50 protein-coding genes and 1 tRNA gene (2 of these 51 cut by a window edge) are annotated in these 57,671 nt (G+C 37.1%); 34 read left to right on the top strand and 17 right to left on the bottom strand.

What is annotated here, in order from left to right; translation table 11 throughout:
• The 5 genes from ccoN to B154_RS31160 form a co-directional block, all read left to right on the top strand.
• Positions 1–881: the end of a cytochrome-c oxidase, cbb3-type subunit I gene (gene ccoN / locus B154_RS0126760; protein WP_018617437.1), read on the top strand. 1,318 nt of this gene lie to the left of the window's left edge; 881 of the gene's 2,199 nt are visible here — the last part of the coding sequence; its start codon lies beyond the left edge, outside the window; it ends in the stop codon at positions 879–881.
• Between the two features lie 229 nt (positions 882–1,110).
• Complete coding sequence (locus B154_RS31710; protein WP_071595336.1) at positions 1,111–1,281, top strand: cytochrome C oxidase Cbb3; 171 nt, start codon at positions 1,111–1,113, stop codon at positions 1,279–1,281.
• A gap of 24 nt (positions 1,282–1,305) precedes the next feature.
• The gene (locus B154_RS29910; protein ID WP_018617435.1) at positions 1,306–2,478 is read left to right on the top strand and encodes a cbb3-type cytochrome c oxidase N-terminal domain-containing protein; all 1,173 of its coding nucleotides are present in this window, start codon (positions 1,306–1,308) and stop codon (positions 2,476–2,478) included.
• Between the two features lie 3 nt (positions 2,479–2,481).
• A complete protein-coding gene (gene ccoG, locus B154_RS0126745; RefSeq protein ID WP_018617434.1) occupies positions 2,482–3,900 on the top strand; it encodes a cytochrome c oxidase accessory protein CcoG in 1,419 nt (472 codons plus the stop codon).
• Positions 3,901–4,440: 540 nt separating this feature from the next.
• The gene (locus B154_RS31160) at positions 4,441–7,734 is read left to right on the top strand and encodes an Ig-like domain-containing protein (RefSeq protein ID WP_018617433.1); all 3,294 of its coding nucleotides are present in this window, start codon (positions 4,441–4,443) and stop codon (positions 7,732–7,734) included.
• Between the two features lie 90 nt (positions 7,735–7,824).
• Here B154_RS31160 and B154_RS29900 read toward each other — a convergent pair whose 3' ends face one another.
• Positions 7,825–8,709 carry an alkaline phosphatase family protein gene (locus B154_RS29900; RefSeq protein WP_051084358.1) on the bottom strand — a complete coding sequence of 295 codons (885 nt, stop codon included), beginning with the start codon at positions 8,707–8,709 and terminating at the stop codon, positions 7,825–7,827.
• Between the two features lie 470 nt (positions 8,710–9,179).
• Here B154_RS29900 and B154_RS0126725 point away from each other — a divergent pair.
• Positions 9,180–9,254, top strand: a tRNA-Val gene (locus B154_RS0126725).
• A gap of 102 nt (positions 9,255–9,356) precedes the next feature.
• On the opposite strand, the gene B154_RS0126720 is transcribed toward B154_RS0126725, so the two are convergent.
• A complete protein-coding gene (locus B154_RS0126720; RefSeq protein WP_018617430.1) occupies positions 9,357–10,382 on the bottom strand; it encodes a nucleoid-associated protein in 1,026 nt (341 codons plus the stop codon).
• A 321-nt stretch (positions 10,383–10,703) separates the two neighbouring features.
• Between B154_RS0126720 and B154_RS0126710 the strand changes: the two genes are divergently transcribed.
• The 3 genes from B154_RS0126710 to B154_RS29895 all read left to right on the top strand — a co-directional run bounded on the left by B154_RS0126710 (position 10,704) and on the right by B154_RS29895 (position 16,094).
• A complete protein-coding gene (locus B154_RS0126710) occupies positions 10,704–12,704 on the top strand; it encodes a glycoside hydrolase family 97 protein (protein WP_018617427.1) in 2,001 nt (666 codons plus the stop codon).
• 74 nt (positions 12,705–12,778) lie between these two features.
• A complete protein-coding gene (locus tag B154_RS0126705; RefSeq protein ID WP_018617426.1) occupies positions 12,779–13,540 on the top strand; it encodes an SDR family NAD(P)-dependent oxidoreductase in 762 nt (253 codons plus the stop codon).
• A 382-nt stretch (positions 13,541–13,922) separates the two neighbouring features.
• Complete coding sequence (locus tag B154_RS29895) at positions 13,923–16,094, top strand: TonB-dependent receptor family protein (protein WP_018617425.1); 2,172 nt, start codon at positions 13,923–13,925, stop codon at positions 16,092–16,094.
• Positions 16,095–16,122: 28 nt separating this feature from the next.
• Here the strand turns inward: B154_RS29895 and nhaD are convergent, their stop codons facing one another.
• A complete protein-coding gene (gene nhaD / locus B154_RS0126695; protein ID WP_018617424.1) occupies positions 16,123–17,403 on the bottom strand; it encodes a sodium:proton antiporter NhaD in 1,281 nt (426 codons plus the stop codon).
• Between the two features lie 290 nt (positions 17,404–17,693).
• Positions 17,694–19,478, bottom strand: coding sequence for a chloride channel protein (locus B154_RS29890; protein WP_018617423.1), 1,785 nt, complete (start codon positions 19,476–19,478; stop codon positions 17,694–17,696).
• Between the two features lie 176 nt (positions 19,479–19,654).
• On the opposite strand from B154_RS29890, the gene B154_RS0126685 reads away from it, so the two are divergent.
• From B154_RS0126685 to B154_RS0126655, 7 genes are all read left to right on the top strand, one after another.
• Entirely contained in the window at positions 19,655–20,110 is a 456-nt protein-coding gene (locus tag B154_RS0126685; protein WP_026260473.1) for a MarR family winged helix-turn-helix transcriptional regulator, read from the top strand.
• A 45-nt stretch (positions 20,111–20,155) separates the two neighbouring features.
• Complete coding sequence (locus B154_RS0126680; RefSeq protein WP_018617421.1) at positions 20,156–20,863, top strand: pirin family protein; 708 nt, start codon at positions 20,156–20,158, stop codon at positions 20,861–20,863.
• Between the two features lie 60 nt (positions 20,864–20,923).
• Positions 20,924–21,451: a YceI family protein gene (locus B154_RS0126675; RefSeq protein WP_018617420.1), complete on the top strand. Its 528-nt coding sequence runs from the start codon at positions 20,924–20,926 to the stop codon at positions 21,449–21,451.
• The gene (locus B154_RS0126670; protein ID WP_018617419.1) at positions 21,451–22,161 is read left to right on the top strand and encodes a pirin family protein; all 711 of its coding nucleotides are present in this window, start codon (positions 21,451–21,453) and stop codon (positions 22,159–22,161) included. The genes B154_RS0126675 and B154_RS0126670 overlap by 1 nt, the downstream gene beginning before the upstream one ends.
• A 101-nt stretch (positions 22,162–22,262) precedes the next feature.
• Complete coding sequence (locus B154_RS0126665; RefSeq protein WP_018617418.1) at positions 22,263–22,820, top strand: NADPH-dependent FMN reductase; 558 nt, start codon at positions 22,263–22,265, stop codon at positions 22,818–22,820.
• Between the two features lie 50 nt (positions 22,821–22,870).
• Positions 22,871–24,718, top strand: coding sequence for an amidophosphoribosyltransferase (locus B154_RS0126660; protein WP_018617417.1), 1,848 nt, complete (start codon positions 22,871–22,873; stop codon positions 24,716–24,718).
• Positions 24,719–24,788: 70 nt separating this feature from the next.
• The gene (locus B154_RS0126655; RefSeq protein ID WP_018617416.1) at positions 24,789–25,277 is read left to right on the top strand and encodes a SixA phosphatase family protein; all 489 of its coding nucleotides are present in this window, start codon (positions 24,789–24,791) and stop codon (positions 25,275–25,277) included.
• A 123-nt stretch (positions 25,278–25,400) separates the two neighbouring features.
• On the opposite strand, the gene B154_RS29885 is transcribed toward B154_RS0126655, so the two are convergent.
• Positions 25,401–26,684, bottom strand: a complete 1,284-nt coding sequence (locus tag B154_RS29885; RefSeq protein ID WP_018617415.1) for a glycosyltransferase — start codon at positions 26,682–26,684, stop codon at positions 25,401–25,403.
• Positions 26,685–26,700: 16 nt separating this feature from the next.
• Between B154_RS29885 and B154_RS0126645 the strand changes: the two genes are divergently transcribed.
• Complete coding sequence (locus B154_RS0126645) at positions 26,701–26,949, top strand: hypothetical protein (protein WP_018617414.1); 249 nt, start codon at positions 26,701–26,703, stop codon at positions 26,947–26,949.
• Between the two features lie 83 nt (positions 26,950–27,032).
• Here B154_RS0126645 and B154_RS31155 read toward each other — a convergent pair whose 3' ends face one another.
• The 3 genes from B154_RS31155 to B154_RS0126630 form a co-directional block, all read right to left on the bottom strand.
• Entirely contained in the window at positions 27,033–27,638 is a 606-nt protein-coding gene (locus tag B154_RS31155; RefSeq protein ID WP_018617413.1) for a porin family protein, read from the bottom strand.
• Between the two features lie 244 nt (positions 27,639–27,882).
• Positions 27,883–28,746, bottom strand: coding sequence for a dTDP-4-dehydrorhamnose reductase (gene rfbD / locus B154_RS0126635; protein WP_018617412.1), 864 nt, complete (start codon positions 28,744–28,746; stop codon positions 27,883–27,885).
• Positions 28,747–28,926: 180 nt separating this feature from the next.
• Positions 28,927–30,066: a DegT/DnrJ/EryC1/StrS family aminotransferase gene (locus B154_RS0126630; RefSeq protein WP_018617411.1), complete on the bottom strand. Its 1,140-nt coding sequence runs from the start codon at positions 30,064–30,066 to the stop codon at positions 28,927–28,929.
• Positions 30,067–30,171: 105 nt separating this feature from the next.
• Here B154_RS0126630 and B154_RS0126625 point away from each other — a divergent pair, with 105 nt between their 5' ends.
• Entirely contained in the window at positions 30,172–31,422 is a 1,251-nt protein-coding gene (locus B154_RS0126625) for a 3-deoxy-D-manno-octulosonic acid transferase (protein WP_018617410.1), read from the top strand.
• Here B154_RS0126625 and B154_RS0126620 read toward each other — a convergent pair.
• Complete coding sequence (locus B154_RS0126620) at positions 31,395–32,207, bottom strand: hypothetical protein (RefSeq protein ID WP_018617409.1); 813 nt, start codon at positions 32,205–32,207, stop codon at positions 31,395–31,397. The two genes, B154_RS0126625 and B154_RS0126620, sit on opposite strands and share 28 nt — an antisense overlap.
• A gap of 83 nt (positions 32,208–32,290) precedes the next feature.
• Here B154_RS0126620 and B154_RS0126615 point away from each other — a divergent pair, with 83 nt between their 5' ends.
• From B154_RS0126615 to B154_RS0126570, 9 genes are all read left to right on the top strand, one after another.
• Entirely contained in the window at positions 32,291–32,860 is a 570-nt protein-coding gene (locus B154_RS0126615) for a thymidine kinase (protein WP_018617408.1), read from the top strand.
• A gap of 201 nt (positions 32,861–33,061) precedes the next feature.
• Positions 33,062–33,721, top strand: a complete 660-nt coding sequence (locus B154_RS0126605) for a heme exporter protein CcmB (protein WP_018617407.1) — start codon at positions 33,062–33,064, stop codon at positions 33,719–33,721.
• Positions 33,722–33,868: 147 nt separating this feature from the next.
• Positions 33,869–34,549 carry a cytochrome c biogenesis protein CcsA gene (gene ccsA, locus B154_RS0126600; RefSeq protein WP_018617406.1) on the top strand — a complete coding sequence of 227 codons (681 nt, stop codon included), beginning with the start codon at positions 33,869–33,871 and terminating at the stop codon, positions 34,547–34,549.
• Positions 34,542–34,775: a CcmD family protein gene (locus tag B154_RS0126595; RefSeq protein ID WP_018617405.1), complete on the top strand. Its 234-nt coding sequence runs from the start codon at positions 34,542–34,544 to the stop codon at positions 34,773–34,775. The genes ccsA and B154_RS0126595 overlap by 8 nt, the downstream gene beginning before the upstream one ends.
• A 333-nt stretch (positions 34,776–35,108) precedes the next feature.
• The gene (locus B154_RS0126590) at positions 35,109–36,527 is read left to right on the top strand and encodes a Glu/Leu/Phe/Val family dehydrogenase (protein WP_018617404.1); all 1,419 of its coding nucleotides are present in this window, start codon (positions 35,109–35,111) and stop codon (positions 36,525–36,527) included.
• A gap of 274 nt (positions 36,528–36,801) precedes the next feature.
• The gene (locus B154_RS0126585) at positions 36,802–38,340 is read left to right on the top strand and encodes an SUMF1/EgtB/PvdO family nonheme iron enzyme (protein ID WP_018617403.1); all 1,539 of its coding nucleotides are present in this window, start codon (positions 36,802–36,804) and stop codon (positions 38,338–38,340) included.
• A gap of 178 nt (positions 38,341–38,518) precedes the next feature.
• The gene (locus B154_RS0126580) at positions 38,519–39,802 is read left to right on the top strand and encodes a UDP-N-acetylmuramoyl-tripeptide--D-alanyl-D-alanine ligase (protein ID WP_026260471.1); all 1,284 of its coding nucleotides are present in this window, start codon (positions 38,519–38,521) and stop codon (positions 39,800–39,802) included.
• 96 nt (positions 39,803–39,898) lie between these two features.
• Positions 39,899–40,216, top strand: a complete 318-nt coding sequence (trxA, locus tag B154_RS0126575; protein WP_018617401.1) for a thioredoxin — start codon at positions 39,899–39,901, stop codon at positions 40,214–40,216.
• 57 nt (positions 40,217–40,273) lie between these two features.
• Positions 40,274–40,729 (top strand): DUF983 domain-containing protein, encoded by a 456-nt coding sequence (locus tag B154_RS0126570; RefSeq protein ID WP_018617400.1) that lies wholly within the window; start codon positions 40,274–40,276, stop codon positions 40,727–40,729.
• Positions 40,730–40,820: 91 nt separating this feature from the next.
• On the opposite strand, the gene B154_RS0126565 is transcribed toward B154_RS0126570, so the two are convergent.
• Positions 40,821–41,990 (bottom strand): trans-sulfuration enzyme family protein, encoded by a 1,170-nt coding sequence (locus B154_RS0126565; protein WP_018617399.1) that lies wholly within the window; start codon positions 41,988–41,990, stop codon positions 40,821–40,823.
• 207 nt (positions 41,991–42,197) lie between these two features.
• Positions 42,198–42,632, bottom strand: coding sequence for an OsmC family protein (locus B154_RS0126560; protein WP_018617398.1), 435 nt, complete (start codon positions 42,630–42,632; stop codon positions 42,198–42,200).
• Between the two features lie 67 nt (positions 42,633–42,699).
• On the opposite strand from B154_RS0126560, the gene metX reads away from it, so the two are divergent.
• The 3 genes from metX (at position 42,700) to pheS (ending at position 45,696) form a co-directional block, all read left to right on the top strand.
• Positions 42,700–43,719, top strand: coding sequence for a homoserine O-acetyltransferase MetX (gene metX / locus B154_RS0126555; protein WP_018617397.1), 1,020 nt, complete (start codon positions 42,700–42,702; stop codon positions 43,717–43,719).
• Positions 43,720–43,911: 192 nt separating this feature from the next.
• On the top strand, positions 43,912–44,535 hold the full coding sequence (locus B154_RS0126550; RefSeq protein ID WP_018617396.1) for a 7-carboxy-7-deazaguanine synthase QueE: 624 nt from the start codon (positions 43,912–43,914) through the stop codon (positions 44,533–44,535).
• Positions 44,536–44,667: 132 nt separating this feature from the next.
• Positions 44,668–45,696: a phenylalanine--tRNA ligase subunit alpha gene (gene pheS / locus B154_RS0126540; RefSeq protein ID WP_018617394.1), complete on the top strand. Its 1,029-nt coding sequence runs from the start codon at positions 44,668–44,670 to the stop codon at positions 45,694–45,696.
• A gap of 33 nt (positions 45,697–45,729) precedes the next feature.
• On the opposite strand, the gene B154_RS0126535 is transcribed toward pheS, so the two are convergent.
• The 6 genes from B154_RS0126535 to B154_RS29870 form a co-directional block, all read right to left on the bottom strand.
• Complete coding sequence (locus B154_RS0126535; protein ID WP_018617393.1) at positions 45,730–46,605, bottom strand: YicC/YloC family endoribonuclease; 876 nt, start codon at positions 46,603–46,605, stop codon at positions 45,730–45,732.
• Positions 46,606–46,772: 167 nt separating this feature from the next.
• Positions 46,773–47,744, bottom strand: coding sequence for a 2-dehydro-3-deoxygalactonokinase (locus B154_RS29875; RefSeq protein WP_018617392.1), 972 nt, complete (start codon positions 47,742–47,744; stop codon positions 46,773–46,775).
• 160 nt (positions 47,745–47,904) lie between these two features.
• Positions 47,905–49,218, bottom strand: a complete 1,314-nt coding sequence (locus B154_RS0126525; RefSeq protein WP_018617391.1) for an MFS transporter — start codon at positions 49,216–49,218, stop codon at positions 47,905–47,907.
• A gap of 63 nt (positions 49,219–49,281) precedes the next feature.
• Positions 49,282–50,430, bottom strand: a complete 1,149-nt coding sequence (gene dgoD / locus B154_RS0126520) for a galactonate dehydratase (protein ID WP_018617390.1) — start codon at positions 50,428–50,430, stop codon at positions 49,282–49,284.
• A gap of 12 nt (positions 50,431–50,442) precedes the next feature.
• Positions 50,443–51,072 carry a bifunctional 4-hydroxy-2-oxoglutarate aldolase/2-dehydro-3-deoxy-phosphogluconate aldolase gene (locus B154_RS0126515; protein WP_018617389.1) on the bottom strand — a complete coding sequence of 210 codons (630 nt, stop codon included), beginning with the start codon at positions 51,070–51,072 and terminating at the stop codon, positions 50,443–50,445.
• Positions 51,073–51,301: 229 nt separating this feature from the next.
• A complete protein-coding gene (locus B154_RS29870) occupies positions 51,302–53,731 on the bottom strand; it encodes an alpha-amylase family glycosyl hydrolase (RefSeq protein ID WP_018617388.1) in 2,430 nt (809 codons plus the stop codon).
• Positions 53,732–53,958: 227 nt separating this feature from the next.
• Between B154_RS29870 and ligA the strand changes: the two genes are divergently transcribed.
• The 4 genes in view from ligA to pdxH are tightly spaced (at most 57 nt apart) and all read left to right on the top strand, a layout consistent with a single transcriptional unit that may run on beyond the window.
• Positions 53,959–56,082, top strand: coding sequence for an NAD-dependent DNA ligase LigA (gene ligA / locus B154_RS0126505; protein ID WP_018617387.1), 2,124 nt, complete (start codon positions 53,959–53,961; stop codon positions 56,080–56,082).
• A gap of 2 nt (positions 56,083–56,084) precedes the next feature.
• Complete coding sequence (locus B154_RS0126500) at positions 56,085–56,750, top strand: DUF2461 domain-containing protein (RefSeq protein WP_018617386.1); 666 nt, start codon at positions 56,085–56,087, stop codon at positions 56,748–56,750.
• A gap of 12 nt (positions 56,751–56,762) precedes the next feature.
• Positions 56,763–57,140 (top strand): MGMT family protein, encoded by a 378-nt coding sequence (locus B154_RS0126495; RefSeq protein WP_018617385.1) that lies wholly within the window; start codon positions 56,763–56,765, stop codon positions 57,138–57,140.
• A gap of 57 nt (positions 57,141–57,197) precedes the next feature.
• Positions 57,198–57,671: the 5' portion of a pyridoxamine 5'-phosphate oxidase gene (gene pdxH, locus B154_RS0126490; RefSeq protein WP_018617384.1), read on the top strand. It continues 168 nt past the right edge of the window; the window shows 474 of its 642 coding nt (coding positions 1–474); it begins with the start codon at positions 57,198–57,200; its stop codon lies beyond the right edge, outside the window.

The following is a 57,671-nucleotide window of genomic DNA, read 5'->3' as shown; positions in this document are numbered from 1 at the left end:
TCCAGTTTTTAGAAACAGTTACTAATATTCTGCCAATGTATATGACTCGTAGCGTTGGTGGTACACTTTACCTCGCCGGAGTTTTTATAATGGTATATAATGTTTACAAAACAGTAGCCGCTGGTAGCCTGGTAGCCAATGAAGTTGCTGAAGCTGCACCACTTCCTAAGGTTATTGAAACACATGGCAAGCAACACTGGCACAGGTGGATTGAAAGAAGGCCAGTGCAAATGCTGGTATTTAGCCTGGTAGCAGTTGGAATAGGTGGTATTCTTGAAATTGTTCCTACGTTTCTTATTAAAAGCAATATACCGACAATTACTTCTGTTAAGCCTTATACTCCACTTGAGTTGCAGGGCCGCGACATTTATGTTCGTGAAGGTTGTTATACGTGTCACTCACAAATGATACGCCCGTTTAGAGATGAGGTTGCACGCTATGGCGAGTACAGCAAAGCTGGCGAGTTTGTGTACGATCATCCATTCCAGTGGGGAAGTAAAAGAACTGGTCCGGACTTGGCCCGCATAGGAGGAAAATATCCCGATAGCTGGCATTACAACCACATGTTAGATCCTCGTATAATGTCGCCCGGTTCTATCATGCCTTCTTACCCATGGCTACTGGATGACAAGGTTGATACAAGCATAACAGGTGCTAAAATAAGAGCAATGCAAACTCTTGGTGTTCCTTATCCCGCAGGATATGATAAAGTAGCCAACGCTGATTTGATAGCACAGGGAAATAAAATAAAAGCAAGCCTGAAAAAAGATAAGCTGCAAGCTTCGAATACAAGTGAGATAGTTGCGCTAATTGCTTACCTGCAACGTGTAGGTACCGATATTAAAGCAGAATCAAAACAACAGACTGCATCAATTAGGTAATTATCTGAACTGGAAGGATTGTATGAATAGGAATTGTGGGATTGTCTGAACGAGGAATTAGAGGGACTTATGGGAGTATGGGATTATGAGGAAAGTAAAACGATCTTCTAATCTGATAAATCCTAAAATTAGGTATCAGACAAAAGGAATAATACATGATTCCCTATCCCAATCATCCCAAAAATCACACAAATCCCAATTTGGAAAACAAACGACAAAAAATAAACAAATGAAATTTATAAACTATTTAGAAAAGATAACCGGAGTAGATGTATACGCTATGACTTCTTTCCTCATCTTCTTCACCTTTTTTGTAGTAATGGCTTTGTGGGCATGGCGTGCTGATAAAAACCTTATTAAGACTCTAAGTCATATTCCTTTAGACGAGGAAAACCAATAAACTAATTTGAAAATATTTATAACAATGAAATTTCCAGGTAGAAAACAACGACTAAAAAGTGTGGCACTAATATGCGTTTATGCCTTGCTTTCAACGGTTAATGTATTTGCAGCCGATGCACCAAAACCTTCTGAATTAAACAATTCTTTAGCTGTTATGCTTTTAGTTGTTGCGGGTGCATTGCTGTTAGCAATAGGAATGTTGGCCTATGTATTAATCGGCGTAGCAGAATTTAATGTTGACCGGTTTAAAGAAAAAGTAAAAGCTACATCTGCTGTAAAAACTTTAGTAATTTCTGGGTTATGTCTTTTTGTATCGGCAGCTTTTGCAGGGGATGGCGAGGCTGCACCGGCAACGAAGGAAGTGGTGAACGCTACCATTGGAGGTCTGTCAAAAAGCTCCTTTTATATGCTAACAAGCATAATAGGGTTGGAAGTAATCGTGCTGTTGCTAATGCTGTATTTCGTTAAGCAATTGATTTCAAAGGAAAAACCAGGACTGGTTGTGGAAGCGGGAGCGGCAAAAGAGCCGGTTTGGAAAAAGTGGTGGGCAAAGATGAATAATTTCAAGCCCGTTCATGAAGAAACTGCTATGACTCTCGAGCACGATTATGACGGAATCCGGGAGCTTGATAATAATTTACCTCCATGGTGGTTGTACGGCTTTTATGTATGCATCATTTTTGGTTGCATATACCTGTATAGATTTCATGTGTCTCACTCCGCACCATCTACTATAGAAGAGTACCAGGCAGAAGTGGCAAATGCAGAAGTGAAAAAAGAGGAATACCTGAAAAGCGCTGCTAATAAAGTGGATGAGAATACAGTTACTCTGCTAACGGATGCAGCAGCTTTGGGAGAAGGTAAAAAAATATTTACTTCTACATGTGCTCCTTGTCATGGCGCAGAAGGTCAGGGAGTTGTTGGGCCAAACCTGACAGATGATTATTGGCTGCATAAGGGAAGCGTAAAAGATGTTTTTAAAACAATAAAATACGGTGTTCCGGAAAAAGGAATGAAATCATGGAAAGATGATTTTAGTCCCGTGCAGTTAGCTCAGATAGCAAGCTATATAAAATCGCTGCATGGTAGTAAGCCTGCTAATGCAAAAGAGCCACAGGGTGAATTATATAAAGACGATGCAGCGGCGACATCAGCTAACAAAAATACATCAGACAACAAGCTTGCAATAAATTAAAAGATGATCTCAGCAACACAAAAAATACAACCGAAAAGTGCAGAAAGCTTTCGTGACCGCATAGCTACTGTTGACGAAAAAGGAAAGCGAAACTGGATTTATGCACACAAACCAAAAGGAAAGTTTTATAAGATCCGCACTTATTTGAGCTTATTTTATTTTCTTGCGTTTTTCGGTTTGCCTTTCGTAAAGGTTAATGGACGGCCTTTGTTTCTCTTCAACATTCCAGACGCAAAATTTATTTTATTTGGTAAAGTTTTCTGGCCACAGGATTTTTTTATTCTTGGCCTTGGAATGATAACTTTTATCTTTTTTATCATTCTTTTTACGGCAGCTTTTGGCCGATTGTTTTGTGGGTGGGCATGTCCGCAAACAAACTTTATGGAAATGATGTTTCGTAAAGTGGAGTACTGGATTGAAGGAGATGCAACCCATCAAAAAATGCTTGCAAAAGCACCTTGGGACAGTAAGAAAATTATGAAGAAAACAGCTAAACATTTGGCTTTTTACCTGCTGTCATTTATAATTTCTAATTTCTTTTTAGCTTATATTATTGGAGTAAAAGAACTTGAAAAAATTATTACAGAACCCGTAACCAATCATATTGTTGGCTTTTCTTCTTTATTGATTTTTAGTGGTGTTTTTTATGCTGTCTATGCTTTTTTCAGGGAGCAGGCATGTACGGTTGTTTGCCCTTATGGCCGTTTACAAAGTGTATTGCTTGATAAAAACTCAATGGTAGTTGCCTATGATTACAAACGCGGTGAGCCAAGGGGAATAGCTAAAAAGAATACTGAGAATATTTTTGGTGATTGTATTGATTGCTTTGCATGTGTAAAAGTTTGTCCAACCGGTATTGATATTCGCAATGGCGTACAAATGGAATGTGTAGGATGCACCGCCTGCATAGACGCCTGTGATAACATCATGGATAAAATAGGCAAGCCTCGCGGTTTAATCCGCTATGCGAGTGAAAACAGTATTGAGAATGGTGAGCCATTAAAGTACACTTCAAGAATGAAAATGTATTCTGCTCTTTGTGCACTTGTAGTAGGCGTCTTATCAGTAATTTTATTTACAAGAAAAGATATAGATGTTACCGTCATGCGCACACCTGGTATACTGTTCCAGGAACGAGGAACCGACAGTGTATCTAACCTGTATAATATTAAATTATCTAACAAAACGCTCAGCGAGATTCCATTAACAATAAAACTGGAAGATGAAAAAGGTAAAATCGAGATAATTGGCAAGCCCTATATAGATGTTGCGAAAGAAGGCCAGGGAAGTGGGTCTTTCTTTATAGTCTTACCTAAAAAAAATATACATGACAGGAAAAGTAAGCTAAAACTTGGCTTGTATGAAGGTGATAAACAAATAGCAGTTGTCAATACAAACTTTTTAGGGCCTGTTACTGACTAATTGTATTCTGTTTGATTTGCCAACATGTTACTCGTTTCTGTAAATAATTCTAAGTAAGGGATCAAATAAATAGCAATGCGAAAATATACATGTTTTAAACATCTTGAAAGCTTCATTATTAACGAAAATCACAGCACTTAAAAGTAAGTAGCATATAAAATGTAAAAAAGATAAACGGAAGATTAAAAGTATAGGATCCATTATAACAAATTCCGGAGGCCCAAGGTATTTACTTTGGGCCTTTTGCTTATTGATTGGTTTTCGACCGCCTAAGAAAAAAGCAATAGAACCATATACTACTGCAGCCCTGATTTTAGATGATTGTTGAATGAATACAAATGTATTAAATAAAAATATATGTAATAATAGAGTAGTTCTTTGCTTTCGTCATACCGGGAATGGTTATTTTTATTACTTTTTTTTAGGTTCTCTTTAAATTTCACCGACTAATAAAAGTCAATTACTTTAATGTTATTGTCCGCCAATTTTTCTCTGAAAGAAGTTTTCAAAATCCTTCAATAAAAATTATTTATTCTGAAAATGAAAAATTTTACTCTAATCTTTTTTGTATTTTTCTGTTGTTGTAAAGTAAGCTATTCCCAGGCAGGGAAACTTGATTCTTCGTTTGGAACCAACGGTATTGTTAAAACAGATTTTGGTTTTACAAATGACATTAATTATGCTACTACCGGAGGACAGGTAATGTTGCAAAAAGACGGAAAGTTGTATGTTCTTATTGAATCATCTGGTCAATCTTACATTGCAAAGAGGCTGCAGAATGGTTCTCCTGATGTAAGTTATGGAAATAACGGCTTTTCGGAACCCATCGATATAGAAAAAGCGGTTGCTGTAATACAGCCTGATGGGGAAATAGCAATTGCCGGGAATGATCACGGTAACAATTTCGCAGTAGCCAGGTTCAATACGGATGGTACCGTTGACAATGCCTTTCTTCAAAAGAAAACAACAGATTTTGGATCAGGATATAACATTGCTAATGCAATAGCAGTACAAAGCGATGGTAAAATAGTTGTAGCAGGTTATGCCCTAGTTGGCAGCAATATTCATTTTGCAGTTGCGCGTTATAATACCGACGGAACGGCAGATAATAATTTTTCTGATGATGGAAAGCAGACGACCGATTTTGGTTCTGAGGTAAACTATGGCTACTCAATAGCATTGCAGAATGATGGTAAAATAGTGGTTGCCGGCCAGACTTATGGAAATAGTTTTTCTGATTTTGCTATCGCAAGGTATAATAATGATGGTAGTCTCGACAACAGTTTTTCGGAAGACGGAAAACAGACAACTGATTTTAACTCTTCTGACGACATAGGCAAAGCTGTATCTATTCAAAATGACGGAAAAATTGTTATTGCCGGCTATCAATATAAATGTAATGATGCAACTTGTAGCGATGCTCAATTTGCCCTTGCTCGTTATAATACGAACGGAACTTTAGACAATACTTTTAGTGAAGATGGAAAACAAATAACTTCTTCTAGAGGTGGTTATTATGCTACATCACTAGTGATACAAAGTGATGGAAGAATAGTGGTTGGCGGTTATACTTTTGAAGGTGGTAATGCTGATTTTGCTTTTGCAAGAATTAATACAAATGGAAGTTTAGACAATACTTTTAATGCAGGCGGAAGGTTGACAACTGACGTTAACGGCGACGATTTCGCTTATTCGATAGCTATACAAACTGACGGAAAAATTGTAGCGGCAGGTATGGACTACGGAGATAATTTTGATGTCGTCAGGTTCTATACAGATGGACGATTGGATGATACATTTGGAAGAAGCGGAAAGTTAATTGATAAGCTTCGGTTAAACCAGGGATCAACGTATTATACAAGCACTGCCGTTCAAAAGGATGGAAAATTAGTGACAGCAGGTTATACCTGGAATGGCAGTAATTACGATTTTGCACTTGCTCGTTATAATTTAGATGGAACTCCTGATAATAGTTTTTCCCAGGATGGAAGACAAACAACAGGCTTTGGCACTTCTGATGACTATGCTTACGCTGTAGCCATTCAAACAGATGGAAAAATTGTGTTGGCAGGTGTTGCAGGACCTAATTTTGCAGTCACCAGGTACAACATTGATGGCAGCCTTGATAAAGGTTTTGGAACTGGGGGAAAGAAAATAACAGATTTTGGTACTGACCGTTCAGCCAGTGCTACCTCAGTCGCTCTTCAGGCAGATGGAAAAATTGTAGTGGGGGGATATACAGATCCGTCACAGCACCAAAATGAAGATTTTGCTCTTGCCCGGTATAACACTGATGGAACTCCTGATAGTAGCTTTTCGAATGATGGAAAACTAACAACCGATTTAGGATTTAGTGATTTCGCAAACTCCCTGGTAATTCAAAAAGATGGAAAAATAGTAGTGGCAGGATATAGTTCAATTGACACTCGTGGTTATAGCAGTTCTTTTTTTGCGCTTACCCGTTACAATGTGGATGGAACACCTGACGGCAGTTTTTCAGAAGATGGAAAACAATTTACGACGTTTGATCTCTTCAGTAGTGCTCAATCGGTATCGATACAAAATGATGGTAAAATCGTAGCTGCCGGTTTTTCCTCTTCTTCCAGCCGGAAAGGAGAAGATTTTGCTCTTGCCCGTTATAATACAGATGGAAGCTTAGACAATACCTTTAATAATGACGGAACAAAAATAGCAGACCTGGGCTCAGTTTCTGAAAATATCAGTTCTGTAGCTATACAGAATGATGGAAAAATATTGACTGCCGGTAGTTCAGAAGCTAATTTTGCCCTGGCCCGTTTTAGTAGTGACGGCAGCTTTGACAACAGTTTTGGCGATCACGGAAAGGTAATAACACAAGCGAGCGGACAGGAAGATGTTATTAACGATATTGCTATCTCAAATAATAAAGCATATGCTGTGGGTTATGGTCAGTATCCGGGAAGCCTTGGAGTGATAGCAAGATATGTATTAGATGAAATGAAAACACCGTCTATAAGTCTTACCATCCCTTATAATATTGTAAAATATGCCGGTCCTGCAAGAATAAAATTAAATGCTGATGTAGCTAATGTAAATGGTACTATTAACAAAGTTCGATTTTACAATGGTACTACTTTATTACATACTGAAGATGTGTTTCCCTATGGTTTTTTATGGCTTGATGTACCTGTGGGCAATTACAATCTTACTGCAAAAGCTTATGATGATGGAGGCAGCGTAACTACGTCTAACAGTATTACAGTACTGGTCGTAGACTCAAATGTAGCACCTGTTGTAAGCATTGCAGATCCTGTAAGTGATACGACTTATACCGGTCCTGCAACCATTCGTTTAATTGCTAATGCAAAAGACCCAAATGACAAAATAAGTAAAGTCGAGTTTTACAATGGACTGATATTGTTAAGGACAGAATATAACTATCCGTATACATATACCTGGTCAAATGTACAACCGGGTACATATACCATAACGGCTAAAGCCACTGATGATAAAGGTCTTTCTACAACATCTTCGCATATAACAGTAACGGTTTTATCAAACAGATTATTGGCTGACAGGTCTGTTTCTATAAATAACGGAATTGATATGATCAGTCTAAAGCTTAGCCCTAATCCTGCAAAGAACTTTTTGCAGGTGTCAGCCAACGGGTTGGAAGAAAATAGGGCGACAACGATATCTGTTATATCAGCTTCAGGAATAGAACAAAAAGTCGTTCCCTTAAATACGTCATCAAAAGTTATTGAACTTAATGTTGGTTCACTTACAAGTGGAGTGTACACTGTAAAAGTGGTAAACGGAGATAACGTTATTTACAGGAAATTTGTAAAACTATAACCCGGAGAATCTCCCGAAAAAAAACAAAGTTGCCAATTACAATAAGTGTTCAGGTTTTATTGTAATTGGCAACTTTTATAGTACAACTATTTATTTCCAGCAACCATTTATACTATCTCTGGAACTTAGGTTCGTAGTCCACGTTTCGGAGGCAGAAAACATTGCACAAATACTTCTTGTCCAATTGTAGTGGTCATATTTTAAAGAATGCTGGAAGTTTTCTTTTACATGCTCTCCTGAAGCTACAACGGGTATCTGGTTGCCCTCGGCCTTATCATTTTCATCAAAATAAACTACAAATATGCTATTGTGAGTAGCACACCAATCTGCTAAAGAAGATAAATTTGTTTTTAACCAGGTATCTCCTTTTTCAATGCTGCCGTCATGCATGTCATTTTGAATATTAGGACTTATACATACAACGTTTTCAAGCTTTGAATAATCAGTGGGAAAATCTGCAAATCTTTTATTAGCAGTTGGCTCTACATTCGCAAAAATTGTAGTCGGATTGTGCTTTTCGAAGTATAGTCCATCCTTACAAATTGTACTGCCTGTTTCAGGCAAGCCTTCGCTATACCATGCAAATGATTTTCCGGCAGCTTTTAAATTCGTATAAAGGTTAGGCGTTGTAAGTGTTGTTGAGTCTATACACTTATCATTCACAACACCATTAGGGTCGCCTGCAAAAAAATCTACATAATTAGGATAGCTTGGGTGTGTTATTGCATACATATTGGTAAATAGCGTTCCTTTGGCAATAAGTGAATTAATATAGGGAGCATCAAGATTGCCAACAATGCTATCGTAATTCTTGTTTTCGAACCATACAAATATAATATGGTCAGGGTGAGGAAAGTAGTTGACTACAGTATCAGTCGGCGGGGGCGGCTGAGTTCCCGTCTGTACAGCTTCCTGATTTTTTGTACAACACATAAGAGAAAAGGAGAGTGCCAGCAGTATAAGACTATGTTTCAAAAGTTATATTTTTTAAATAAGATGATTGTTTAGACACCAAGCAAGTTCCATGCCTGTTTAAGACACGAACACTACTCAACGTTATTCTTGTAACTTAATTTGTCACGCAAAAAGAACAAAAAAAACAGTAGTATTTTTTTACAATAGCGTATGAACTAAGTAATTAGTATTATTACAAATAAATTAAAATTATTATTAACTTAAAGAATAAGGATATGAAGGTAATTCGAGAATAAAAGATAAGGGTAGAAATTAAAACTGTTATTAGGGTTTGTAACAACCTAACATTCCCTTCATGCTAAAATGTTCTAGTGTAAAATAAATCTACAGGACAAATGTATGTATTTGTTTTCTATTCTGCTTTTACCCGTCAGTTTTTTTATGCATCTGCCGATTTGTTTATAGCTTATGCTGCTATTCATTATTTCAAAGCGGTTTGAACAACTCAAAGCCTTATTTTTGCAAAGCACGGATTGTTAGCTCAGTTGGTTTAGAGCATTACTTTGACAGAGTAGGGGTCACTGGTTCGAATCCAGTACAATCCACTATATTATAATCTAAATACTTGATGCACCCCTATCAATTGCACCTAATACTTTAAAAGTTTTTATCTGCCGACGATCTTACAAAATATGCTCGCCGGGTAATTAACTTTCTTCTTCGTAATAAATCTTATAAAATTTTCTTCCATTTTCATCTACACCTTGTTCGATTAACTCACGGTTACCATGAATGTAGATATGGAAGTTCTTATCAAGTTTAAGAACACGTTTAAAAACCCGTGCTTGTTTTTTTACCGCTTGTTCTGAAATTTCAAAATTATCTGATAACTCCATATCGTTTTCATGCCTGTAGGTTTCGTCAAATTTTCTGAATGAATCAATTATCGTTGTGTGATGAAAAACTTCTTCTTCAAATTCTGTTTTATCAAATGTTTCGTGTGTTTTAAAATATTCAACAGATCGATTTAATAAGTCAATCTGGTCCGCTTTTGATACATCATACTCGGTAGGAATTTGTGCTGTTATGAAGTCCTTGGTTAAAGTCAAAAAATTGCTTGTATTATTTATAAAGTCATTTTTTGCTTTGTGTTTGATAAAATCATTCTGCCAATATTCTGTTTCATTACTATTGTTGTCAATTATAAAAAGGGTATAAGGTTCCTGTGCAAATATTATCAAACAAGCTTTATCTGGCTTTCGACTGCCAATTCCTTTTCGAAATTTTATTGCAGCTTCTTTGTTATCAACTGATGTATCAATATAGCTTTCCTTGTCTTCAAATTTATACAGACCCACACCTTCATATGATTCATTGTTTAGTTTTATGTCATCAAACTTAACAACAAAAAAATCTCCATCTTTTATATGAGGATGCTTTGATACCGATATTAAATGTTGAGAAATATCTTTTGACTTTTCAATAAAATCCCCGCCTTCATAAATTGCTTTTGAAAGGTTAAATAAAATATTATAATCCATATCAACTTCATGCTTAAATTCAAATGTCAATGAATGAGAAAGAAATGGTTTTAAAAAGATCTTTTTAAAAACCGACTCTTCATTGTCATCAGAAGAGTCAAACAAGCTATTGCTGAAAATACACTTATTTTCTTCTGAACTAATTCTGTGAAAAATTATTTTACTTGTTATTGTTTCTTCAATTTGGATCATTGGTATCTTTTGGTGAGTCTTAAACTGTGGTTACTACTAAAAATAAAAGTGCATTGTACACTGTTAGCAGCAGGTAAAATTAAATATGTTGAAATAATAGAAATACCAGCAAAATAAGAGATTTTGTTAGTTATAGGGCAAATTGCTTTTTTACTTTATTACTTCCATTGCGGCTATTGAGCGCAACGTTCGGTTAAACAACAAAAAATGTTCAGGTAAGGGATTTCTATTAACTATTATTTCGTTCATAAATTTATACAGTATATTCAGAATTTATATTAAAAAAATTAAATCATCTTTAGAGGCAGCATTAAGAAAATTATGAAGCACATCAATCAGTACAAGAAGAAAAGTTATTTGCTATTTTTCATTTTTATAGTAATATATGGTAAAGGTTGGTCTAAAGATACATTACAGGTTTTTTCTCCATCTGGCAAAATCAGTGTAAAAGTTTGGATGGGCCAATTATGTAAGTACCAGGTTTTTTACGACAATAAAACCATTCTGGAACCTTCTTCTATAGATTTATTATTAGATAAGAACAGATCTCTGTCTGCAAATAATTCTATAAAATCATCCTCTATTAAAAAAATCAGGGAGCAAATAATTTCTCCCGTAGCTGAAAAAAGAAGAATAGTTCCAGATGTATATAATCTTTTGACTATAAATTTTAAGCAACCTTACAAAGTTGAGTTCAGGGTGTATGATGATGGGGTGGCGTACCGCATTTCTACCTCATTTAAGGATTCTTCCTATATAAATAACGAGGTAGCAGAGTTTAATTTTCCGGGCAAGCCATCCGCCTATTTTCCGGAAGTAAAGAAAAGGGCAGACGCTGACATTTTTCACACAAGTTTCGAAGAGGAATATCCATTAAGAAAATTAGACAGTATTGCTGATGGCGTTCTCGGTTATTCACCTATACTGGTTGCCCCTGAAACTGATCCGAAAATAGCCATTACAGAGTCTGACCTTGAAGATTACCCGGGAATGTTTATTGGCGGCACCGGCACTTCCACCTTAAAGGGTGTATTTGCAGGCTACCCCCTTGAAGAGGAGGCGACAAAAGACTTCTATTCTGAAATGAAAGTCACTAAACGGGCCCCTTACATTGCCAGAACTTCAGGAAAAAGAAGCTTTCCCTGGAGGGTCTTGTTGATTGCTGCAGAGGATAAAGAATTGCCGGGAAATGATCTTGTATACAGGCTAGGTGCGCCATCAAGAATTGGTGATGCTTCCTGGGTAAAGCCGGGCAACCTTACTGATGAATGGACAATTGATATTAATCTTTTTAATGTTCCTTTTAGAGCTGGTCTTAATACTGCCTCCTATAAATATTATATTGATTTTGCAAAACGTTTCGGTTTTGATCGTATTATGATGGATGCCGGCTGGAGTGACAACAATGATTTGTTTAAAATAACCCCAACTATTAGTATGGATACTCTTGTTGCGTACGCTAAAGAAAAAGGAATTAAGATCAGCATGTGGACGCTTTCCCGCACGCTAGACAGGCAACTGGATAGTGCTTTAAATCAGTTTAATAAATGGGGCGTAGATTTTATTATGACCGATTTTATAGACCGTGACGACCAGAAAACAGTTAATTTTTATCATAGAATAGCAAAAGCCTGTGCTGCTCACAAAATTATGATCATGTATCACGGCGCTTTTCCGCCAAAAGGCTTTAACCGAACTTATCCCAATGCAGTCGCAAGAGAAGGTGTGATGGGGTCAGAATATAATATTGGAAGCAATAAGGTAACACCCGAGCATGATGTCACTCTGCCATTTACAAGAATGCTTGCCGGAGGCTTTGATTATGAACCGGGACTTCTTAATAACGCAACAAAAAAGGGTACAAGGCCTGTTGCAGGAGTAGTGACAAGTCCTGGCACCCGCTGCCATCAACTTTCTATGTTCGTTGTTTATGATAGTCCGATGCAGATATTTTCAGGAAATCCTTCAGAAGGAATGCGCGAGCCGGAATTCATGGAACTTTTGGGCAACCTTCCTACCGCTTGGGATGAAACAATTATTACCGATGCAAAAGTGGGTAAGTATATTGTTTCAGCAAGGCAGAAAGGAAATGACTGGTTTGTTGCAGGAATGAGTAACTGGGACGAAAGAGACCTGGTAGTAAAATTTGATTTTTTAAAAGATGGCATTTATAAGGCAACAATTTGTAAGGATGGAGTGAATGCAGACCGTTATGCAGCAGACTATGTAATACAAAAGGATGTTTCGGTTAAGAAAAATGATGAGATAAAAATACATCTTGCGCCGGGAGGGGGATTTCTGATAAGGTTAGATAAGCAATGACTTTTTTCTATTGAAACTAAATAAACTAACACTTAAATCTGAAATGTTCCTGTTGGAAGTAAACGAATAGCCATATGATAATAAACGAAAGATTTAAAGACAAAGTAGCCGTTGTCACTGGCGGGGCTGACGGTATAGGAAGGGGCGTAGCATACAGGCTGGGAAAAGAGGGAGCGCGATTAGCATTGTTTGATATTAATCAGGAACTGTTGCAAAAGACAGTTGCAGAGTTTCAGCGTGACGGTATTGAGGCAAAGGGATATGTTGTTGATATAAGCAGCGAATCACAAGTATCAAAAGCTATTTTGGATGTTGAAGATGAATGTAAGAAAATAGACATTCTTGTAAATGCTGCAGGAATCGTCGGCCTTACCAACACAAAAATTACGGAATATCCCACTTCTGATTTTGACAAAATATATGAAGTAAATCTGAAAGGTACTTTCCTCATTACAAAATTTGCTTTAAGCGTGATGAAAAAAACGGGTACCGGCAGATTGCTGCTCATTGCTTCTATTGCAGGTAAAGAAGGTAATCCTGGAATGGTAGGTTATTCTTCTACTAAAGCGGGGGTTATTGGCCTTGTGAAAGGAGTGGCAAAGGAATTTGCTGATACCAATATTACTGTTAATGGATTGGCGCCTGCAGTTATCAAGACACCAATGAACGACAATACTTCTTCTGAGCAGTTAGCATACATGACAGCTAAGATACCAATGCAACGATTGGGTACAGTGGAGGAAGTCGCTGCCATTTCATGTTATATCGTCTCTGATGAAAATAGTTTTTCCACGGGTTTTATTTATGATATCTCTGGCGGGCGGGCAACATATTAAGCATTCTAAAAAATTATGTAATGAAGCATCAATGGAAGCGATGATGCTAATCATTCTTTCTCCGGGTTCATATCTTTTACGGACACAGTACCAACGTCAATCATAGGTAAGATTCATTGCCTATTCCTCCACTTATTAATATAATGCGGTCCTCCACAACTACAATTTATTTAGCTATGGTAAGAAAAGTGTATTTTATAACACAGCTAAAAATAGCCGTATCATTTCAATCTAATACCTATACTTTTTTAACTTGTACGCTATCAACCGTACTGCAAACAGTGTTACGGTTAGCTACTATTCCTTATATCGTAACTGTTTTTCCCTTTTACATAAGTTCCTACTGGCTTTTTAACTCACATTTGCGGCAACTAAATATATAATGAAATCAAGCATAATACCCGCAATTTTACTTCTGCCTTTAACCCTTTTTGCTCAAAAGAAAATTGATAGCACGCAGAAATTTATATTAAAAGGTGTAACCGTAACAGGTATAAAAACCGTAAGGGGCACGGGCCACATGCCTGAAGTAAAAGACGGGATCATTTATGCAGGCAAAAAAAACGAAGTTATTCTTGTGGATAGTTTAGATGCTAATAAAGCAATAAATAATACAAGACAAATTTTAGGTAAGATACCAGGACTGAATATTGTGGAAAGTGAAACAGGTGGTTTTACCGCTAATGGCATCTCGACCCGTGGTCTCATTCCTTCTCAAAGTATAGAAATGAATACCCGCCAAAATGGCTATAATATAAGCGCCGATATTTTTGGATATAATGAAGCTTATTATCTGCCTCCAATGGAAGCGGTTAGCAGAATAGAAATGGTACGCGGAGCAGCATCGTTGCAATTTGGGTCCCAATTTGGAGGCATGGTGAATTATGTAATAAACGAAGCTCCTAAAAATAAAGCTTTCGAACTATATACTTCGCAAACAGGTGGAAGCTTTGGAATGTTTAATACATTTAACTCATTTTCAGGTACTATAAAGAAATTAAGCTATTACAGTTTTGTTCAATACAGGAGGATAGATGGATGGCGCCCTAATAGTAAACAGTGGCAATTATCAGGTTTTGGAAAAGTACAATATAATGCTTCAGATAAGTTTAATGCCGGAGTGGAGTATTCACTTCTTCGAAACAAGATAAAAATGCCGGGGGGGCTTACCGATAGTATGTTCCAGGCAAATTCCCGATCATCGTTTCGTAGCAGAAACTGGTTAAAAAGTCCTTGGAATATTTTAACTGCTTACGCGAACTATACTATTTCTCCTAAGACATTATTGACGTTAAAAACATCATTATTATTCAGCAGCAGGTCGTTGGTATGGCGAAATGAAGATGGCGGCGCGGGCGCATTTGACGAAATTGATGCATCAACAGGTGAATATGTACCTCGTGAAGTTGAAAATGAAAAAATGCATAATACGACTACAGAATTGAGGTTGCTGCACCATTACAGTTTGGGCAAAATGGATAATACGATTGCCGGAGGTCTCCGCTATGCTTACGCATGGTTTAAAAGGTTAGGAGGTGGAGAAGGTACAACAGGTTCTGGTTTTGATTTGTCTGTTACAGGTCCCTATGAATATAATTTTGATTACACAACAACAAACATTGCTCCTTTTGTAGAGAATATTTTCAGAATAAATAATCGTTTTACTATTACACCAGGATTTAGGTTAGAATATTTGAAAAGCACAGGAAAGGGTTACGAGCAGGAAGATGATGATAAAATTATTACAAACGAAAGCAGGCCCAGGTATATACCTCTGGCAGGTATAGGTACAGAATTTAAAGCGTCAGCAAACACCAACATTTATGCAAATATCAGCCAGGCATACAGACCCGTTGATTACTCACAAATAACTGCTTTTGGTACAACTTCCAAAATAGACCCAGACCTTAAAGATGCAAATGGCTTCAATGCAGATCTGGGTTACAGAGGCACTGTTAAAAACTATTTGAATTTTGATATTGGTTTATTTTACCTCGCCTATAATAAACGTATTGGTTTAGTATTAATGAATCAGGGTACTCCTAATGAATACACTTTACGTACAAATGTTGCGAACAGTGTACATAAGGGACTCGAAAGCTATATTGAGTTTAATCTTTTGAAGTATTTGGATTCCGGCTCAAACAACGGCTTAAGTATTTTTAATTCTTATTCATTTATTGATGCAAAATATACAAAAGGAGAATTTAAGGGCAACAGAGTTGAAACATCACCAAAATATATCAACAGGACGGGGGTAACGTATACAGGCAAAAGATTTTCGGCAACCCTTCAAATGAATAATAATGGTGATGCTTTTGGCGACGCCACTAATGTAAGAAAGAGTGATGAACCTATTGCAGGGTATATACCTGCTTATACAGTGTTTGATGCAAGCGCAACTTATAGAATAAAGCAATTTTCTTTAAAAGCAGGAATAAATAATGTCGCGGATAAATCTTATTTCACATTAAGAACAGATGAATATCCGGGTCCTGGCATAATACCTTCCATAGGCAGAAGTTTCTATGCAGGTATTTCGGCGAAGTTTTAAAGATTACTTCTACATTAATCATTCGGCGTTAACTGCTGATATAATACTGTAAAAGATAGACACCAATTCCTGCAAAATATCCCAGTAAAGCCAACAAGCTTATGTGCTTTATATACCAGAAAAAACTTATTTTTTCAATACCCATTGCCGCGATGCCCGCAGCTGATCCAATAATTAAGACACTGCCGCCAGTACCTGTACAATAGGCTAAGAACTCCCAAAAATAGTGGTCAGTCGGGTATTGGTTCAGGCTATACATGCCCTGAGAAGCTGCAACTAAAGGAACATTATCTACTATAGAAGAAAGCAATCCCATAGAAATAACTATTATTTTATCATTAGGTAAAGTGGCGTTCATCCATACGGCAAGGGCAGAAAGAACACCTGTAACCTGCAACGCCGCAATACTAATTAATATGCCGAGAAAAAATAAAATACTTGGCGTATCAATTTTTTGAAGTGCATAAGCAACAGATAAAATATGCTTGTCTTCTTCATTCTTTTTTCCATGTATTATTTCTGTTATAATCCACAAAATTCCTAAGCCTATTAAAATACCCATATACGGAGGCAAATGAGTGACTGATTTAAAAACGGGCACTGAAATAAGAACAATAACTCCAGCGAAGAACACAATATATTGTTGCCTTTTTGAAACTAGCGAAGCATTTGAATCTGCATCCATAACCGGGCGTTCTATTCTTCCTTTAAGACGAATGGAAAGTATAATTAAAGGAGTAAGTAAACATGCGAGGCTCGGAAGAATTAGTTGTTTTACGATATTGCCTGCGGTTATCTGGTTTCCTATCCACAGCATCGTCGTAGTGACGTCTCCTATTGGCGACCATGCTCCCCCTACATTTGCTGCAATAACAATCATTCCCGCAAAAAATAATCTTTCTTTTGGCTCTTTTACAAGTTTTCTTAATAATGAGATCATTACAATTGTAGTCGTAAGATTATCTAATAATGGAGAAAGAAAAAAAGTTATTAAAGAGATAATCCACAAAAGCTTTCTTTTGTCAGTTTGAGTGATTCTTCTTGTTATTATATCAAAGCCACAATGAGCATCTATCAGCTCAACAATAGTCATTGCTCCCATCAAAAAGAATAGTATTCCTGACAACTCACCTAAATTGTCGGTAAGTTGTTCTGCTACATGATGTTTATCAGAACTGTTTGAAATGTATATAGTCCAGCATAGAACACCGGTAATCAAAGCAGTGGCAGCTTTATTTATGTTAATAAGGTTTTCCGCTGCAATAGCCATATAACCTATTACAAATGTGACTGTTAATAGTATTACCATACATGATGTTTTATTGTAACCGGTGCTGAAAGTTTTCAGTAAAAGTAATAATCGTACAATGTTTAAGAGGAATATAATGAAGAAATAAAAAGCAGGTCTTTTAAGAATAATTATTTCACTGGTTATATTTATATTGAGATTAGAAATTTAGAGAAAACAAAGAATATTTGTATTAATTTAAAAAAAATCGAAAAAGCTAAAGCAGGTTTTTGTTATTATAAGTTTGAATAAGATAAAGTATAGAAGTAGAAATAGTATGTATAAAAGGATTTATTTTGGAATAAACCAACTTACACTTCCTCATACAAATCACTATGCTCAGCTAAAATTTCGCGATAACGATTGAAGAGTTTTGATTTGGAAATAAACCCCATAAATTTATTTTCAGCGTCAAGCACAGGCAAATTCCAGCTGTTAGTGCTGTCAAACTTCTGCATAACCTTGGGCATCGGGTCCTTGTAATAAATAACCTCCTTGGGCTGTTTCACCAGGTTGGCAATTAACATTTGCGGCTGTATATCTTTGCCTAAGATCAGGTTTTTTACGTCATTTAACTCAATAATACCGGCAAAATTGTCCTGCTCATCGTGAACAGCAAAAACTGTTGAATTGCTGTCACTCATAAGCGTGATCAGATCGGCAAGGGTACTGTTAATGGATATGGTTTTAAGACTGTCAGTAAGCATTTCCTTTAAAGAAATAGTGCTTAAGATGTTTTGCTCTTTTTTGTGAGTAAATATTTCACCTCTCAGCGCAAGCAGCTTAGTCTCCATTGAGTATGGTTCAAAATGCTTTACAATAGAATAAGATAAGGACGAGACAATCATAAGCGGAATAAATAATTCGTAGCCGTTGGTTATTTCGGCAATTAAGAAAATAGCTGTTAATGGGCAATACATAACGCCGCTTAATACCCCTGCCATCGCAGCAAGGCTAAAATTTCCCTCAGGAATTTGAGTCCAGCCAAAACTATTAAACAGGCGGGAAAAAGCAAAACCGAGAAAAGAGCCTACAAACAAAGAAGGGGCAAAATTGCCACCGTTACCACCAGAGCCTATTGTAATACCTGCTGCAACCGGTTTTAAAAAAACTACGCTTATCGCAAATATTAGCAATGTCCACGTTTGCCCCGCATAAGCAAAAAGATAAGACTTTTGAGTGGTACGTTCTATTTCTCCGGTTGCTACTTTTTTTATACTCACATATCCTTCGCCAAACAATGGCGGAAGAGTGTAGCATAATATCAATAATCCAAAGCCTCCAAGAAAAGCTTTTAAGTAAGGGTTTATCTCCAGTTTATGTATGTATCTTTCTGTACTTCCAAAGCTTTTAGCGTAATATAAAGCGATAAAGCCGCACAAAACACCCAACAAAACATAGTAAGGAACAAACTTGTAATTGAAACTTTGTGTTAAAAAGAAATTGAATAAAAAGCTTTCCTGCAATATTATTTTAGAACAAAGCGCGCCAATTACTGCAGAAATAATAAGTGGAATAAAATAGCTTACTACGGATTCCACCATCAAAACTTCTATAGCAAAAATAACTCCCGCAATCGGCGCATTGAATACAGCGGCAATACCAGCGGCAGCGCCACACGCAATCATTAGCGACCTGTCACGGTAAGAAAGTTCATTTACCCTCGCTATGTTGCTGCCGATTGCTGACCCTGTCGCTACAATCGGAGATTCTAATCCTACTGATCCGCCTACGCCTACTGTAATAGCGCTGGTAATTATATGTAAATAAGTATGGCTGCGGGGGATAAATGAAGATTTTTGAGCTATAGCATTTAACACCATGCCTATACCTCTTTTAAATGAACCTCTGAAAAAACGATGAGTAATAAAAACAGTAAGTATGAGACCTATTGCAGGAAAAACAAGATAAGTAGGCGGCGCGGGAATATCTTCTATCCATTGTTGCAGATAGTGAACTAACTTTTTTAGAAGCACCGATACTAATCCCGAGGCAAGTCCAACTAATGTAGATACATAAATTACATATTGCGCCTTATTTAATCTCGACCGTAACTTTTCTGTAAGTAAATGGTAAATGTATTTAAGGTTCTTCATCAGGTAAGACCGGGCCTTATTTATTGAACAACAAAGATATTATATCATTAAGGATAGATGAGATAAGAATTATATTATTAGGAATACTGGTTTTAAGAATAACAATGCTTTGTGTGGTATCCTAAACAGAGTAATAAAAATTTGCAAAAATGCATGTATGTACATATATTTGCATTGTGAAAATTGAAGATGCTTTAAAAATGACCAGGTTTTCCTCCCAGAAACATAAGGCAGGATTAAATATTTTGTACACAGCATGGTGGTTAAAAACAATGGTCAGCAAAGAATTAAAAGCGGTTGGCTTAACGCACGAGCAGTATAACGTGCTTAGAATATTGAAAGGAAAGCATCCCGAAGCTATGTGTGTAAAAGATATTGGCAACAGAATGATAGAGCCAAGTTCGAATGTGCCGAGAATAGTTGACAGGTTGGTTGCAAAAAATTATGTTGAAAGATCAACATCAGTGATTGATAAGAGAGAAACTGTTATTACCCTGACAAATGTTGGTTTAGATGCTTTGCAGACTGCAACAAATAAGGTTGATAACCTTTTTACCAATTCTCTTCATCTGCTCGAAGACGATGCAATCAAACTTAATACAATGTTGGAAAATATTCGTGGTAGCGAATAAATGTTTGTGGTAATAATTACTGTTTATACAATTTAAACAAATAATATGAAAACAATATTGCATAGTGCAGACCGAAGAGGTCATGTAAGTTTTGGATGGTTAGATAGTCATCACTCTTTTAGTTTTGGAAATTATTATGATCCCGAAAAAGTTCATTTTGGAATGCTACGCGTTCTCAACGACGATATTATTACCGGTGGATCAGGTTTTGGAACACATCCTCACGACAATATGGAAATAGTATCCATACCGTTAAAAGGTGCCATTGAGCACAAAGACAGTACAGGAACTCATGCAGTGATAAACGAAAATGATGTGCAGATTATGAGTGCAGGTACTGGGATTAAGCATTCTGAATACAATCACTATAAAGATAAAACAACCAATTTTTTACAAATCTGGATCATTCCGAAAAAAAGAAATATTGCGCCAAGGTATGACCAAAAAACGTTTAATCCACAAGATCGCTTAGACAAATTTCAAACAGTGGTAGCTCCGGACGATCCAAATGCAGTATGGATAAACCAGGATGCATGGTTTTCACTGGGAAAATTTCAAAACGATTTTTCAACTTCTTATTTATTAAAGAAGCCGACCAATGGCGTTTATGCCTTTGTAATTGATGGAAATGTTACAATAAACGGTCAATCATTATTTAAAAGAGATGCAATTGGTATATGGGATATTGATAAAATTGATATAACTGCAAATACGAATGCAGAGATATTATTAATAGAAGTACCGATGCATTAGTTGTGATAAAAAAAACACTTAGAAAATATTTATTTCTCAATCTATAAAAACAATATAATCATGGCAACTTACAAAATCGATGTGGATCACTCAGACATTATGTTTAAGGTAAAACACCTGATGATTTCAACAGTTACAGGCATTTTTAAAAAATTTGATGCTACTCTTGAGATTGACGAAGATGATCTTACAACAGCGAAAGTAACTTTTGAGGCAGACGTTAATAGCGTCGATACTAAAAATGAGCAAAGAGATACTCATCTTAAAAGTGATGACTTTTTTAATGCCGAGCAGTTTCCTAAGATGATATTTAAATCTACAAGCATTAAAAAAATTGGAGAGGACGAATACAAACTGATCGGAGACATTACAATACGTGATATTACCAAACCTGTTGAATTAAAAGTTGAATATAACGGAAGCGCAAAAGACCCATGGGGACAGGAAAGAATGGGATTTGAGGTTTCGGGAAAAATTAATCGTAAAGAATATGGTCTAAAATGGAGCGCAGTAACCGAAGCAGGTGGATTGGTTGTTGCAGATGATGTAAAATTGGCTTTGAATGTAGAAATGATAAAACAAGCATAATGGAAAAAGTTATTCATCGTGCTGCAGGTCGGGGTACAAAAGATCTGGGCTGGCTTTTAAGCAAATTTTCGTTTAGCTTTTCAAATTATCAAAACCCTGTAATGAAAGGTTTTGGCACTTTAAGAGTTTTTAATGATGATACAGTTCAAAAGGGAGGTGGCTTTGGCATTCACGCACATGTAAATATGGAAATAATAAGCGTAATGCTACAGGGAAAAATGAATCACAAAGACACTCTTGGATATACAGAGGTTGTAGAAAAGGATTGGGTACAGATCATGAGCGCTGGTTCGGGCTTGCGGCACGAAGAATATAATATAGGCGACAAAGAGGTGAAATTTTTACAAATCTGGATAGAACCCAAATTGCAGAACATTTCTCCGCGCTATCAAAAACGACTTTTTAATAAAGAAAAAAGGAAGAATACGCTTCAAACGATTGTTAGTAGTGAAGAAGGTGCAGAACATTGCTGGATCAATCAAAATGCTACACTGAGTTTAGGGTGGTTTGAGCAAGGGCAGGTATATACCTACTCTTTTAATGCAACAAATAAATGTATATATATATTTGTTTTAGAAGGCTCTGTTGCTATTGATGGTGAAACTCTTACTAAAAGAGATGCAATTGGTATATGGGGCACTAATTCTTTTGAAATAAAAGCAGAACAAGAGAGCGAATTTATTGTTATTGAGACACCAGTCAATCAATAAGATATTTGGAGTTAACCCTGCTCGCATACTAACGGCCGAAAAGTTTACTTTTCTCTAAACAGCTCTTTACTTGCATAGCAATTTTAGCCATACGAATAAAAATGAATATTGAGATAGTTTCAGGAAGCCCAAGACAGGAAAGTGTTACATATAGAATAGCTTTGTTTTTACAAAAAAATCTGCAGGAAAAAACGCCGCACAATGTTAATATAATTGATGTGAGGGAATGGAATTTCCCTACTTTGCAGGAAGAAGTTTATTCTTCCGTTGCAAAAACACCACAGCATTATAAGCCACTTGCAAAACGTATGTTTGAAGCAAACGCTTTTATAATTGTAACTCCGGAATACAATGGAAGTTATACTCCATCTATGAAAAACCTGTTCGATCATTTTCCCAAACAGATGCACAAGGCATTTGGTATTGTAACTGCGTCTACAGGTTCTTTGGGCGGAATACGGGCTAGCCAGCAATTGCAGTTATTAATATGTGCATTGTTTGGAGTTCCATCCCCTTATATGCTTGTGACGCCCCAGGTCGACAAGAAATTCGATAAAGAGGGCACCCTTATTGATCAATCATTTTCAAATACAATTCACAATTTTGTATCGGAATTTTTGTGGCTTGCAGAAAGACTGCAGTTAAGAGACCTTAATTAACCTTATTTTTCACGATGTAGTTGTAACTTGCGTTCTTTTTTAAACATATCATGAGCGACGAAATAAAGCATGAATGCGGACTGGCATTCATTCGTTTGAGAAAGCCTTTTTCATATTATCTTCAAAAATACGGCACTGTTCTGTATGGTTTAAACAAACTGTACCTGTTAATGGAAAAGCAGCATAACCGCGGCCAGGATGGTGCTGGCATGGCTGCCGTAAAATTACATGTTGAGCCCGGATATCCGTTTCTTCATAGAATACGAAGTGTAGCTAACCAGCCGATAGCTGATTTATTTGCCACTATAGGCAAAGAAGTGACTGAACTTGAAAAATACCAATCAGACATAAAACTTCATCCGGGCCTTTTAAAAGGGCATTTGCCTTTTTTAGGAGAGTTGCTGTTAGGCCACCTCAGGTACGGAACGCAGGGAAAAAATAATGCGAGTTTTTGCCATCCTTTTATAAGAAGAAACGTGGTTCCTGCCCGCAACCTTGCCCTTGCCGGCAATTTCAACCTGGTTAATACTGATGAGTTATTCAAACATATTAATTTCGACGCAGGCGATTTTTCAAAACAAAGTGACCTCGCGGCTATGCTCGAGGTTATTCATCATTATATAGTTAAAGAAGATGAAGAAAATCCTGGAAAATTAAACCTTGGATGTATATTAAAAAAAGCAGCGTCGCTTTTTGATGGAGGTTTTACGATTGGGGGATTGTTGGGCAACGGTGACAGTTTTGTTTTAAGAGATGCGAACGGCATCCGTCCTGCCTACTATTATATGGATGATGAGGTGGTTGTAGCTGCCAGTGAAAGAGCTGCAATCAGAACCACTTTTAACGTAGGTGAAAATGAAGTAAAGGAGTTAATGCCAGGAAATGCTTTGATTGTTGCATCTCACGGAGAAATTACCGTACAACAGGTACTAGATGTACAAGAAAGAAGGGCATGTAGTTTTGAACGCATTTATTTTTCGAGGGGCAGTGATGAAAAAATATATCGTGAAAGAATCGCCTTGGGATATCACCTCAGTAAAACTGTTTTGGAGGCTATCAACTATAATCTTAAGAATACCATTTTTTCATATATACCCAATACGGCAGAAATCGCCTATTACGGTATGTGTAAAGGAATGGAAGATTACCTTAACCAGATAAAAGTACAGCGTATATTAAGTTGGGGAAACGATGTAACGGAAGAAAAGCTGTCTGGTATGATAAACCGTAAAATACGACAGGAAAAAATTGCCATAAAAGATGTAAAACTGCGAACATTTATAACTGAAGATGCCAATCGCAATGAGATGGTTCAGCACGTTTACGATATCACCTATGGTACTGTAGTTAAGGGGGAAGATACTTTGGTAGTTATTGACGACTCGATTGTACGTGGAACTACACTAAAACAAAGTATTGTAAAAATGCTTTCACGACTGGAACCAAGAAAAATTATCGTGGTATCATCTGCTCCACAAATCCGTTATCCCGATTGTTATGGGATTGACATGAGCAAACTAGGCGATTTTATTGCTTTTCGCGCAGCAGTAGAATTACTGAATGAAAGAGGGATGGGAAACTTACTTAACGAGTTGTATGAAAGATGCAAAGAACTGGATTCTGCAGACCAGTTACATACAGAAAACGTAGTGAGACAAGTATATAAACCATTCACAACTGTAGAAATATCTCAAAAAATAGCAGAATTGATCACTCCTGAAGATATTGATTTTCCGGTGGAAGTTATTTACCAGACTATTGAAGATCTGCACGCGAGTTGCCCTACCAATACCGGAGATTGGTACTTCACCGGCAATTATCCCACACCTGGTGGAAATAAGGTAGTAAATAAGGCGTTTTTAAATTATATGGAAGGAAAAAATATGAGAGGATATTAACCTGGGCAGGATTTTTTTATAGATGATTTCATTGGGCTTCGATTACACTAAAGTCACTTAAAAGTAACTTATGAAATCACTATTACTTATTCGGCATGCTAAAAGCAGTTGGGATCTTGATGTAGATGATTTTGACAGGCCTTTAAATCATCGTGGAAAGCACGATGCCCCTTCAATGGCTAAAAGGCTGAAAAAAAAGGAAATAAAAATTGATGGTTTTATTAGCAGTCCCGCCAAAAGAGCTTTAGCCACTGCTGTATTTTTTGCAGAAGAGTACGATATGAAGTTAAAGGACATTATTACAGTCCCAACTTTATATGAGCCAACAATAGAAGCCTTTTATAATGCTATCGAAGACCTAGATGATAACTTCAAAACAGTTGCTATTTTCTCTCATAATCCTGCCATAACAAATTTTGCAAATCAGCTTACCTCCTTTACAATTGATGATATGCCTACCTGTGCTGTATTCGCAGTAAAAGGAGATGGAAAAAAATGGAAAGAATTTATATCGGCAGAGAAAAAGTTCTGGTTTTTTGACTATCCCAAGGCAGAGTAAATTGCATTTCCCAATTTTTAAAAAAAACAAGGGCAAATTGAGAACCCTTTGGAAAAGGGTAAATTTCATCAGCAATTGATAAAAATCAGAATATTTCCACCTTTTTATTTTTAAAGCTTCAAATTAAATTGACTTTAAAAAATCATCTAATATTTCTTTATAAGCCTCCATTTTCAGATCGGGAAGTTGGTAATTAAACTTTTGCGCTTTCTGCAAAGATTTCTGCAAAGAAAAATTTTCTTGTGAGGCAGCCACGCACCAACCTTGCTTTTGTAGATGCGCAGCCAGGTATTCCTGCTCCGTCTGCCCAGGGGTGGGAATTAAAATAGACTTTTTCTTAAGCTTGCAAAGATCCATCACTGTTGTATAGCCACTTCGGCTAATTATATATTCACTCTCATTAATAGCAGTTTCAAGATCTTTTGCAGGCAAATGATTTTGAATTTTCAAATGCATTGTACCTGATAAAGACTCTGAAAATCCCGGCAAACCTCTCACAAGCAATGCTTTCCCTTTAAAATCTACCAGTTGTTTAAGCAACTTTGTTTCCAGCAATGTTCTTTGAGGCTCCGGTCCCGACAAGATAATAAGAACGTCATATTTTTTTGCTACTTCATCCTGTCTTTCCAAACGGCTTATTCCACCTATGTAGTTTACCTTTATTTGGGGAAGCTTTTCCGGATGAGACAGAACTCCAGCAAGGTTTGTACTTCCTTTTTCGTCCGGCACCCAGCATGCAGAAAACCTATTTATATATCCATAATTAATTTTTTGAATAATTTTTTCAAATAATATAAAAGGAGCCTTTACGAGTAACTGATGTGTAATAAAAACTGATGTAACTTTACGGTGAAAAAGGCCAAATCTGTTATCAGAAATAATAGCGTCTACCTTGTTATTTTGCAAAAATCGGTCAAGCCATTTTTTCTCCCGTAAAATAGTTATAAAGATTTTCGGCAGTTGCAACACAACTTTTACAGAGAAAAATCGTTTTACTCTTGTATATTTAATATTGTAGCAAGGGATATTAACAAAAATAACAGTTGGAAATTCTGTTTTTAATAGTTTTTTCTGTAATCCTTCGGCAGCAATTATTACTTTGCAGCCCGATTGCAGCAAGTGATTGATCAGGGGAATACAGCGGGTAGCGTGGCCTAAACCCCAGTCAAGTGGTGCAATGAGGACTGTAATATAAGATTTCTTCGGCAATAGAAAAAGAATAGCGTTTATTAGGATGAGTATAAATATGAAAAAAATAAGACAAATATCGTTGTTATTGTTATTTTTAATTATTTTAACAGCAACTTTTACAAGTTGTAGGTCAGCAAGAGGCTGCGGTTGCCCTATGGTACACAAAAAGTCAGTAGGATAATATTTTGTTTCTAATGTAAATAATCTATCATACATTCGATAAATTCACTTTATGAAAGCAGCAAGCAGAGATTTATTGGTACTTTCAAAAAATGCATCAATTACTCAAAGAGAGATGGAGCTTGAAGTTGAAAAATTGAATCAATTGTTATTTCAGGCTGAGGCTATAGAAAAGCTGTGCCTTGCTAATGAAATAATTGATATTAACAATTACAAAATAGTAACAAAGCTTAAAAAAATTGAAAAGTTAATCAGCTACAGCAAGCTTAAACCCTTTCAATTTATCCATAATAAAAATTGATTGTAAGCTTTTTTTATTAAAGCATGTATTTTAGCCTATTTTAAGAAATTTCAACTTTTCAGCAAAACTCTAAAGCTGAATGTTTAATCGAGCATATAAAACAAACCGACTTGTAAAACACTGTTTGCTCCGTTTTTACCCTGCCCTGTAGTACCCCCGTTTTCATTCATATACACCACGTTTACCAAATCTTTAAATCCATAATTGTATCTAACTTCAGCACCAAAGACTTTAGTAATCCTGTAGGCTAATCCAAGATCGAAACCGACATCAAAATGGCGGTAAAAGTTTGACATGTCTTCAGTAATACCTGAAGATTTGGAAACAGCTTTACGTAAAAATCCAAATTCAGGACCAAGAAGAAGTTCTGTCTTGCTGTTAAAACAGTATCCAAATAAAACGGGAACCGCTAGGTAATTTAGCCTTACGCTTCCAGCGCTGCCTGTGCCCCTTGCGGAAAACCCAAAACCTTTGCTCGAGTACTGTACCTCTGGTCTTATTAAAAGATTATCCTGTATCGGTATTTCTGCTAAGACTCCTGCATTCCAGCCAACTCTTGCTTTGCTGTTATCTGTATTTATGTACCTGACTGTTGCAAGGTTAAGTCCTCCTTTTAATCCAAATTGTGTTTGGGAGTGGGAAGAGGTTAAAAAGAAAAGGGAAACTATTGCAAGTAGATTTTTTCTCATCAAAATTAGGATTAAATATAAAAAAATTATTATCTACAACTTGAAAATACTTATAAATAAATAAGTTAAAAAATGTCAAAAATAGAGGCGTTAAGCATCTTTCCTCCACGTTATTATTAAAACAGAACAATCAAACTTTCTGCAACTGTTGCTGATAAAATTAACTCATCAACTAATTCCAATCAGTAACATCACTATTAGTGTTAACGAAAATAGTACCGGAAAAAATCGAAATATTAATTATCTACTGCTGTAATAGGTGGATGCATTGCTGCAAACTATTTTTCCAATCCTTTAGCTTAATGTCAAATACTGATTTTATTTTTTCTTTGCTCATTGCAGAGTAAGCAGGTCTTTTAGCAGGAGTGGGATAACCTGATGTATCAATCGGCTGTACGTTACAGCGTAAACCTGCTAATTCCTTTATAGCGATTGCAAAATCAAACCAGCTTATAATTCCTTCATTAGAAAAATGATAAATTCCTCCTTTATTTTCTGTTTGTTCAGCTATTTGCATTATAACTTCAGCAAGGTCTGCAGCATAAGTTGGTGAACCGAATTGGTCGTTGATCACATTTATATTTTCGCGTTCCTTCATAAGGCGAAGCATGGTTTTAACAAAGTTGTTTCCAAAGTAACTGTACACCCACGAGGTGCGGATAATAACAGTTGAAGGAAGTTTTTCAAGAGCTATTTCCTCGCCTTTAAGTTTACTTTCACCATAAAAATTAACCGGGCTTACAGGATGGTCTTCGGTATAAGGGCTGGTAGCTGTTCCATCAAAAACATAATCGGTAGAAACATGAATAAACCTTGTATTTCTCTTACGACAATTTTCTGCAAGGTTTCCAACGGCGTAGGCATTTATTTTTAAGGCTAACTCTTTATCGGTTTCGGCTTTATCTACTGCAGTATACGCAGCTGCATTTATGCAAATAGCCGGCTTGTAAGTAATAAAAAATTCCTCTACTTTTTCTGCATCAGTAATGTCCAGTTCATCTACGTCAGTAAAAACATAATCGTACTGAGGGTAGCTTTTAGACAATACTTTTAACTCGCTTCCTAGCTGTCCTTTTTCACCGGTTACAAGAATTATGGGTTTCGACATCTTTTATGTAGTGTTAGCTTTTATGATGAGGTTTGAAAATGTTTTTTTAAAAAAGCTGAATAAAAACATGTAAGTACAAGTGAGTGACACAACAATGTTGCAATTTGTTCTTCTGCTGGTTCTGAAAAAACATTTTTGCTTTGCGCAAATACCTATTAATTATTTCAACTGATTTTTAAACTAATCTTTGTTTCCGTTCACAAAGTTGAGAACATGGGCCGTAATATATTGTAATTGTTCTTCATCAAGTTCTGTATGTATCGGGAGCGAAATCACGCGTTCAGTCAGCCAGTCAGTAGCCGGAAGATGATAATTACTTCCTCCAAGTGCATCAAATACTTTTTGACGATGTGCAGGAACCGGGTAATAAATCATAGAAGGAATGTTGTGCCTTGCGAGGTAACTGCTCAACTCATTTCTGTCAACTTCATTTAATATTAATGTATATTGATGATATACATGGTTAGAATAATCGGCGATTGCAGGAACAGTTAATGAATCATTGCCGGCAAAGGCATTGTCATAAAATGAAGCTGCTTTCTGTCGTGCTGAAATATATTCATCCAGGTGTCTGAGCTTAACATCGAGGATAGCCGCCTGTATAGAATCGAGCCTTGAATTGCATCCAACTATATCGTGGTAGTATCTTACTTTCTGACCATGATTCGCAATCATTTTCAATTTTTCAGCAAGTGCATCGTCATTGGTAAACATTGCTCCTCCATCACCAAACGCACCCAGGTTTTTAGACGGGTAAAACGAGGTAGTACCTATGGTGCCAATAGTGCCCGTCTTCTTTACTGTTCCTTCAGAAAAAGTATAATCGCAACCAATAGCCTGCGCATTATCTTCAATTACAAATAAATTGTGCTCTTTAGCAATAGCCATAATTTCTTGCATGTTGGCTGCCTGCCCGTATAAATGTACCGGGACAATTGCTTTTGTCTTTGGCGTTATAGCTTTTCTTATGGCTTCGGGATCTATGCAAAATGTTGCTTTGTCTACATCTACAAAAACAGGTGTAAGCCTCAGCAATGCAATGACCTCGGTTGTAGCAATGTAAGTAAAAGAAGGCGTTATTACTTCATCTCCCGGTTTCAAGTCTAAAGCCATCATGGCTATCTGCAATGCATCTGTACCGTTACCGCAAGGTATAGTGTGCTTTACACCCATATAAGCAGATAGATTTTTCGCAAAATCCTGAACGGGCTTTCCATTAATGTAAGCAGCGCTTTCAAGTACCTGGAAGATACCAGCATCAATATCATCTTTTATCTTAAGATATTGAGTTTTTGTATCAACCATTTGTAAAGGCTTCATATACAAGTTTTTTACGTGCGCGCAAAGCTACAGTAAAACACCTTTACGGTACTTACTCAGTTTTAAGAATCCGAACAGCTATTTTTGTTGAAATATTTATATTGGATGGAAGTTTTGTATCAAATTTTTATTCGCCTGTATCCTTTTTTTGTCCGGCTTTCTTCTCCCTTTAATGAAAAAGCAAAATTTTGGACGGAAGGACGTAAAAAAGTTTTAAAGAGAATGCAGGAGGGTATTGATCCTGCTCATCCCTTAATTTGGATGCATTGTGCTTCACTTGGAGAGTTTGAACAGGGAAGGCCTCTGATTGAAAAAATCAGGAAAGAATGCCCTTCTTATAAAATATTGCTTACCTTTTTTTCGCCCTCGGGTTACGAGGTTAGAAAAAATTATAACGGTGCTGATTATATCTTTTACCTTCCCATGGATAGCAGGAATCATGCGTATACATTTATGGAAATTGCTAAGCCAAGTCTTATTCTTTTTGTTAAATATGAATTCTGGTATTATTATCTAAACGAAGCAAAAAAGAGAAATATTCCATTATTATTGGTTTCGGGGATATTTAGGAAAAATCAACCTTTTTTTTCAAAATACGGCTACTTTTATCGTGCATCGCTCTCGTGCTTTACCCATTTTTTTGTTCAGAATGAAGAATCGCTTTCTCTTTTAAAGGACATTGGTTTCAGGGAAAATGTTACGATAAGCGGCGATACACGCTTTGACCGGGTAATAGAGATTGCGCAGCAATTTGAACCAATAACTTCTATTGAAGAATTTTGTAATGGTTCGGATATAATTGTTGCCGGAAGCACATGGTACGAAGACGATAAAATACTTGCTGAGTATGCAAACAGAAAAAGAAGTGTAAAATTTATAATAGCACCGCATAACATCAGTAAACAGAGGCTTGGTGAATGCCAAAGGCTTTATAAAACTGCTGTTCTATTTTCTGAATTGAAAACCCTAAAAGCTTCTTCAGATATCAATACGATAATAATTGACAATATTGGCATGCTCAGCAGATTGTATAAGTATGCCACCATAACTTATATAGGTGGCGGTTTTGGTACAGATGGAGTTCACAACGTGCTGGAAGGAGCAGTTTATGGAAAACCTGTTGTTTTTGGACCAGTCTATGATAAATTTATAGAAGCTGTTGAATTAGTTAAAAATGGAGGAGCAGTTAGTATAGGTAATGCTTCTGCTTTAGAAGCAACTTTTAATCAACTTCTTGATAAAGATGAAAAATTTATAGACACTTCCCGTGCCGCATTAAATTATGTTTACAACAAGAAGGGTGCAACTGGAAAAATTCTTGAATATATTTATAAGAATCGTCTTTTAACTAGGTGATCAAAAGTTTTAACCAATTCAAGGTTTGTGTCCCATCCCAGTTTTAGTTTCAGTTCCCGCTGTATCCAGAATTCAGCTTCTGCTAAAATATGAAAACCATTAATTGTTTTTATTGAACGCTCATACATATTTTCATCATCCCTGAACAACTCATGAATGAAACGGTGTCGGTCATTTATGCTGATAGCTTTCTTTAAATCTTTTATTGGGGTATCCTGAAGAACAGACGCCATTTCTGATTTGTTCTGCTTCAATTTATCATTTATTGACGCCAGTGTTCCCTCATTTATCATTGTTTGATTCAATTCATAAACTGCATTTTCCTGGTGTGCTAAAGTGGGAACTTCAAAAACCGGATCTAATGACCATGACGTTTTCTTTTCTTCCTTAGGTGGAAATACAGTAAGCCAGGGGTTTTGCTCTACAAAATGTGGAATAGGTTCCGGTTCAGGTTTGGGCGTAGGTGAAGGTTCGGTTTCCGGCATTGGTGCTTCAGGCTCAGGTATAGGTTCAGCCACCGGCACAGGTTCTGTTTCAGGTTTCGGCACTGGTTTATAAGAAGCGTTGCCTGTTTCGTCGTTTTGAATAAACTCAACAGGTGCTGCTATAGCGTTAGGAACTACAACCGAAATATTTTTACTCTCAATGTCCTTGTCATTTGCCTGGTTAGCCTGCAGCAATAATTCATTATGCAATAATTGTACGGTCACCAACAAGTTCTGCACCTCGGCGTTCTGCTGAAACTGCTTCTGTAATTTATCAATCAAAACTCCCACTCTTTCCATAGAATAAATACATTTGACGATTAGTAAGCGGTTATAAAGTAAAATTACTAACTCTTTGCATACAATAACAAGTTATATTTATAATGTTTATCGAACCAAATTACCACGGGGAGCGACGTGGTTGGATAGAAGTTATCTGTGGAAGCATGTTTAGCGGTAAGACGGAAGAGCTTATCCGCCGGTTGAAAAGGGCTAAAATAGCCAATTTAAAAGTAGAAATTTTTAAACCTTCTATCGATGTTCGCTTCGACGAAACGGCCGTCGTCAGTCATGATTCAAACTATATACATTCCACACCTGTTGATCATTCTCACACTATAACGAAATTGATAAATAGTGTAGACATTGTCGGCATTGACGAAGCCCAGTTTTTTGATGATGGAATAACCAACGTCTGTGAAACGCTTGCATTACGAGGCATAAGGGTGATAGTTGCCGGGCTTGACATGGATTACCAGGGAAGGCCCTTTGGACCAATGCCTCAACTGCTTGCCGTTGCAGATTTTATAACAAAGCTGCATGCAATTTGTGTAAAATGCGGCAACCTTGCAAGTATGTCTTACCGCAAGTCTTTAGATAAAGACCAGGTGTTACTGGGCGAACAGGACATATATGAGCCACGTTGCCGTAAATGTTATTATGAAGGATATTAACCTTTCTTTTGGTTTTATTACAGAAAGTTCTAAGTTGAAAGCATTTGAAGTAACGACAGCAAACTACTGATTATGGGTCCTTACTGCTCATTACGTTTATCAGTTGTATTTTCGCGGTTTTTATTATTCTTTGGCTTGTGCTAATAGATTAAAATGATAAAGTATTTTCAAAAATTCCATTAATTAAAATTCAAGGTTTAATTGAATAGCATTAAAAGTATAATTACCCTGTTTAAAAAAGATGTGTTGCTGGAGGTGCGGCAGCAATACAGCTTTTATGGCGTATTACTATATGTTTCTTCTACTATTTTTGTTTTGTACCTCGCTATGGGGCGGCCTGAAGACGACGTGTGGAACGGATTGTTTTGGATGATACAATTATTTGTATGTGTGAATGCAGTGGCGAAAAGTTTTTTACAGGAAAATAAGGGAAGAATGCTTTATTTCTATTCTATAGCGGGCCCAAGAGATTTCATTCTTTCAAAATTGCTTTTTAATGCATTGCTAATGCTTGTAATGAGCATTATGAGTTTATTCCTTTTTGTTTTTCTGATGGGGAACCCGCTTAAACAACCCTTGCAATTTATTGGGCTGGCTACCTTAGGGGGCGTGAGCCTGAGCGTAGTATTTACTTTTTTAGCGGCTATTGCAGCCAAAGCCCAACAACAAGCTGCTCTTATGGCCATTTTAGGTTTCCCGATAATTATTCCGCAACTGCTGCTGCTAATGAAAATTGCCACCATAGCTTTCTCGTCAGTTATACAGGCGGGCCTTGGGCAAATGGTTCTTTTACTTCTTGGTTTAGATGCAATGGTAGTAGTTCTGTCAATTATTTTATTTCCTTTTTTGTGGAAAGATTAATAACGCGTATTCTTCATTATGCTAATTTTTACATTATCGTTGTTTTTCGTTGATACCCTTTCCCGTACTTTTGTCACTTTAAAATTAAGATAAGCTGAGTAAGATGGTATCGTTACCACAGTTCTTCAGCAATAAAATAAAACAACCATGATTAGAAAATCCTGGTGGAAAGTGCTATCAGTAGTTTTTCTGTTATTTACATTTACTGCAGGTTTTCTTATTAAGGTTCCACATATAGGAAATCTTTACGGATCTATCCGAAACTTTTTTTTCCACGTGCCAATGTGGTTCGGTATGATGGTGCTTTTTATTGTTTCTGTTATTTATGCCATCAAATTTCTTCGAAATCCTTCCATTGATGCTGATATTTATTCGCGTGAATATGCAAAGACAGGAATTGTTTTTGGAGTTTTAGGATTAATTACAGGAGCAATTTGGGCAAATTATACCTGGGGCGAAGCATGGAGCAATGACCCCAAGCAATTGCTTGCAGCTATTGCCTTGCTTATATATGCCGCATATTTTATACTTAGAAATTCCATTCCTGATGTAGATAAGAGGGCAAAGATTGGAGCGGTATATAATGTGTTTGCCTGTGCCATGCTCTTTCCAACTCTTTGGATAATACCGAGAATGGTCGAAAGTCTTCACCCGGGCGGACAAGGTGTTGAGGGAAACCCGGGAATGGGTGGCGGCAAAGACCTTGACCCAGCTATGCGCATGGTATTTTGGCCTGCAGTTGTGGGATGGACATTGTTAGGAGTATGGATTACAACCCTAAGAATTAGACTTGAACAATTTAAAGAAAAACAATCGGTAAATGGTTAATTACAAAAAAACATTTTTAGCTGCTTTTGCATTTTTAATAACGCTCAGTTCTATAGCTCAGACTGCTACTGCACCTGATACAAGTCATGAAAATGGTTTCATGCGAAGCGAAGGAAAAATTTATGTAGTAATGGTTGTTGTTATCACCATACTTGCAGGCCTGATATTGTACATATCTCGCTTAGATAAAAAGTTGAGTAAGCTGGAAAAAGGTGGAAACTTTTAATTATCCTTACTTATCTATTGTCACAATAGTAAAAACGTCAGCCTCATTATCCTACTCTCAACATCATTACTGTAGTAATCTTTATAAGTTGAAGGAAATTATACCAATTTTCTAAAAGTTTTTATTTGATTAAATTGAATAGCTTTAATATAAGTTGAGACAAGCTGAAAAGAAAAATCGTTGTACAAGTGAGTGACACAACGATTTTGAGAAAAGGTCTTCAGCTGGTGCATACCTTTTATTGTCGAAACTGATCTTTGTCGGACTAAATGTATATTTTGAAATTTTATTTACGATTGTTCCTTATATGAAATTTTTAAAAATTCAAATAATATGACAGTAACAGAAAACTATAGTTTTTTTGATAGTGTTACGAGAAGTTTTGACAAAGCGGCAAGGTTCACCAGTTGGGATCCGGGAATTCTTGAACAAATTAAAGCCTGTAACAGTGTTTACAAAATGAAGTTTCCGGTACGGATTGGAAATAATGTTGAAGTAATAGAAGCATACCGCGTGCAGCATAGTCATCACAAGACTCCTTGCAAAGGTGGTATACGTTTTAGCATGGAAGTTAACCAGGATGAGGTGATGGCTCTGGCTGCTTTAATGACTTATAAATGCGCTATTGTAAATGTACCTTTTGGGGGTGGCAAAGGCGGCATTAAGATTGACCCCAAGAAATATACGGCTTTTGAGCTAGAAAAAATTACCCGTCGATATACGTCAGAATTAATAAAGAAAAATTTTATTGGTCCCGGTACAGATGTACCTGCGCCTGATTATGGCACTGGTGCAAGAGAAATGGCATGGATTCTTGATACATATGTTGCAATGCATCCTTCAGAAGTGGATGCAGCAGCTTGCGTTACAGGGAAACCTGTCTCACAGGGTGGCGTTCGCGGACGTACCGAAGCTACCGGTCTCGGTGTATTTTATGGTATAAGAGAAGTGTGTAATATGCCTGATAGAATGGCCAAATTGGGCCTGAACACCGGCATAGAAGGTAAAACTGTGGTTGTACAAGGTTTGGGAAATGTGGGTTATCACTGTGCAAAGTATTTTAGAGAACATGGTGCAAAGGTTATCGCAATCGCAGAGTGGGAGGGAGCTATTTATAACTGTGAAGGCCTGAATGAAGAAGAAGTTTTTCAACACCGAAAGGCAAAAGGAACAATATTAAATTTCCCAAAAAGTAAAAACCTGGCTGTAAATACAGATGCACTTGAACTGGAATGTGATATTTTGATTCCGGCAGCATTGGAAAATGTCATTAATGGACAGAATGCACCGCGTGTAAAAGCAAAAATAATTGGTGAAGCGGCAAATGGCCCTTTAACACCAGAAGCCGATGAAATTTTTATTGCAAAAGGTATACTGGTGGTACCCGATATGTATCTTAACGCAGGAGGAGTGACGGTAAGTTATTTTGAATGGCTCAAGAATCTCAGTCATGTGAGGTATGGCCGTTTGGAGAAACGTTTTACTGAGAATATGAATAAGCACATTATCGGGCAGATTGAAGAGTTAACCGGTAAAGATGTTGATGCCAAAGAAAAGTTGTTTATTGAACACGGTGCTGATGAAATAGACCTTGTGCATAGTGGACTTGAAGAGACAATGGTAAATGCTACAAGAGAAATAATGGAGGTTTGGAAAAGTAATCCTGAAATTCCGGATATGCGAACTGCAGCCTATGTTTCAGCAATTAATAAAGTTGCTACCAGTTATGCAGAATTAGGGATTTTTCCTTAATAACCTTTGTTATCGCGAGATTGTAAAGTAGATTAATTACAAGGGAATTTGTGGTATAATTTTTAGTTTTATAAACTGGCTGATTTTGATTAACCTACTTTTTAACAAGAGAGCTCGGAGATAGAGCATTTTCAATATTAATCTTTTCCTAACATTGTTCTAAAGTAATAGTTATTCAATTATCTGGATAAATCTTTTATATTCGCATAGCTTAAGAATTGTTTTTTACAATAATTATTTTTTCATAGCGTTTATTAGAGTTAAAATGTTTGAAATGCAACAAATAGTGCGTCTGAAAAATTCCATCTTTTTGTTAGGAGCCCTGGCATTAGCGGCTTCATGTAAACATAAAGTCCAAAAGTCAGAGATGACTGGTTGGAATTACAACGATAAGAACATGGGGGGTTATAACGTTGCTAAGGCAAAGGATATTAAAACCGGCCCAGGGTTGGTGTTTGTAGAAGGTGGAACTTTTACTATGGGCGCAACAACCGAAGACGTTATGGGCGATTGGAATAATATTCCCCGCCGTGTAACTGTAAACTCTTTTTTTATTGATAAGACAGAAGTTGCAAACGTTCACTACCGGGAATATATCCATTGGATTGAAAATGTATTTTCTGATCCTCAATATGATGCAGTGGTTCAGGGCGCAAAACCAGATACGCTTGTGTGGAGAAGTGAACTGGCCTATAATGAGCCTTATGTAGAATATTATTTCCGTCATCCATCTTATAATTTTTATCCAGTTGTAGGAGTGAACTGGAAACAGGCATACGATTTCAGCGTATGGCGTACCGACAGGGTAAACGAAGGAGCTTTGGTCGCAAAGGGGTATCAAAACAAAAATGTAATTAAAACTGAACTTGCGGGAGGTGGCCAGGAAAACTTTAATACAAAATCTTACCTTATGGGTGAATACCAGGGTATACCCGGTAAGCCTAAAAAGAATGATTTGAAAGACTCACAGGGCCGTCCACGTACTCGTGTTGCTTTTGATGATGGAATATTATTGCCAGGTTATCGTTTGCCAACTGAAGCAGAATGGGAATATGCTGCATTAGGATATATAAACCAAAACCCTCAACCACGCAGAAGTGAGAAAAAACGAGGCGAAGAAAATAATTCTAACCGACAAATTTATGCATGGCAAAACGATGGCTACGATAATCTTCGGGCGACGAAGCGTGGCGCGTGGCAGGGTAGTTTTTTAGCTAACTTCAAACGCGGAAGTGGTGATAATATGGGTGTTGCCGGAGGATTAAATGATCGGTCTGCTATACCTGCAGAGGTAACAGCTTTTTTTCCTAACGGATTTGGAATATATAACATGAGTGGAAACGTAAGTGAATGGGTTGCCGACGTTTATCGCCCATTAACCAGTATTGAGGCAGATGATTTTAACCCTTATCGTGGTAACCGTTTCCAAAAGATAGATATGAGCGGTGGAGAAGGTAATCTGAGAGACAGCCTTGGAAGAATAAAAATGGTGGATGAATCTGATTCGACTTTACGTACCCGTAGAAATTATCAGAGGTCATATGCTATAAACTTTCTTGATGGAGACTCTTTGAGTAATGCTTACTACGGCTACGGAGTAACGACATTGATAAGCGATAAATCGAGAGTTATTAAAGGTGGTAGCTGGAACGACAGACCGTATTGGTTAAGCCCCGGCACCCGTCGTTTTATGGAAGAAGATCAAAGCAGCAGTACCGTTGGTTTCCGTTGTGCTATGATTGCACCAGGATCTCCGGAAGGTAATAAACGAAAAACCGGTAACTTCTTTCCTGCCAGAAGACAAAAAAGATAAGGTACAAGGTAAATACAAAACAAAGAGCTATCCGTTAATCGGGTAGCTTTTTTGTTTTCTGACATAACTTTTCTACTTCCTTTTTCGAAGATTATTATCCAAAATTTCTCAAATGGTTAAAATCCTTTCAACCTTTCACTCGGGGTTTTTTAATTTTGCTTCCAAAAAAACCATCACTTTGACTACAGAACAATTATACCAGCTTTATCTTCAGCACCCTTCTATCCAAACGGATACGCGGAAGCTAAAACAGGGAGACATTTTCTTTGCGCTTTCCGGGCCTAACTTCAATGGTAATGATTTTGCTGTGAAAGCTGTTCAAGAAGGTGCAGCCTATGCTATTGTTGATAAAGAAATTGCAAATGAAGGTGGGCGTATATTAAAAGTAGGTAATGTTCTGGATAGTCTTCAACTGCTTGCGAAATATCACCGTGAGCAATTTAATATTCCTTTTATAGCCATTACAGGCAGTAATGGAAAAACAACAACAAAGGAACTTGTAAGTACTGTACTTGCTTCTCATTTTAAAACGTACACCACGAAGGGAAACTTAAATAATCACATCGGCATACCGCTTACCTTGCTGCAGGTAAAGGAAGATGCAGAAGTGGCGGTAATCGAAATGGGGGCAAATCATCAAAAAGAAATTAAAGGTTATTGCGAATACACCGAACCTACGCATGGCATTATTACAAATTGCGGAAAAGCACACCTTGAAGGTTTTGGTAGCTTGGAAGGGGTAAGGATTGGTAAAGGTGAACTATTTGATTACTTACGCGAAAATAATGGAACAGCATTTATCTTTAATGATTATGAATATTTGAAGGAAATGAGCAAAGGCATTGGGGAAGTAATTAGTTATGGAACAGGCGACTCATTCGTTACGGGCAAAGCTTTACCTTCAGAAAATTTTTTGGTGGTACAACTTACTAACAAAGAATCATCTGTAATAATTAAAACGCAATTAGTTGGGGACTACAACTTGCCCAACGCATTATGTGCTGTAGCTGTTGGAAAATATTTTAATGTCCCATTAAAAAAAATAGTTGAGGCTATTGAAGGTTACGTTCCAGGCAACAGCCGTAGCCAAATGCTTGTAAAAGGTTCTAACCATATCATCCTTGATGCTTACAATGCCAATCCTACAAGTATGAAACTTGCTATTGAAAACATTGCAAAAATAAAATCTGACGCAAAAGTGCTTATGCTGGGGGGTATGATGGAATTGGGTGAAGAAAGTTTGCAGGAGCATCAAAACATAATTGAGCTTATAAAAAAATATGCATGGACTACAGTGCTGCTAGTAGGAGGCGATTTTAAAAAAACAAAACATCCTTTTTTATACTTCAACAATTCCACCGAAGCTGCAAATTGGTGCCGGCAACAAAATTTTCAGAATGCTTACTTTTTAATAAAAGGCAGCAGAAGTATACAAATGGAAAAAATTGCAGAAAGCTTGTAAGCCGTAATGTCATGTTATTAAAAAATATTGTAACGGGTATGAAAGTTGTTACATTACGAGTAATTGCTTTTAAAACAGTTAATTAAATGTAGTGTTATGAATACGCAAGTAAAAGAAACTTTTCGGGACATAATAAATGGAGAAAAACCTGTATTGGTAGACTTTCATGCAGAGTGGTGCGGCCCTTGTAAAATGATGAAACCTATATTGGAAGAATTAAGACAGTTGATGGGCGATAGCATCAGAATCTTAAAAATAGACGTAGATAAAAATCAACCCATTGCCAGTTCACTAAACATTTCTGGTGTTCCAACTCTTATGTTATTTAAAAAAGGTCAAACGCTTTGGAGACAGTCTGGCGTTGTTGCTGCGAAACAATTGCAATCAATTATTAATCAGAAAGCCATGATATAAGATTTGCGATTATAATATCAATACTTGAATGATTACCTTGCATATTAATTTATCGTTATGATTGACAAAAACAGGAAACCATCGTACCTGTGGACGGTGTTGACAAATCGTTGCCCGCGTTGCCGCGAAGGCAAGATTTATGTTACAGAGAATGCATATGATTTTAAGAATAATATGAAAATGCATGATAAATGTCCTGTCTGCGGTCAACCGACAGAGATTGAGGTTGGCTTCTATTATGGTACAAGCTATGTGAGTTATGCCGTAACGGTTGCTTACAGCGTGGCTACCTTTATTGCCTGGTGGGTGCTATTAGGATTTTCTTTATATAATAACAGTATTTTTTATTGGTTAATATTTAACGGCGTCACATTATTAGCATTGCAGCCCATTTTCATGCGTTTGTCCAGATCTCTTTGGCTGAGCTGGTTTGTGAAATACGACCGTGACTGGGAGGAGAAAAAAGCAAAAGATTACGAGAGAATTGTAAAAGAGCATATGAATAACTGGTAAATTTTTATAGCTAATTCATATTAAAATGTAATAAAAAGTCTCTGAGTTTTTCAGAGACTTTTTATTACAAATGCCTGCGGTATACTTTAAATCAACACTTTTCCAACGCTTGCAAAATATCATTCAATATATCGTCGTGGTGTTCAAGGCCGACAGATATCCTGATTAATCCTGGTGTAATGTTTACTGCAAGTCTTTCTTCTTCTGTAAGTTTTGCATGGGTAGTACTTGCCGGGTGAGAAGCAATGCTTCGGGTATCACCTAAATTTGCAGTAAGGGTAAGCATCTTCAGGTTATTTAAAAAATTACGTCCCGCCTCTAAACCACCCTTTAATTCAAAACAAACTATCCCGCCCCCGCTTTTCATTTGTTTTCTTGCAATTGCATATTGAGGATGCCCCGGCAACTCCGGGTACTTTAACCATGAGATTTTATTGTTATTTTCTAGAGCTTTTGCAATAAAAAGAGCATTTTTTGCATGACGCTCCATGCGCACATCCAAGGTTTCAAGACTTCTGCTTAATACCCATGCATTAAATGGGGACATAGAAGGTCCGGTACTTCTGCAGAACAGGTAAATATCTTTTATCAGGTCTTTATTACCTACAACTACTCCACCTAATACGCGGCCCTGGCCGTCCAGCCACTTTGTAGCCGAATGAACAACAAGGTCTGCACCCAGTTCAATAGGCCTTTGACCGATAGGTGTAGCAAAGCAGTTATCGACATTTAAAATAACATTATGTTTTTTAGCGAGATTAGCTACCAGCTCAATATCGATTATATCCAATCCTGGATTAGTGGGCGTTTCCATGTAGATCATCTTCGTGTTAGGTCGTATTGCCGCTTCCCACTCTTCTGGCTTGTCTGCATCTACATAACTGTACTCAATTCCATATTTAGGCAGGTATTTCGTGATCACCGTATGTGTACTTCCAAATATTGCATTGCATGCTAACAAGTGATCACCACTTTTTAATAGTGCCATAAATGATGCGAATACTGCACTCATACCTGACGCCGTAGCAAATCCTGCTTCTGCCCCTTCCAGTGCCACCATTCTGTCTATAAACTCCTGTACCGACGGGTTACTGAATCGAGTGTAAATATTATTGTCAGTCTGATCTGCAAAAGTCGCTCTCATTTCCTCTGCATCTTCATAAGTAAAACTACTTGTGAGATATAAGGGAGATGAATGTTCCATTTCTTTTGTTTGCTCAGTTCTGATTCTTATTGCCTGTGTTATTGGATGTTGTTCCATTAATTAAGAATTTTTAATACCGGATAAAAAAGAAGTGTTAACGGGCTTTTTATAAAAAATCTAAAAAGCTGCAAAGGGAAAATCAATTCATACAAGTGAAGGATACTGACATAAATCAGCAGACGGCACAATGTAAAAAAGACTCTAAGTCAGTTGATAACTTATTATTTGAAATGATGCTACTGAAAAGCCCTACGTATAATAAGCTTAAGGTTGCACAGTTTCCAAAACTTTTACATCCCAGTTAATTTTGCAACCAGCCCGGCGTATAGTCTCAGCAACAGAGCAATATTTATCCATAGAAAGCGCACAGGCCCGGCGGGCTTTATCGATATCAATATTACCTTTTAATTCGAAAATGATATTTACTGTTTTCCATAGAGAAGGTTCAACTCCGGCTTCACGTTCGCCTTCAATTTTCATATCAAATCCTTCAACCGTTTGCCGTTGTTTTTTTAAAATAGAAACAATGTCAATGCCGCTACAACCTCCCAGTCCCATCAGCAATAACTGCATTGGCCTTACGCCAAAATTCACTCCTCCCGACTCCGGTTTGCTGTCTATTTTCACAACATGCCCGTTGGCATCTTTGGCTTCAAATCCAAAATCTCCTTCTACCCTGGACAATTCAATTTTATCCATAAAAAAATATTTTTGCAAATGTAATTCAAGCAAGCCTTTACTTTGGGTTTTGAACTGAGAAGATAAAATGAATTATTTCAATTCTGATGAGCCTTTTATAACTGAAAGCGGTGAAACGTTACCAACGTTAACAATAGCTTATGATACTTATGGTGCCCTCAATTCTGAAAAGAATAACGTGGTATGGGTTTGTCATGCGCTTACCTCAAACTCTTCAGTTACCGAGTGGTGGCCAGGTGTGGTTGGAGAAAATACGGTAATTGACCCTGCAAAATATTTTATTATCTGTGCCAACATACCTGGTTCCTGTTATGGTAGCACTGGTCCTATCAGCATCAATCCTGGTACAGGACAACCCTATTATAGCGATTTTCCCATGATTACAATAAGAGATATTGTAAGAGCACTTATAATGTTGCGACAACATTTGCAGATCGATAATATTTTTTTATTAATGGCGGGTAGCATGGGCGGCTACCAGGTGCTTGAGTGGGCTGTTATGGAAAAAGAAAGGATTGAAAATCTTTTCCTGATAACTACCTCCGCTGCCGAAAGTGCGTGGGGAATTGCAATACATACCGCGCAGCGGCTAGCTATAGAAGCTGACAGTACCTGGAAAGACAAAAGTGCGACAGCAGGCAAGTTTGGCTTAAAGGCTGCGAGGGCTATCGGTTTGCTCACTTATCGTAATTATAAGATATTGGTAGAAAAACAAACGGACCCTGATGTTGAAAAGATTGATAATTTCAAAGCATCCTCTTACATAAATTACCAGGGCGATAAGCTGGTAAAGCGTTTTAATGCGCAAAGCTATTGGTTACTTACAAAGGCCATGGATAGCCATAATCTAGCCCGGGGCAGAAATAAAACGATTGATGAGGTATTACAAACGATCACTCAAAAAACTTTAATAATGGGGATTACGAGTGATCTTCTTTGCCCTGTAGATGAGCAGAAGCATATTGCCGACAGCCTTCCCAACGCTACTTATATTGAAATAGATTCCTCGTATGGTCATGATGGATTTTTAATAGAATATGAAAAAATCTCTTATTATCTTTCAAAGTGGCTGTCTGGTTTAAAGTAGCTTTTGGGGCGTCAGCAAATCTTATATATGAGGCAATTGACCTGTATCTCATTTTTACCGCAACTTTTCATAGCATGTTTTCGCGAGCAGATTATAAATTTTAGCTAAACCTTTTATTTTCTTTGCCCAAACCTCCCTCCGGTAGGTAGGACGTTTAAGATTGTCTGCCAACTTATCGCTTATTTTTGCAAAATGGATTTAGCCCAAACATCTCTAGAAACAACACTTCCTGTTATGGAAGCTTTTTATACCATCCAGGGAGAAGGTTTTCACCAGGGACGGGCAGCTTATTTCATTCGCCTCGGCGGATGCAATGTCGGTTGTTTTTGGTGCGATGTCAAAGAAAGCTGGGATGCAGACAAGCATCCAAGAGTACCTATAAATACTATTGTACAGCAAGCCAGACAACAACCGGGCAGACTGGCGGTGATAACAGGTGGCGAACCGCTAATGCACAATTTGGATGAGTTGACCTGGCGATTACAATCAGAAGGTTTTGAAACAAATATAGAAACCTCAGGCTCCTTCGCATTAAGCGGAAGCTGGGATTGGATATGTGTATCTCCCAAAAAATTCAGAGCGCCGACACCCGAAGCGCTAAAAGCGGCTAATGAATTAAAAGTAATTATTTACAACAAAAACGATTTTTCCTGGGCGGAAAAAAATGCAGAACAGGTAAGTGAAAACTGCAAATTGTATCTTCAGCCGGAATGGGAGAGGGCTTCCATTATGACTCCTTTTATTATTGATTATATTAAGCAAAACCCTAAATGGGAGCTGAGCCTTCAAATACATAAGTATATTAACGTGCCTTAATTTGTACGCGCTTCATTAGGCCTGTCCAAACGAACGCTTTTTCTTTTTTCCTGATTAACCGTTTCAAAATAGGTTCGTATTTCCTTTTTGGGTTTTAGGTAAGGATTTGTCAACTTATTATATCTTCGCAATATGGATGAATTGTTGCAGCAAATAGAAAATTATAAGCAGGAAGTTACTGCTTATAATGCATCAACGCAAGATGAACTGGAAACTTACCGTATAAAGTTTCTTGGAACAAAGGGCATTGTAAAAACAGTATTGGGAGAAATGAAAAATGTTCCCAACGAAAGCAAAAAAGAGTTCGGCCTTATTTTAAATGCTTTCAAAGTTTTTACCGAAGAAAAATTCGAACAACTTAAAGAAAGTATTTCTGCAAATGGTCAACAAGTTTCTTCTAAAATTGACTGGTCGCTTCCTGGTGACCCTGTTCCTGCAGGTACAAGACATCCTTTGAGTATTGTTCGAAACCAAATGGTTTCTATTTTTAAAAGATTAGGCTTTGCAGTAGCGGAAGGTCCTGAGATAGAAGATGACTGGCACAATTTCACTGCTCTCAATTTGCCCGAAAACCATCCCGCACGCGATATGCAGGATACATTTTACCTGCATCAAAATCCTGATTATCTCTTACGTACACACACCAGTAGTGTTCAGGCACGTATTATGGAAAAACAAAAACCACCAATTCGCATCGTTTGTCCGGGTCGTGTTTACCGCAACGAAACTATCAGTGCAAGGGCGCATTGCTTCTTTCACCAGGTAGAGGGTTTGTATGTTGATGAAAATGTAAGCTTTGCAGACCTGAAACAGACTTTATACTTTTTTGTAAAAGAAATGTTTGGAGATGCAAAAGTTCGCTTCAGGCCGAGTTATTTTCCTTTTACCGAACCAAGTGCAGAAATGGATATCAGCTGTACAGTTTGTGGAGGCAAAGGATGCAGTTTGTGTAAGCATACAGGTTGGGTAGAAATACTCGGGTGTGGCATGGTTCATCCTAAAATGTTAGATAATTTCGGCATAGACTCAGAAAATTATACAGGCTTCGCATTTGGAATGGGAGTAGAAAGAATTTGTCAGCTAAAATTCAGGGTAAATGATTTGCGGCTGTATTCTCAAAATGATATTAGGTTTTTAAGACAGTTTACAGGAGCGGTTTAAACCTTTAGGTATTATTGGCTGTTGTTTTTTCAATTATAAAACATTGAGCACCTGTTCTTTTGCTTTTTCTAATTCATCTTTCATAAGCACAACGCTTTTTTGTATTTCAGAGTCGTATGCTTTAGAGCCTGTAGTATTTATTTCGCGGCCGATTTCCTGCAAAATGAATGAAAGTTTTTTGCCTTTACTTTCATCAGAATCATTCAAAATACTCTTGAAATAGTTGCAATGATTTCTTAGCCTTACTTGCTCTTCAGTAATATCAATCTTCTCTATGTAATAAATAAGTTCTTGCTCAAGGCGGTTAGAGTCATAATTTTCTTTGCCTACATTATCTTCAAGAGTCTTTACTAATCCATCTTTAATTTTTTGTTTGCGAAGAGGTTCTAAACCCGCAATTTTTTCTGAATGAATAGTAATATTTTCAATTCGCAATAATAATTCCTCTTCCAGCGATTTTCCTTCATTAACCCTATGTTCTTTTAACTGCTCAATAGCACTTTGCAAAACAACTTCAAACCCTTTCCAGTCTTCATCTGACAAAACAATGTTTGAGGGTGTGATTACTTCCGGAAGTTTAAGCAATGCACTTAAAACATCTCCGGGATTTAAATTTAACTCCTGCGATAATTCAGCAATTGGTTGATAATATGCTTTTGCCAGCTCCTTATTAATAGTAACAGGTTGTGCTGCGCCGTTTTGCTTTATGTAAATAATACACTCAACACTGCCTCTCATAAGTTTTTCCTGCAAAATATTTCGGATATCAAACTCAAATGGTTTGAGTAAAGCAGGAATATTAATCCTTAAATCAAATTGTTTTCCGTTAAGCGATTTTACTTCTACCAAAAAAACTTTATCGCCAACTGCCTGCTCTGTTCTTCCGAACCCCGTCATTGATTGAAGCATACTTATACTATTGTAATGGGGTAAAAGTAAAGGAATTTACTTTTAACTAATAATAGATATTTGACAAACTAAATTGAAAGTTTTCATAATGTTTACATCAACAGTAATAATAATTCGATTTTTAGGTTGGGAAGAAGAAATGGTTTTCGTTCTATTTGAGATGATTCTTATATTCCAATCACTTTTTTGTACACTTTATTTTGCCCTTTTATTAATGCCGCATCAGCATTTATACTTGCTATAGCTGCACCTTCGCCCGGTAGGCCAAGAATATGTAATGCATCTATATACTGATTATTTAAGGCAGCATTTCCAACTATTGTTATATTTCTTGTTTCACCGGTTATGTCTTTCAGTTCGTTTCCGATAAGTAGGCCACTTAGATAAAAATAATTTTCTTCTAAAGAATATTTTTTAAACAATTCATTTGTTCTTACAAGGAAGCTGCTGTGCAAGAGGTTTGAATGTAGGCTTTCCTTTACTCCTTCCGAAAAACTTTGTATGTTTTGTTCTGATTGCAGTGTCTTTCCTTTTTTAATCGAGACAGCTAAAATGCTTTTGTTAGATAAGAGTTCAAAAAACTCTCCTGTCATATAGGTTTTAAAACCTATCACCTGTCCGTTCTTTACTTCAATGTGTTTGGGATGAGTGCCTGGTAGAATATAGACATGCTCGTTATTATTACCTTCAACAGCGCAACCAATTATCTTTGTTTCTTCTCCACGAATAACATCATCTTCACTTCTTACCCCAGATATAATTGCAATTGTATGCTTCACATATTCCGATGCGTCTGTGATAAATATTTCCAGGTCTTCCCCACTTGTTGCAAAAGGAAGATTTTTATAAGGCAGATCAACCATGCCAATAGTTGAAGATGCCATGCCGGAAATAATTATTGGAACATTATTTAGAGAATTATTCGATTTTTCTTCGATCGCTTCAATATGTTTTAAAATGATATCAAGATAAAAAGACAATCTTTCATCTTCATTCTTCTGGGTTTGCTTCCATAGCCTATATGTTTCTGCTATTCCTTCTTTGGAGTTTTCCTCCTCAATTACTGTAAGGCTTTCAGCTTCTATAAGCCTTAGTCTAAAAGTGGAAGTTCCCCAATCGCAGCTCAAAAATTTATTCATAAATTCTCTTTCAATAAGAAGCCCTTTTAGAAGTTTTTATTACCGACAAAAGATGCCCGATAATTTACTGATGCATTAAATGCGTCGCAATAATATTGCCATGAAAAATAAAAGTTGGTATTCAAAAAATCCTTTTTAAGGAATAATAGCTGCAATAAAATCAGGATGCTTTTTCCTGTTCTGGCTCAATCCTTTCTACCTTTCCTACAAGAAAAATATATGAACACGCACCAATAAATGCTACCACAGCAATAAAAATAAGCGATCGGGTAAAGCTACCTCCTCTCGATAAAAAACCAATAACAATTGGAACAATAATAGAAGCTAAACCACCGATAAAATTAAATACACCGCCTGTTAACCCGATCAAATGTTTTGGCGCAAGGGTTGAAACAAAAACCCATGTGATAGAAGCAAATCCGTTACCAAAAAAAGCAACAGTCATAAAAAAAATAATGAGCGCAGTGCTGTTTACATAATTAGCACCCACAATTGAAACAGAAAGTAGCAAGCCAATAATAACAGGACTTTTTCGTGCAATGCCAACTGACACTCTTTTTTTTATTAAAAAATCAGAAAGAAATCCTGACAGTAACAACCCGGCAAACGCAGCAAGAAACGGAACGGAAGCCAGAAAGCCGGAGGTGAGAAGATTTAGGCCACGATACTTAACAAGATATGTAGGAAACCATGTAAGAAAAAACCAAAGAGTAGAATTGACAGCAAATTGGCCAATATAAATTCCCCAAAGTTTTCGATGTATAAAGACTTCGCGGAGGTTATGCCATGCAAATGGTGATGCACCTGAATTTTTTGCGGCTGCTCTATTAATTAAACCACCACCTTTTTCTATATAATCCAGTTCTGCTTTATTTGTTGCAGAATGTTTTATAGGATCACGATAAACAAAATACCAGATAAGGCCCCATATTATTCCAATGGAACCGGTAATGATAAATAAGCCTCTCCAGCCGGCAAAATGTTCTATGGCTGCAAGGGCAGGTGTTAAAAAAGCAAGGCCCAGAAATTGTCCCGACGTGTAAACGGCAATAGCTGATGCTCTTTCATTATCAGGAAACCAACTTGTAACAATACGGTTATTGGCAGGATAAGCAGGCGCTTCAAATGCGCCTATTGCCAGTCGAAAACCAAACAGCCCTGCAAAACCTTTCATTATTCCCTGCAAGAGAGTTGCTGCTGACCAAAGAATTAAACTGAGTGAATATAAAAGACGCGGCCCAAAACGATCAACCAGAATACCACCCGGAATTTGAAGTGCAGCATAAGTCCAGCCGAAAGCAGAGAAAATAAGGCCAAGTTGAACAGAAGTTAAATGTAACTCATTACTGATAGCAGATGCTGCAACAGAAATATTACTTCTGTCCATATAATTAATAACAACACTTATAAAAATAAAAGCAAGAATACGAAAACGTATACGGGTTGGTTTAAGATCAGTTACGGCATTTTTCATCAATTATCTCTTTTTTCAAAAGAGCAAAGAATTATGTTAGTAGCTATCGAAAATTTAATAGTGTTACCACTCTGCTACACTTCCGTCTGTATGTCTCCAAAGTGGGTTTCTCCAGTTATGGCCTATCTCTGCCATTTTTCGAACGTGGTTTTCATTTATTTCTATACCCAGCCCCGGAGCCTCTGGAATTTTTACATATCCATTTTCATATTTAAAAACATCATTTTCCATAAGATAATCAAGCAGGTCGGTACCCTTGTTGTAATGAATACCAAGGCTTTGTTCCTGTATAAAAGCATTGTGACATGTAGCATCTACCTGCAGACATGCTGCTAATGCAATAGGGCCAAGAGGACAGTGAGGAGCCGCAGCTACATCAAAAGCCTCAGCCATGGAAATGATCTTTTTGCATTCTGTAATACCACCAGCGTGGGAAACATCGGGCTGAATAATATCAACATATCCTTGTACCAGCAATTTTTTAAAATCCCACCTTGAAAACATTCTTTCACCTGTGGCAATAGGAATAGATACATGATTCGCAATTTCTCTAAGGGCCTCATTATTTTCGGGAAGCACAGGTTCTTCAATAAACATAGGGTGAAAGGGCTCAAGTTCTTTCGCCAATATTTTTGCCATTGGCTTATGAACCCTGCCATGGAAATCTACCCCTATACCAATATCAGCTCCGACAGATTCTCTTACTGCAGCAATACGCTTAACCGCCGCATCAATTTTTTTATACGAATCTACATATTGCAGTTCTTCTGTTGCATTCATTTTGACAGCAGTAAAACCTTTGTCAAACATTTCTTTTGCAGCAGCACCTACTTCGGCTGGCCGATCGCCTCCAATCCATGAATAGACCTTTATTGAATTTCTTACTTTTCCACCTAAAAGCTGGTAAACAGGCGTGTTGAAATATTTTCCTTTGATGTCCCATAATGCCTGGTCAATACCTGCTATAGCACTCATTAAAATAGGACCTCCACGATAAAATCCGCTTCTGTACATCACATTCCAATGATCTTCTATGTTCATTGGATTTTTTCCTATAAGGTATTCCATCAACTCATCAACTGCTGTTTTTACAGTTGCGGCCTTTCCTTCAATTACAGGTTCACCCCACCCTGCAATGCCTTCATCAGTTTCTATTTTCAGAAACAGCCAGCGTGGTGGCACAAGAAATGATTCGTATTTTGTTATCTTCATAACATTGTTAATTTATAAGGAATTTACGGCCTTTATAAACTTGCTGGCTTTATCTGTAAGCTGTAGCAGATAATCTTCAGTTACCTCTTCTTTTGTATCTACTAATGCACTTGCAATGCCAAAGGCTACAGCACCTGCTTTTTGGTATTCAGCTATATTATTCAAATTAATACCGCCTGTAGGCATAAGCGGTATATGAGCAAGGGGACCGCGAATGTCTTTAATGTATTGAATGCCAGATGAAGCCGGAAAAACTTTTATAAGATCCCCACCATTAGCATAAGCCGTTAATATTTCGGTAGGGGTATAAGCACCTGGTATACTAACAATACCGTATCGTTTTGTTGTCTTAATTGTTTCTATGTCTACGGTAGGGGAAATTATAAATTTAGCTCCAGCCGAAATTGCTGCTCTTGCAGTTTCTGCATCCAACACGGTTCCTGCCCCTACCAGCACCTGGTTACCTAACTGATCTGATACCTCTTCAATAACTGACAGAGCTTTTGGCGAGTTTATAGTAATTTCCAACGCCTTTACTCCACCTTTACGCAATGCGTTTGCAATCTTTAATACATCTTTTGGATTTGCACCTCGTATGATCGCTACTATTTTCGTTTCAAGAATTTGAGATAATGTTGTCATGGAAACTTCTTTTAGTTCAAACAAAAATCACTTATTAACGTCCTTAGAAAAACCGGTTCTATTTCTACGGCTGCAAGGTATAATAACCGCTAATACTTTACTCACGACATAAATATAGCTTCTCTTTCGTATAGATCTTCTAATTTAATATTTACGTCAGACAAGGCAGCTTATCTAATGAATAAATTTCTGAGAGTATTTCACAGGTTTGGAAATAAAGAAAAACTTTTTACCGCAGCCGATTTAATAAAACGACATTTGAATACGTGTACTTACCATCAACATCCACCAGCTTTAACCTGTAATACAATTTTTTATGCTTTTTTACAGCTATTAGACTTTTATCATCGTAATGGTAAGTAAGCTGGCTATCTGATGTATTTTTAGCTGAAACTGTGCCTACACGAGTAAATCTCGCGCCATTAAACGAGCGCTCTATAACAAAAATTTTCACGTTAACCTTGTTAGAAGTTGCCCAGGTGAGTGAAATAGAATTACCACGACGTTGGCTTTTAAAAGACAAAAGTTTTAAAGGAAGCGTGCTAAGAAGAATGTCTGCATTTCTATTTATATAAACATAATATTCTCCCGGTTGCAGTGTTATATTTTCTGCTGCTCCCGTAGCGGTTCTTGTTCCTCCTGATAAATAGTTGTACCAGGTTCCTGCATTTTGAAATGTAACTGTAGCTGTAGCAGGCGCCACATCAAAATTACCAATTACGATTATTTTTAAAGAATCTGAATTTACTTTCAACCATTTAAATCCACTAGTTAAATCATACGAAATATCATTTGTTATAAAAGTTGGTAAAAAGTTTGAAACATTACGCAGCTTAAACAAGCTGGCATACACATTATACAAAGCCCTACAATTTGAATCTGAAAAATAATTCCAATGTATTTGCTTAGGACTAGTGCGGCATTGATCACTTATTGTACCATTTTCACAACTATTAATTGAATAATCGTATCCCAATTCACCAAACTGCCATATCATTTTAGGTGCAGGCATTACAGCCCAAAAAGCGGTTGCCATTTCATTTCGCTTCAATGCTGTTTTTACATCTTTTATATTATATGATCCATTTTTGTTTCCATACTGCTCATTTTTAAACATCAATCTTTCTTCATCGTGACTTTCCTGGTAAGTAACCAGGTTGGCTTGTCTCCAGTTTCTTGCTGTGTAAATACCTGCGCTAAAATCCCATCCATCGCTGTAGCCCATTGTGGCCTGGTTAAAACTATAATTCAAATTTCCCCAGAGTAACATTCCCTTATTTGCATATATGGTTTCCTCACTGTTATCTGCAAACATCTCCAGGATACAAAAACTGCCCGGCGAAATTTGTTGCTGTTGTTTATAAATTGTATCCCAGAGATTAATACGGCTTTGGTCATAGGCACTCCATGCGTTCACGTCACAGTTGTTTCCTGTAGCATCGCATGTCCTTTTTTGAGTAAAGCCTTTCGCCTGGTCAAAACGGTAGCCATCAATGTGATAATTAGTGAGCCAATGAGCAAGTACTTTCCGGGTGAAGTCTTTGGTAGCAGCACTTTCATGATTAAATTGGTAGCCAACATTGTAAGCATGTGTAGGATATTGATTAAACCATGGACTATTTGCTGCAGGAATATTATTAGAAGTATCAAAGTACATTTGAACCATAGGAGATGAACCAAAGGAATGATTTAATACCATATCCATTATTACAGCTATTCCCTGTTTGTGACATTCGTCTATAAATGATTTTAAAGCAAGTTCTGTCCCATAAGCTTTATCAGGCGCAAAATAAAAATCAGGATTATAACCCCAGCTATTGTTTCCTTCAAATTCATTAAAAGGCATTACTTCAATCGCATTTACCCCAAGCCTTTTTAAATACCCAATTGAGTCTTTTACCGTTTGCCAGTTTTTTTCTGCAACAAAATCTCTTACCAGTAATTCATATATTATAAGATTTCTTTTATCTGGCCTGGAAAAATCAGTGACCTTCCATTTATACAGAGGTTTTGCGGTTTGGAAGACACTTACTATCCCGGTTGTTTTACCTTTTGGATAATGTTTCAAACCAGGATAAGTAGTTGCAGGAATGTGTGGATCATTTTCAGGATCTAATATTTTCTCTGTCATATAATCTGCAACCTTTAATGATTCATCTACAAGGTACTGGTAAGCATACTCTTTACCTGCCGTCAAGCCTGTTACTCTCAGCCAATAATAGGTACTGTCGGGCGTTCTGTGCATTTGATATTTAGCTGTTGCTACCCAGCGATTAAAATCACCAATAACGGAAACATTATTTTTATGAGGAGCAAAAAGAACCAGGGTAACAGAAGTGTCACCAGGTTCGTAGTTTATGCCATCTTTTACGCCAGCAGGAAGAGGAGCGATAGTAACAGCATCGAACATTTTATCTATAGTGGAAGAAGTCTGGAGAGCCTTATCAGCAAAGTCATGGAATTTGTCGAGACTATTTTCCTTAATTGTTCCCCCCGGTTTGTTAGTAGTATTGGTATTGGCAAATAAGCGGGTAAAGACGTGGTGTACTGCTACTTTGCCTGGCTTTGTAATTGTATCGTTGATCTGTGCATTAATTTCACTATTGGCACAAGCAGTAATAGCTAAGACTAGAAAACTTGCAAACCAAAGTTTTTTCATAAATCGCTTTTTATTGTAATGTCCGCCTTTTATTATAGAGTAAAAACAATTTAAGAGTTTACGCGAACCTATCTAAATCAAAGATAATTGTAGTTTATCAGAGAAGTCGTGTTGAGCAAGTGAGTAAAATTACAAGCAAGTAACTGTCTAACAAAAGCTTCCTACGCCAATCATTTCTATTTGTTATGCGCTCCTGTTTCTGCTAACTTTATCGCCAATTTTAAACTATGTATTCTAACCAGGAAATAGCAGAACTGCAGAAGCTTACCAGGAAATTAGCCGAAGGAAATTATACAGAAAAGGCTTTTGAAATTGTTGAAAACCTTCGCAACGTCCTTAGGTTTCATGAGTACAGGTATTACATTTTGAATGATCCGCTTATTTCTGATCCGGAATACGACCAGTTATATAAGTTGCTTGAGAAAATTGAAAAAGCACATCCCGAACTCGTTACGGTTGACTCTCCAACACAAAGAGTTGGCAGTAGCCTCAATCCGTCGTTTAGAACAGTAGCTCATTTGGTGCCTATGCTTAGTCTCGAAAACAGCTACAATGCAGATGACTTGATCGATTGGGACCGGAAAGCGAAGGAAGTAGCACGAAAAGATGAGCTTGAATATTGTGTAGAACCAAAGTTCGATGGAGCCAGTATTTCATTAATTTATGAGAATGATTACCTGGTTAGAGGAGCAACAAGGGGCAACGGTATGGAAGGTGATGATATAACGACCAATATCAAGCAAATTCGTTCCATTCCGCTTACTGCTTCTTTTTCCACTTATGGAATACAGCAAATAGAAATACGCGGTGAGATCATGATGTCAAAAAAAGCCTTCAAGCAATACAACGAGCAGTTGGCAGAGCAAAACATTCCCCCGCTTGCTAACCCTAGAAATGCAGCCTCAGGTAGCTTGCGTATGAAAGACCCTAAAGAAGTAGGTCGTCGCAAACTCGAGGCTTTTTTATATAATGTAAGTTATTATACACGTACAAACGAAACTGTTTCCAGAGAAAACGAAGTATTGCTGCATACCCATTCCGGTATCCTCCAAATGTTATGGAACGTCGGCTTTAGAAGTCCTGTAAACGAAATGAAAGTGATGAAAGGCATTAACCGTGTAATTGATTATTGTAAGGATTTTGAAGAAAAGAGAAATGACCTGGCTTATGAAATTGACGGAATGGTGATAAAGGTAAATGACCTTGATCTGCAGGATAAAATGGGAATGACCACGCACCATCCACGCTGGGCAATTGCTTATAAGTTTAAGGCACGACAAGCAACTAGCAAACTACGCAACGTAGAATTCCAGGTTGGAAGAACAGGTTCAATAACTCCCGTAGCAAAAATAGATCCTGTATTTATTAGTGGCGTTACCGTTGGTTCCATATCGTTATTTAATGAAGATGTAATAAAGGAAAAGGATTTGAGAATTGGTGACACAGTTTTGGTAGAACGTGCGGGAGATGTTATCCCGTATATTGTAAAATCGTTGGCGGAAGTGAGAGATGGCGATGAAAAAGAAATCGTTTTTCCGAAAAAATGTCCTGTTTGTAAAAGTGAATTATATAAAGAAGAAGGCGAAGCGGCTTGGCGCTGCATAAACATTGAGTGCCCTGCCCAGGTAGTGGAACGTATGATACACTTCGCCAGCAAAGATGCTATGGATATAAGAAGTTTTGGAGAAGCTAACGTCAGAAAATTTTACGAGTTAGGATTACTAAAAGATATACCGGGCATTTATACGCTTGATTTTACTGCTATAGGTAACATGGCCGGTTTTGGAAAAAAATCAATAGAAAATTTGCAATCAGCTATTGAAGAGTCAAAAAACCAGCCTCTTAACCGCTTGATTTTTGCATTGGGTATTCGATATGTTGGAGAAACAACGGCAAAAGTATTAGCGAATTCCATCAATCACCTTTTCGATTTAAAAGAGTTTTCTGAAGAGAAACTGCAGACACTTGAAGATATCGGGGTAAAGGTTGCAAAAAGCGTTCATACTTTTTTCCAAAATGAACAAAATTTAAAAATGCTGCAACAACTGCAGGAGTTGGGTGTTGAGATGAATAATAAAAAAAATGATATTGTTGCAAAAGGCGAACTGAACGGACAAACCTTTTTGTTTACAGGTACGCTAAATAAATTAAAAAGAAGTGAAGCAGAGGAAAAAGTGGAGCAACTGGGAGGAAAGATATTGGGAAGTGTCAGCAGTAAATTAAATTACCTGGTGGTTGGTGAAGATGCAGGAAGTAAACTGGAAAAAGCTAAAAAGATTCATACGGTAAAAATAATCAGTGAAGATGATTTTCTTTCTTTAGTTGATAAACATACGAAGTATAAAATATAGACATGCTACAACAAAGTACCCTGGCATTTATAAAAAAGCTTACTAAGAATAACAACAAACTGTGGTTCGAAGAAAACAGGCACTTGTTTAATGATGCAAAAGACGATTTTGAAAAACTGGTATCAGGTATAATTACATCGTTCGGAAAAGTTGATTCAGATATAGCACCATTACAAGCAAAGAATTGTATTTTTCGTCAATATCGTGATATTCGATTTAGCAAGGATAAGACTCCATACAAACATCACATGGGTGCAAGTTTTGACAGGGATGGTAAGAAATCCGGCTTCGCCGGATATTATTTGCATATAGAACCGGGAAACAAAAGCATGGCTGGTGGCGGCATTTGGATGCCCGAAATCCAGCAACTTAAAAAGATCAGGCAGGAGATCGATTATAGCTGGGACGAATTTCGTGATATAATTCAGCAAAAAGACTTTAAAAATATATATGGCGAGCTAGAACAGGGAGAATTTAAATTGAGTCGTGAGCCGAAAGGATATGAAAAAGATAATCCTGCCATAGAATATTTAAAATTAAAAAGTTTAGTGGCGACCCAAACACTTACAGATGAAGACCTGGTTTCAAAAGATCTGCTTCAAAAAATTGTTTCAGCTTTTAGTGCGCTGATGCCGCTTATTAAATTTATAAATCGTTCTTTAGAATAAGCGCAGTGCAAGATGAAAAAGAACAAATCCTCTTTAGAACTTCCCATAGACAGTAACAGTAAAAATTATACTTTTTTTCAAAACGTATGGGATGTTGTAAGACAGATACCGGAAGGGAGGGTTACAAGCTATGGTGCTATTGCGAGCTATCTCGGTGCAAAATCATCTTCACGAATGGTCGGTTGGGCCATGCATGGAAGTTTTATTATAACACCTCCTGTACCTGCACAACGCGTAGTAAACAGAAATGGTATGCTGACGGGTAAAGTACATTTTGCCACACCAACATTAATGGAAGAGCTTTTGCATAAAGAAGGAATAAGGGTAGAAAAAGGTAAAATCGTAGATTTCGAAAAAGTATTTTGGGACCCTGCCATTGAATTAGGATAGGTATTTACATACTTGTAACATTGCTAATAAAAGGATTCGGAGCTAAAAAATAAAATTATGAACCAGGTGATCGCAGATATAAGAAAGGATTATAAGTTAAAGTCTTTGCTTGAGCAAGATGTAAAGGCCAATCCATTCGACCAGTTTTCAGAATGGTGGAATGAAGCAGTAGACAGTCATATAGAAGAAGTGAATGCAATGACATTAGCGACAGCTACACCCGAAGGGTTACCATCAGCTAGAATTGTGTTATTGAAAGGATTTACATATGAGGGCTTTAAATTTTACACCAACTACCTAAGTCACAAAGGAAGAGAACTGGAAGAAAATCCTCATGCAGCACTTGTATTTTTTTGGAAAGAGCTCGAGCGGCAAATACGTATCGAAGGTGTCGTGGAAAAATTAAGCGAAGAAGACAGTGAGGAATATTTTAAAACAAGACCGGTAGCAAGCCAGATAGGAGCGTGGGCGTCACCTCAAAGCATACCGATAGCAGGAAGACATATTATAGAAGAAAATGTGCTAAAATAT

It is taken from the genome of Segetibacter koreensis DSM 18137, assembly GCF_000374045.1.
Taxonomy (GTDB): domain Bacteria; phylum Bacteroidota; class Bacteroidia; order Chitinophagales; family Chitinophagaceae; genus Segetibacter; species Segetibacter koreensis.
This window is presented reverse-complemented; position numbering and strand designations above follow the sequence as displayed.

Bases quoted from the DNA above. Each gene is read 5' to 3' on its own strand.
- B154_RS31710 (WP_071595336.1), top strand. From the start codon at position 1,111: ATGAAATTTATAAACTATTTAGAAAAGATAACCGGAGTAGATGTATAC.
- B154_RS29910 (WP_018617435.1), top strand. From the start codon at position 1,306: ATGAAATTTCCAGGTAGAAAACAACGACTAAAAAGTGTGGCACTAATA.
- ccoG (WP_018617434.1), top strand. From the start codon at position 2,482: ATGATCTCAGCAACACAAAAAATACAACCGAAAAGTGCAGAAAGCTTT.
- B154_RS31160 (WP_018617433.1), top strand. From the start codon at position 4,441: ATGAAAAATTTTACTCTAATCTTTTTTGTATTTTTCTGTTGTTGTAAA.
- B154_RS0126720 (WP_018617430.1), bottom strand. From the start codon at position 10,382: ATGATCCAAATTGAAGAAACAATAACAAGTAAAATAATTTTTCACAGA.
- B154_RS0126710 (WP_018617427.1), top strand. From the start codon at position 10,704: ATGAAGCACATCAATCAGTACAAGAAGAAAAGTTATTTGCTATTTTTC.
- B154_RS0126705 (WP_018617426.1), top strand. From the start codon at position 12,779: ATGATAATAAACGAAAGATTTAAAGACAAAGTAGCCGTTGTCACTGGC.
- B154_RS29895 (WP_018617425.1), top strand. From the start codon at position 13,923: ATGAAATCAAGCATAATACCCGCAATTTTACTTCTGCCTTTAACCCTT.
- nhaD (WP_018617424.1), bottom strand. From the start codon at position 17,403: ATGGTAATACTATTAACAGTCACATTTGTAATAGGTTATATGGCTATT.
- B154_RS29890 (WP_018617423.1), bottom strand. From the start codon at position 19,478: ATGAAGAACCTTAAATACATTTACCATTTACTTACAGAAAAGTTACGG.
- B154_RS0126680 (WP_018617421.1), top strand. From the start codon at position 20,156: ATGAAAACAATATTGCATAGTGCAGACCGAAGAGGTCATGTAAGTTTT.
- B154_RS0126675 (WP_018617420.1), top strand. From the start codon at position 20,924: ATGGCAACTTACAAAATCGATGTGGATCACTCAGACATTATGTTTAAG.
- B154_RS0126670 (WP_018617419.1), top strand. From the start codon at position 21,451: ATGGAAAAAGTTATTCATCGTGCTGCAGGTCGGGGTACAAAAGATCTG.
- B154_RS0126665 (WP_018617418.1), top strand. From the start codon at position 22,263: ATGAATATTGAGATAGTTTCAGGAAGCCCAAGACAGGAAAGTGTTACA.
- B154_RS0126660 (WP_018617417.1), top strand. From the start codon at position 22,871: ATGAGCGACGAAATAAAGCATGAATGCGGACTGGCATTCATTCGTTTG.
- B154_RS0126655 (WP_018617416.1), top strand. From the start codon at position 24,789: ATGAAATCACTATTACTTATTCGGCATGCTAAAAGCAGTTGGGATCTT.
- B154_RS29885 (WP_018617415.1), bottom strand. From the start codon at position 26,684: ATGTATGATAGATTATTTACATTAGAAACAAAATATTATCCTACTGAC.
- B154_RS0126645 (WP_018617414.1), top strand. From the start codon at position 26,701: ATGAAAGCAGCAAGCAGAGATTTATTGGTACTTTCAAAAAATGCATCA.
- B154_RS31155 (WP_018617413.1), bottom strand. From the start codon at position 27,638: ATGAGAAAAAATCTACTTGCAATAGTTTCCCTTTTCTTTTTAACCTCT.
- rfbD (WP_018617412.1), bottom strand. From the start codon at position 28,746: ATGTCGAAACCCATAATTCTTGTAACCGGTGAAAAAGGACAGCTAGGA.
- B154_RS0126630 (WP_018617411.1), bottom strand. From the start codon at position 30,066: ATGAAGCCTTTACAAATGGTTGATACAAAAACTCAATATCTTAAGATA.
- B154_RS0126625 (WP_018617410.1), top strand. From the start codon at position 30,172: ATGGAAGTTTTGTATCAAATTTTTATTCGCCTGTATCCTTTTTTTGTC.
- B154_RS0126620 (WP_018617409.1), bottom strand. From the start codon at position 32,207: ATGGAAAGAGTGGGAGTTTTGATTGATAAATTACAGAAGCAGTTTCAG.
- B154_RS0126615 (WP_018617408.1), top strand. From the start codon at position 32,291: ATGTTTATCGAACCAAATTACCACGGGGAGCGACGTGGTTGGATAGAA.
- ccsA (WP_018617406.1), top strand. From the start codon at position 33,869: ATGATTAGAAAATCCTGGTGGAAAGTGCTATCAGTAGTTTTTCTGTTA.
- B154_RS0126595 (WP_018617405.1), top strand. From the start codon at position 34,542: ATGGTTAATTACAAAAAAACATTTTTAGCTGCTTTTGCATTTTTAATA.
- B154_RS0126590 (WP_018617404.1), top strand. From the start codon at position 35,109: ATGACAGTAACAGAAAACTATAGTTTTTTTGATAGTGTTACGAGAAGT.
- B154_RS0126585 (WP_018617403.1), top strand. From the start codon at position 36,802: ATGCAACAAATAGTGCGTCTGAAAAATTCCATCTTTTTGTTAGGAGCC.
- trxA (WP_018617401.1), top strand. From the start codon at position 39,899: ATGAATACGCAAGTAAAAGAAACTTTTCGGGACATAATAAATGGAGAA.
- B154_RS0126570 (WP_018617400.1), top strand. From the start codon at position 40,274: ATGATTGACAAAAACAGGAAACCATCGTACCTGTGGACGGTGTTGACA.
- B154_RS0126565 (WP_018617399.1), bottom strand. From the start codon at position 41,990: ATGGAACAACATCCAATAACACAGGCAATAAGAATCAGAACTGAGCAA.
- B154_RS0126560 (WP_018617398.1), bottom strand. From the start codon at position 42,632: ATGGATAAAATTGAATTGTCCAGGGTAGAAGGAGATTTTGGATTTGAA.
- metX (WP_018617397.1), top strand. From the start codon at position 42,700: ATGAATTATTTCAATTCTGATGAGCCTTTTATAACTGAAAGCGGTGAA.
- B154_RS0126550 (WP_018617396.1), top strand. From the start codon at position 43,912: ATGGATTTAGCCCAAACATCTCTAGAAACAACACTTCCTGTTATGGAA.
- pheS (WP_018617394.1), top strand. From the start codon at position 44,668: ATGGATGAATTGTTGCAGCAAATAGAAAATTATAAGCAGGAAGTTACT.
- B154_RS0126535 (WP_018617393.1), bottom strand. From the start codon at position 46,605: ATGCTTCAATCAATGACGGGGTTCGGAAGAACAGAGCAGGCAGTTGGC.
- B154_RS29875 (WP_018617392.1), bottom strand. From the start codon at position 47,744: ATGAATAAATTTTTGAGCTGCGATTGGGGAACTTCCACTTTTAGACTA.
- B154_RS0126525 (WP_018617391.1), bottom strand. From the start codon at position 49,218: ATGAAAAATGCCGTAACTGATCTTAAACCAACCCGTATACGTTTTCGT.
- dgoD (WP_018617390.1), bottom strand. From the start codon at position 50,430: ATGAAGATAACAAAATACGAATCATTTCTTGTGCCACCACGCTGGCTG.
- B154_RS0126515 (WP_018617389.1), bottom strand. From the start codon at position 51,072: ATGACAACATTATCTCAAATTCTTGAAACGAAAATAGTAGCGATCATA.
- B154_RS29870 (WP_018617388.1), bottom strand. From the start codon at position 53,731: ATGAAAAAACTTTGGTTTGCAAGTTTTCTAGTCTTAGCTATTACTGCT.
- ligA (WP_018617387.1), top strand. From the start codon at position 53,959: ATGTATTCTAACCAGGAAATAGCAGAACTGCAGAAGCTTACCAGGAAA.
- B154_RS0126500 (WP_018617386.1), top strand. From the start codon at position 56,085: ATGCTACAACAAAGTACCCTGGCATTTATAAAAAAGCTTACTAAGAAT.
- B154_RS0126495 (WP_018617385.1), top strand. From the start codon at position 56,763: ATGAAAAAGAACAAATCCTCTTTAGAACTTCCCATAGACAGTAACAGT.